52 protein-coding genes (1 of these 52 running past the window's edge) are annotated in these 55,446 nt (G+C 70.7%); 32 read left to right on the forward strand and 20 right to left on the reverse strand.

The genetic code is table 11. The features are described from left to right. Positions 1-12: 12 nt before the first annotated feature. From ACE3TA_RS12240 to ACE3TA_RS12250, 3 genes are all read right to left on the reverse strand, one after another. Positions 13-213, reverse strand: a complete 201-nt coding sequence (locus ACE3TA_RS12240; protein ID WP_374574014.1) for a hypothetical protein — start codon at positions 211-213, stop codon at positions 13-15. Positions 214-479: 266 nt separating this feature from the next. Further along, complete coding sequence (locus ACE3TA_RS12245; protein ID WP_374574016.1) at positions 480-929, reverse strand: OmpA family protein; 450 nt, start codon at positions 927-929, stop codon at positions 480-482. A gap of 76 nt (positions 930-1,005) precedes the next feature. Next, positions 1,006-1,350, reverse strand: coding sequence for a YMGG-like glycine zipper-containing protein (locus tag ACE3TA_RS12250; RefSeq protein WP_374574018.1), 345 nt, complete (start codon positions 1,348-1,350; stop codon positions 1,006-1,008). Between the two features lie 190 nt (positions 1,351-1,540). Between ACE3TA_RS12250 and ACE3TA_RS12255 the strand changes: the two genes are divergently transcribed. After that, positions 1,541-2,485: a diacylglycerol kinase family protein gene (locus tag ACE3TA_RS12255; protein ID WP_374574020.1), complete on the forward strand. Its 945-nt coding sequence runs from the start codon at positions 1,541-1,543 to the stop codon at positions 2,483-2,485. Here the strand turns inward: ACE3TA_RS12255 and ACE3TA_RS12260 are convergent. The 3 genes from ACE3TA_RS12260 to ACE3TA_RS12270 all read right to left on the reverse strand — a co-directional run bounded on the left by ACE3TA_RS12260 (position 2,461) and on the right by ACE3TA_RS12270 (position 3,890). Continuing rightward, on the reverse strand, positions 2,461-3,096 hold the full coding sequence (locus ACE3TA_RS12260) for a superoxide dismutase (protein ID WP_374574022.1): 636 nt from the start codon (positions 3,094-3,096) through the stop codon (positions 2,461-2,463). The two genes, ACE3TA_RS12255 and ACE3TA_RS12260, sit on opposite strands and share 25 nt — an antisense overlap. Before the next feature lie 93 nt (positions 3,097-3,189). Further along, positions 3,190-3,573 (reverse strand): hypothetical protein, encoded by a 384-nt coding sequence (locus ACE3TA_RS12265; RefSeq protein ID WP_374574024.1) that lies wholly within the window; start codon positions 3,571-3,573, stop codon positions 3,190-3,192. Next, entirely contained in the window at positions 3,570-3,890 is a 321-nt protein-coding gene (locus ACE3TA_RS12270; protein ID WP_374574026.1) for a hypothetical protein, read from the reverse strand. Before ACE3TA_RS12270 ends, ACE3TA_RS12265 begins: the two co-directional genes overlap by 4 nt. A gap of 177 nt (positions 3,891-4,067) precedes the next feature. Here ACE3TA_RS12270 and ACE3TA_RS12275 point away from each other — a divergent pair, with 177 nt between their 5' ends. Beyond that, positions 4,068-5,495 carry an HWE histidine kinase domain-containing protein gene (locus tag ACE3TA_RS12275; RefSeq protein WP_374574028.1) on the forward strand — a complete coding sequence of 476 codons (1,428 nt, stop codon included), beginning with the start codon at positions 4,068-4,070 and terminating at the stop codon, positions 5,493-5,495. Here ACE3TA_RS12275 and ACE3TA_RS12280 read toward each other — a convergent pair. Then, the gene (locus ACE3TA_RS12280; RefSeq protein ID WP_374574030.1) at positions 5,492-6,706 is read right to left on the reverse strand and encodes a CaiB/BaiF CoA transferase family protein; all 1,215 of its coding nucleotides are present in this window, start codon (positions 6,704-6,706) and stop codon (positions 5,492-5,494) included. The two genes, ACE3TA_RS12275 and ACE3TA_RS12280, sit on opposite strands and share 4 nt — an antisense overlap. A 117-nt stretch (positions 6,707-6,823) precedes the next feature. Between ACE3TA_RS12280 and ACE3TA_RS12285 the strand changes: the two genes are divergently transcribed. From ACE3TA_RS12285 to ACE3TA_RS12295, 3 genes are read left to right on the forward strand one after another with little or no spacing between them, the layout of a single operon-like run. Then, positions 6,824-7,519 carry a fumarylacetoacetate hydrolase family protein gene (locus tag ACE3TA_RS12285; protein ID WP_374574032.1) on the forward strand — a complete coding sequence of 232 codons (696 nt, stop codon included), beginning with the start codon at positions 6,824-6,826 and terminating at the stop codon, positions 7,517-7,519. Beyond that, a complete protein-coding gene (gene maiA / locus ACE3TA_RS12290; protein ID WP_374574033.1) occupies positions 7,516-8,163 on the forward strand; it encodes a maleylacetoacetate isomerase in 648 nt (215 codons plus the stop codon). The genes ACE3TA_RS12285 and maiA overlap by 4 nt, the downstream gene beginning before the upstream one ends. A gap of 37 nt (positions 8,164-8,200) precedes the next feature. After that, positions 8,201-8,818 (forward strand): carbonic anhydrase, encoded by a 618-nt coding sequence (locus ACE3TA_RS12295; RefSeq protein ID WP_374574035.1) that lies wholly within the window; start codon positions 8,201-8,203, stop codon positions 8,816-8,818. Here ACE3TA_RS12295 and pbpC read toward each other — a convergent pair. Together pbpC and ACE3TA_RS12305 are read right to left on the reverse strand one after the other, a co-directional pair. Next, positions 8,815-10,866: a penicillin-binding protein 1C gene (gene pbpC, locus ACE3TA_RS12300; protein ID WP_374574037.1), complete on the reverse strand. Its 2,052-nt coding sequence runs from the start codon at positions 10,864-10,866 to the stop codon at positions 8,815-8,817. The genes ACE3TA_RS12295 and pbpC overlap by 4 nt on opposite strands. Next, complete coding sequence (locus tag ACE3TA_RS12305) at positions 10,863-15,920, reverse strand: alpha-2-macroglobulin (protein WP_374574039.1); 5,058 nt, start codon at positions 15,918-15,920, stop codon at positions 10,863-10,865. Before ACE3TA_RS12305 ends, pbpC begins: the two co-directional genes overlap by 4 nt. A 213-nt stretch (positions 15,921-16,133) precedes the next feature. Here ACE3TA_RS12305 and ACE3TA_RS12310 point away from each other — a divergent pair, with 213 nt between their 5' ends. Together ACE3TA_RS12310 and ACE3TA_RS12315 are read left to right on the forward strand one after the other, a co-directional pair. Then, complete coding sequence (locus ACE3TA_RS12310; protein ID WP_374574043.1) at positions 16,134-16,349, forward strand: hypothetical protein; 216 nt, start codon at positions 16,134-16,136, stop codon at positions 16,347-16,349. A gap of 199 nt (positions 16,350-16,548) precedes the next feature. Then, a complete protein-coding gene (locus ACE3TA_RS12315; protein ID WP_374574044.1) occupies positions 16,549-18,111 on the forward strand; it encodes a ubiquitin-activating E1 FCCH domain-containing protein in 1,563 nt (520 codons plus the stop codon). Between the two features lie 100 nt (positions 18,112-18,211). On the opposite strand, the gene ACE3TA_RS12320 is transcribed toward ACE3TA_RS12315, so the two are convergent. From ACE3TA_RS12320 to ACE3TA_RS12330, 3 genes are all read right to left on the reverse strand, one after another. Continuing rightward, complete coding sequence (locus ACE3TA_RS12320; protein WP_374574046.1) at positions 18,212-20,683, reverse strand: ATP-binding protein; 2,472 nt, start codon at positions 20,681-20,683, stop codon at positions 18,212-18,214. A gap of 82 nt (positions 20,684-20,765) precedes the next feature. Beyond that, entirely contained in the window at positions 20,766-21,701 is a 936-nt protein-coding gene (locus ACE3TA_RS12325; RefSeq protein ID WP_374574048.1) for an isopenicillin N synthase family dioxygenase, read from the reverse strand. 9 nt (positions 21,702-21,710) lie between these two features. Further along, positions 21,711-23,609, reverse strand: coding sequence for a monovalent cation:proton antiporter-2 (CPA2) family protein (locus ACE3TA_RS12330; RefSeq protein ID WP_374574050.1), 1,899 nt, complete (start codon positions 23,607-23,609; stop codon positions 21,711-21,713). A 135-nt stretch (positions 23,610-23,744) separates the two neighbouring features. Here ACE3TA_RS12330 and ACE3TA_RS12335 point away from each other — a divergent pair, with 135 nt between their 5' ends. From ACE3TA_RS12335 to msrA, 4 genes are all read left to right on the forward strand, one after another. Continuing rightward, the gene (locus ACE3TA_RS12335) at positions 23,745-24,479 is read left to right on the forward strand and encodes a CoA transferase subunit A (protein ID WP_374574052.1); all 735 of its coding nucleotides are present in this window, start codon (positions 23,745-23,747) and stop codon (positions 24,477-24,479) included. A gap of 1 nt (position 24,480) precedes the next feature. After that, complete coding sequence (locus ACE3TA_RS12340) at positions 24,481-25,125, forward strand: 3-oxoacid CoA-transferase subunit B (protein WP_374574054.1); 645 nt, start codon at positions 24,481-24,483, stop codon at positions 25,123-25,125. A gap of 76 nt (positions 25,126-25,201) precedes the next feature. Next, complete coding sequence (locus ACE3TA_RS12345) at positions 25,202-25,975, forward strand: tyrosine-protein phosphatase (RefSeq protein ID WP_374574056.1); 774 nt, start codon at positions 25,202-25,204, stop codon at positions 25,973-25,975. An 83-nt stretch (positions 25,976-26,058) separates the two neighbouring features. Beyond that, positions 26,059-26,634 (forward strand): peptide-methionine (S)-S-oxide reductase MsrA, encoded by a 576-nt coding sequence (msrA, locus tag ACE3TA_RS12350; RefSeq protein ID WP_374574058.1) that lies wholly within the window; start codon positions 26,059-26,061, stop codon positions 26,632-26,634. Here the strand turns inward: msrA and ACE3TA_RS12355 are convergent. Next, the gene (locus ACE3TA_RS12355; RefSeq protein WP_374574060.1) at positions 26,609-28,153 is read right to left on the reverse strand and encodes an ArnT family glycosyltransferase; all 1,545 of its coding nucleotides are present in this window, start codon (positions 28,151-28,153) and stop codon (positions 26,609-26,611) included. The two genes, msrA and ACE3TA_RS12355, sit on opposite strands and share 26 nt — an antisense overlap. A gap of 256 nt (positions 28,154-28,409) precedes the next feature. On the opposite strand from ACE3TA_RS12355, the gene ACE3TA_RS12360 reads away from it, so the two are divergent. From ACE3TA_RS12360 to ACE3TA_RS12375, 4 genes are all read left to right on the forward strand, one after another. Next, on the forward strand, positions 28,410-31,664 hold the full coding sequence (locus tag ACE3TA_RS12360) for a carboxypeptidase regulatory-like domain-containing protein (RefSeq protein ID WP_374574062.1): 3,255 nt from the start codon (positions 28,410-28,412) through the stop codon (positions 31,662-31,664). Positions 31,665-31,801: 137 nt separating this feature from the next. Beyond that, the gene (locus ACE3TA_RS12365; RefSeq protein WP_374574064.1) at positions 31,802-32,809 is read left to right on the forward strand and encodes an agmatine deiminase family protein; all 1,008 of its coding nucleotides are present in this window, start codon (positions 31,802-31,804) and stop codon (positions 32,807-32,809) included. Continuing rightward, entirely contained in the window at positions 32,809-33,687 is an 879-nt protein-coding gene (gene aguB, locus ACE3TA_RS12370) for an N-carbamoylputrescine amidase (protein ID WP_374574066.1), read from the forward strand. Before ACE3TA_RS12365 ends, aguB begins: the two co-directional genes overlap by 1 nt. Next, on the forward strand, positions 33,687-34,220 hold the full coding sequence (locus tag ACE3TA_RS12375) for a GNAT family N-acetyltransferase (protein ID WP_374574068.1): 534 nt from the start codon (positions 33,687-33,689) through the stop codon (positions 34,218-34,220). The genes aguB and ACE3TA_RS12375 overlap by 1 nt, the downstream gene beginning before the upstream one ends. A 109-nt stretch (positions 34,221-34,329) precedes the next feature. On the opposite strand, the gene ACE3TA_RS12380 is transcribed toward ACE3TA_RS12375, so the two are convergent. Further along, a complete protein-coding gene (locus ACE3TA_RS12380; RefSeq protein WP_374574070.1) occupies positions 34,330-35,313 on the reverse strand; it encodes a TraB/GumN family protein in 984 nt (327 codons plus the stop codon). Between the two features lie 74 nt (positions 35,314-35,387). Between ACE3TA_RS12380 and mutL the strand changes: the two genes are divergently transcribed. Beyond that, on the forward strand, positions 35,388-37,262 hold the full coding sequence (gene mutL / locus ACE3TA_RS12385; RefSeq protein WP_374574072.1) for a DNA mismatch repair endonuclease MutL: 1,875 nt from the start codon (positions 35,388-35,390) through the stop codon (positions 37,260-37,262). Between the two features lie 56 nt (positions 37,263-37,318). Further along, positions 37,319-38,095: a phosphatase PAP2 family protein gene (locus ACE3TA_RS12390; protein ID WP_374574074.1), complete on the forward strand. Its 777-nt coding sequence runs from the start codon at positions 37,319-37,321 to the stop codon at positions 38,093-38,095. Here the strand turns inward: ACE3TA_RS12390 and ACE3TA_RS12395 are convergent. Continuing rightward, positions 38,092-38,649 carry a chloramphenicol phosphotransferase CPT family protein gene (locus tag ACE3TA_RS12395; RefSeq protein ID WP_374574076.1) on the reverse strand — a complete coding sequence of 186 codons (558 nt, stop codon included), beginning with the start codon at positions 38,647-38,649 and terminating at the stop codon, positions 38,092-38,094. The genes ACE3TA_RS12390 and ACE3TA_RS12395 overlap by 4 nt on opposite strands. Before the next feature lie 231 nt (positions 38,650-38,880). Between ACE3TA_RS12395 and ACE3TA_RS12400 the strand changes: the two genes are divergently transcribed. From ACE3TA_RS12400 to ACE3TA_RS12420, 5 genes are all read left to right on the forward strand, one after another. Beyond that, entirely contained in the window at positions 38,881-39,369 is a 489-nt protein-coding gene (locus ACE3TA_RS12400; RefSeq protein ID WP_374574077.1) for a TlpA disulfide reductase family protein, read from the forward strand. A 2-nt stretch (positions 39,370-39,371) separates the two neighbouring features. Then, on the forward strand, positions 39,372-39,605 hold the full coding sequence (locus ACE3TA_RS12405) for a DUF4266 domain-containing protein (protein ID WP_374574079.1): 234 nt from the start codon (positions 39,372-39,374) through the stop codon (positions 39,603-39,605). Positions 39,606-39,613: 8 nt separating this feature from the next. Next, the gene (locus tag ACE3TA_RS12410) at positions 39,614-40,987 is read left to right on the forward strand and encodes a DUF3570 domain-containing protein (RefSeq protein WP_374574081.1); all 1,374 of its coding nucleotides are present in this window, start codon (positions 39,614-39,616) and stop codon (positions 40,985-40,987) included. A gap of 16 nt (positions 40,988-41,003) precedes the next feature. After that, positions 41,004-41,906 (forward strand): FAD:protein FMN transferase, encoded by a 903-nt coding sequence (locus tag ACE3TA_RS12415; RefSeq protein WP_374574083.1) that lies wholly within the window; start codon positions 41,004-41,006, stop codon positions 41,904-41,906. 73 nt (positions 41,907-41,979) lie between these two features. Then, the gene (locus tag ACE3TA_RS12420) at positions 41,980-42,876 is read left to right on the forward strand and encodes a DUF817 domain-containing protein (protein ID WP_374574085.1); all 897 of its coding nucleotides are present in this window, start codon (positions 41,980-41,982) and stop codon (positions 42,874-42,876) included. Positions 42,877-42,890: 14 nt separating this feature from the next. On the opposite strand, the gene ACE3TA_RS12425 is transcribed toward ACE3TA_RS12420, so the two are convergent. After that, positions 42,891-43,589 carry a hypothetical protein gene (locus ACE3TA_RS12425; RefSeq protein ID WP_374574087.1) on the reverse strand — a complete coding sequence of 233 codons (699 nt, stop codon included), beginning with the start codon at positions 43,587-43,589 and terminating at the stop codon, positions 42,891-42,893. A gap of 185 nt (positions 43,590-43,774) precedes the next feature. Between ACE3TA_RS12425 and ACE3TA_RS12430 the strand changes: the two genes are divergently transcribed. Then, positions 43,775-44,311 (forward strand): RNA polymerase sigma factor, encoded by a 537-nt coding sequence (locus ACE3TA_RS12430; protein WP_374574089.1) that lies wholly within the window; start codon positions 43,775-43,777, stop codon positions 44,309-44,311. Beyond that, positions 44,292-44,858, forward strand: coding sequence for a hypothetical protein (locus tag ACE3TA_RS12435; RefSeq protein WP_374574091.1), 567 nt, complete (start codon positions 44,292-44,294; stop codon positions 44,856-44,858). Before ACE3TA_RS12430 ends, ACE3TA_RS12435 begins: the two co-directional genes overlap by 20 nt. Positions 44,859-44,886: 28 nt before the next feature. Here the strand turns inward: ACE3TA_RS12435 and folE are convergent, their stop codons facing one another. Next, positions 44,887-45,513: a GTP cyclohydrolase I FolE gene (folE, locus tag ACE3TA_RS12440; protein ID WP_374574093.1), complete on the reverse strand. Its 627-nt coding sequence runs from the start codon at positions 45,511-45,513 to the stop codon at positions 44,887-44,889. A 177-nt stretch (positions 45,514-45,690) separates the two neighbouring features. On the opposite strand from folE, the gene cysS reads away from it, so the two are divergent. The 7 genes from cysS (at position 45,691) to ACE3TA_RS12475 (ending at position 51,823) form a co-directional block, all read left to right on the forward strand. Next, complete coding sequence (cysS, locus tag ACE3TA_RS12445; RefSeq protein ID WP_374574095.1) at positions 45,691-47,121, forward strand: cysteine--tRNA ligase; 1,431 nt, start codon at positions 45,691-45,693, stop codon at positions 47,119-47,121. Positions 47,122-47,278: 157 nt separating this feature from the next. Next, entirely contained in the window at positions 47,279-47,566 is a 288-nt protein-coding gene (locus ACE3TA_RS12450; RefSeq protein WP_374574097.1) for a GIY-YIG nuclease family protein, read from the forward strand. A 16-nt stretch (positions 47,567-47,582) separates the two neighbouring features. Next, the gene (locus ACE3TA_RS12455; protein WP_374574099.1) at positions 47,583-48,131 is read left to right on the forward strand and encodes an SRPBCC family protein; all 549 of its coding nucleotides are present in this window, start codon (positions 47,583-47,585) and stop codon (positions 48,129-48,131) included. Beyond that, positions 48,128-48,577, forward strand: a complete 450-nt coding sequence (locus ACE3TA_RS12460; RefSeq protein WP_374574101.1) for an iron-sulfur cluster assembly scaffold protein — start codon at positions 48,128-48,130, stop codon at positions 48,575-48,577. The genes ACE3TA_RS12455 and ACE3TA_RS12460 overlap by 4 nt, the downstream gene beginning before the upstream one ends. A gap of 56 nt (positions 48,578-48,633) precedes the next feature. After that, positions 48,634-48,906, forward strand: a complete 273-nt coding sequence (gene yidD / locus ACE3TA_RS12465; protein WP_374574103.1) for a membrane protein insertion efficiency factor YidD — start codon at positions 48,634-48,636, stop codon at positions 48,904-48,906. Further along, the gene (gene thrS, locus ACE3TA_RS12470; protein ID WP_374574105.1) at positions 48,903-50,882 is read left to right on the forward strand and encodes a threonine--tRNA ligase; all 1,980 of its coding nucleotides are present in this window, start codon (positions 48,903-48,905) and stop codon (positions 50,880-50,882) included. Before yidD ends, thrS begins: the two co-directional genes overlap by 4 nt. Beyond that, on the forward strand, positions 50,882-51,823 hold the full coding sequence (locus ACE3TA_RS12475) for a glycosyltransferase family 2 protein (protein WP_374574107.1): 942 nt from the start codon (positions 50,882-50,884) through the stop codon (positions 51,821-51,823). The genes thrS and ACE3TA_RS12475 overlap by 1 nt, the downstream gene beginning before the upstream one ends. A 24-nt stretch (positions 51,824-51,847) precedes the next feature. Here the strand turns inward: ACE3TA_RS12475 and ACE3TA_RS12480 are convergent, their stop codons facing one another. Then, the gene (locus ACE3TA_RS12480; protein ID WP_374574109.1) at positions 51,848-52,780 is read right to left on the reverse strand and encodes a hydroxymethylglutaryl-CoA lyase; all 933 of its coding nucleotides are present in this window, start codon (positions 52,778-52,780) and stop codon (positions 51,848-51,850) included. Further along, positions 52,777-54,468 (reverse strand): ArnT family glycosyltransferase, encoded by a 1,692-nt coding sequence (locus tag ACE3TA_RS12485; protein WP_374574111.1) that lies wholly within the window; start codon positions 54,466-54,468, stop codon positions 52,777-52,779. Before ACE3TA_RS12485 ends, ACE3TA_RS12480 begins: the two co-directional genes overlap by 4 nt. An 83-nt stretch (positions 54,469-54,551) precedes the next feature. On the opposite strand from ACE3TA_RS12485, the gene ACE3TA_RS12490 reads away from it, so the two are divergent. Continuing rightward, the gene (locus ACE3TA_RS12490; RefSeq protein ID WP_374574113.1) at positions 54,552-55,277 is read left to right on the forward strand and encodes a glycosyltransferase family 2 protein; all 726 of its coding nucleotides are present in this window, start codon (positions 54,552-54,554) and stop codon (positions 55,275-55,277) included. On the opposite strand, the gene ACE3TA_RS12495 is transcribed toward ACE3TA_RS12490, so the two are convergent. Beyond that, positions 55,274-55,446, reverse strand: partial view of an acyl-CoA dehydrogenase family protein gene (locus tag ACE3TA_RS12495; RefSeq protein WP_374574115.1) — the 3' portion only. It continues 1,039 nt past the right edge of the window; only the last 173 of its 1,212 coding nucleotides appear in the window; its start codon lies beyond the right edge, outside the window; the stop codon is at positions 55,274-55,276. The two genes, ACE3TA_RS12490 and ACE3TA_RS12495, sit on opposite strands and share 4 nt — an antisense overlap.

Raw genomic sequence — 55,446 nt, forward strand, 5'->3', positions numbered from 1 at the left:
CTCCTTCCATGCCTAGAAGGGGAAGTAGCTGAACGGCCCCAGCGCCGCCGGCCCGGCGGGCGCGGCCGTGACCGCGCCGACGATCCAGCCGCCGGCCGCCAGCAGGATCGCCCCGGCGATCGCCACGAGGCGTCGGCGGGCGGCGCGCTGGCGATGGGGCAGGGTTTGGAACAGGACCAGTCCCGTGGTCGCTGGAGCTCTGTGGTCGATCATCCGCTCGCCCTCCGGGCCTTGTCGGGGTCGATTTCCCAACGGATGTAACCTTTGGCGCACGCAAGGCGTTCCCATCGCGGCGAACGCGTAAAATTTTCGCTGGACAGGGGAACGGATCGCGCGGCCGATTCGTTTAAAGGTTGCGGAGGCGGCGACGCCCCCCCCGACTTGAGGCCGGCGATCATGCCGGCCTGCCGTCTCCGCACCCCTTTTCTCGATGATGCTGACTTCCAGGCGGGCCCCGGGCCCGCCTTTTCTTCAGCGATTCAATGTTGTGGCGACAGGCGCAGGACCACGTCGACGCGCCGGCGGACCGGCTGGGCCGCGCCGCTCGGGGTCACCGAGCCGGTCTGGCCGGCGGCGGCGATGGCGAACTCCCCGGCGGGCAGATTGGCGTCGGCCAGGGCCGCGGTGACCGACTGGGCCCTGCGCTTGGAAAGCTCCAGGTTGTGTTCCGGCGCGCCCGTGGCGTCGGCCAGGCCGAGGACGTCGACCCGGTCGATCCGGCAGGCCTTGGGGATCGCCGAGGCCTGGGCGAGCACGGCGCGGGCCTCCTTGGTGACGGTCACCGAGTCGGTCTCGAAATAGATGTGGACGACCCGGTCCTGGCAGGGCGGGCGGCCCAGGGCGGTGACGTGCTGGCACCCGCCGAGCGTCGCGGCGGCGAGCGCCGCGCCCACCGCCGTCGACCGCCATCGCCCTGCGAGATGTCTCATAGCGCCCCCTGAACAGAAATGACGAAAGGGCGGCCGGCATGGCGTCCGGCCGCCCCGCTCGTGTCGGCGGCCGCGCTCAGGTGCGCGGGCTGCCGTCCTCCCAATAGTAACGGCCCGTGCGGGAGTCGTAGTAGTAATAGCGACCCACGCGCTCGTCGTAGTACTGCCTGTGGTTGGGCTGGGCCGCGCCGCAGCCGCCGTCCTGGCGGCAGCCCCTGACCGCGCCGGCCGTGCCGCCCACGGCCGCGCCGATCACCGCGCCCGTGCCGGCGTCGCCGGAGCCGACGTTGTTGCCGATCACCGCGCCGGCCAGCGCCCCGAGGGCCGCGCCGCCGGCGGCGTTCCGCTCGACATTGCCGGTGCTGGTGCAGGCCGCCGCCAGCAGGCCCGCCGTCGCGACGGCGGCAATAGGTTTCCACATCGCTCGCTCTCCTCAAGCGCCCCCGCGCGAGAGCCCAAGGCTCGAACGCTGAGCCGCTCCGGCGGTTCCCGCAAGCCCCCGCCGGCCGCCGAGGTTTGCCCAGGGCCGGCCAAAGGGGTATCCCAGGGCATGGAGGGTCGCCCATGAGTTCGCGGCGCGTTCGGCGCCTTGGCCCGACCCGGGTCACGTCGTGCTGAAGAGGGCCCCCGCCGACGCGCCGTTCGTGGCGCGCCGCGTGGAGATGGTGATCGGCGCTTCGCCGTTCGGAGCCTCGCCGGGCGCGGCGGAAGAGGCCGCGCGGCTTCTCGCCGACCTGGGGATGGAGGGGCGCGTCCACGCGCCCGAGCCCGCCGAGATCGCCAACAGCCTGCGCCGCGCGGCTGAAGCCGGCCCTGACGTGCTGGCGGTGCTGGGCGGCGACGCCGACGTGCGCGCGGCGGTTCAGCTTTGCGGCGCGGACGGCCCGGCCGTGGCGCCGCTGCCCGGCGGCCCGTCGAATGTGCTGGCCCGCGCGCTCTACGGGTCCTGCGATTGGCCGGACGCCCTGAGGCTGGCCCTCGGCCGCGGGCGCGCGCGCCTGGTGGACGGCGGCGAGATCGACGGGCGTGTCTTCCTGGCGGCGGCGGTGCTGGGCGCGCCGGCCCTGGGCCCGGCCGCCAGCCGCCCGCGCCGGCCGAGGTCGGCGCACTGGCGCGCCGTGCGGCGGGCGCTGACCGGCCGCTTGAGGTTCTGCCTGGACAGCTGCGAGCGGGGCAAGGCCGAGGCCCTGGCGCTGGTCGGCCCGCTGGTCTCGCAGGGGCGCGGCGACGGCGCGGACGGTTTCGAGGCGGTGTCGCTGAACGCCGCGGGCGCGGCGCGGGCCTTCGACCTGGGCCTGCCGGCGGCGCTGGAGGCCGTGCGGTCGAACGCCGCCGAGCGTTTCGATCGCCCGCGCGGCGTCAAGGTATGGGCGGCCGGACACATTCCGGCGCTTCTGGACGGTGAGCCCGTGCGGCTGGAGCACGTGGCCCACGCCTGCATTCGCCGTCAGGCGGCGCGTCTGCTCATGCCGCCGGGGCGTGGCGACGGCGAAAGGGCGACGGCTCGGGGCGAGCCGCCGCCCTTTTCCAATCAGGCCGGAACGGCGGCGGGGTAGGCGTAGGCCGCGCCCTGGCCGCGCGCGGCGGCGTATTGCTGGCCGGCGAACGACCAGTCCACCAGCTTGTCGAACCAGGCTTCCAGGAAGCCCTTACGGTCCTGCTGGTGGTCCAGGTAATAGGCGTGCTCCCACAGGTCGCAGACCAGGATCGGGGTCACGCCGGCCTCGGTCACCAGGCAGCCGGCGTCGTGGGTGGAGACGACCTTCAGCGTGTCGCCTTCGGCCGCAAGCCAGACCCAGCCGGAGCCGAAGTGGCCGATGCCTTCGTTCACGAAGGCGGTCTTCAGCGCCTCGACCCCGCCGAACGTCCGCTCGATGGCCGCCGCCAGGTCGCCGCCGAGGGGCTTGGACTCGCCGGACATGCACAGCCAGAAGAAGGCATGGTTCCAGGCCTGGGCGGCGTTGTTGAACACCTTGGCGTTCTTGCCGGCCGCGTCGCGGATCGCCGCTTCCATGGTGGCGGGGGCGGCGCCGGAGTCCTTCAGGAGCTGGTTCAGCACCTCGATGTACTTGGCGTGGTGCTTGTCATGGTGGTGATGCATCGTCTTGGACGAGATCACCGGCTCAAGCGCGTCGTAGGCGTAGGTGAGGTCAGGGAGTACGAACATCGGCCTTCCAGGGTTCTGCGGGGGGAAGAGGGTTACGTCTTAACGGACGGCGCCGTCGTAACCCATGCGAAGTGGTTTGGTTCGATCAAAATTTCAGGATTTGCGATCGCCGCGCCCGGCCATGAAGGCGGTCACGGCGGTGGCGACGATCTTGGGGTTGCGGGCCAGCACCACCCCCGCCGCGATCATCGCGCCGACCGCCACGATCGGCTTGTCGCGGGCCAGTTGGATGAGCTTGGCCGGCAGGTCCTGCTCGGCCTTCGCACGCGCACGCGGGCCGGTTCCGGCGGCGATCATCAGGCCGATCAGGCCGATGATGAGGAAGACGGCGGCGGCGACCAGGCCCGAAGCGCCGGCCGGCCCGAGCCAGGGCGCAAGCGCGGCGAACAGGGCGTAGCACGCCGCAATGATCCCCGCGGCCGCGGCCGTGGAGATGGCGATGACGCCGATGAAGGCGAGGTAGGCCTTGCCGATCAACGCCGGCGGCCGCCGGCGAGGACCAGGCCGACGAGCACGCCCACGCCGAGCGCGGCGACCGTCGCGGTCAGCGGCCGCTCCTTCACGCGCTCGCTCACGTAGCGCTGAGCTTCTTCAAGCTGCTGGCCGGCCGTGTCGGCATAGGCGCGCGACTGCGCGCGGATCTGCTCGACGCCTTCGTGGACGGCTTTTTCGAAGCGCTTGGCCGCTTCCTGGAAGCTGCGCTGGGCTTCGGCGCTCAGGGCGGTGGCTCCGTTGGCCGCGGCCGTGGCGGCGGCCTTGGCGTCTTCGACGACCTGTTCGGCGCTGGCAGGCATTTTCAAATCTCCCACAGTCCACCCGCCGCCCTTCGCGCGGCGGAAATGGCCAAGGCCTTTATGTTAGGCGGTTCCCAGCCCCGTGCAACGGCGGGTCCCGCCGAAACCTGTGCTTGCATGGCGGAATTGTGGCTCGTTTCTGTCGCCTCCAACCGCTGCCCATCCTATGTTCGCTGCATGACCGACGATTCAGCGCCCCGAAGCCTGGGCCGAGCCGATCTGGAGCTCGCATTGCAGGCTGCAGGGCTGGGCGAGTTCGAGTGGCGGCGCGCCGGGGACGTCTTCGTCATCAACCAGCGCACGCGCGAAATCCTGGGCCTGTCGGGCGAGGTGATCGACGCCAGCGACACCGGACCGTTCTACACGGCCGTCCATCCCGACGACCGCGGCCCGCTGCGCGAGGCGGTGGTCGCCGCGCTGAAGAACGACGACCGGTTCGACGTGGAGTTCCGCCTCGTCCGCCCCGACGACGGCCGCAACGTGTGGATCCGATGCGCTGGGGTTCCGGTGCGCGACGTTGAGGACCGGCCGCAGGCGGCGATCGGCGTGGTCGAGGACATCACCGAGCGCAAGCTGGAGGAAAGCCAGCGCCTGACCCTGATGGCCGAGCTGGACCACCGGGTGAAGAACGTGCTGGCCGCCGTGCAGGCCCTGGCCTTCCAGACGGCCAAGCGCACCACCTCGCTGGACAGCTTCCTGCAGACCTTCGCCGGGCGGCTGAAGTCGATGGGCTCGGCCAACGAGCTGCTCACGGCCGCGCGCTGGCGCGGGGCGGCGGTGGACCATCTGGCCGCCGCCGAGCTGGGCGGCCTGGCCCCCAGCCAGACCCGGTGGGAGGGGCCGGAGCTCTTCCTGACGCCGCGGGCGGCCAACGCCCTGTCGCTGGCCCTGCACGAACTGGTGACCAACGCGCTCAAGTACGGCGCGCTCTCCACCGACCAGGGCCGGGTGGACGTGCGCTGGGGCCGGCGCGAAGGCGGCGGGTTCGAGCTCCTGTGGCTGGAATCCGGCGGCCCGTCGGTGCAGCCGCCGTCGCACCACGGCTTCGGCACCACCCTGCTCAGCCAGGTCACCGGCCGCGAGCTGAACGGCGAGACCTCGATCGAATACAATCCCGGCGGCCTTCGCGCCCGCCTCAAGGCCGGCCCCTCGGCGCTGGTGGAGCGGCCCGAGACGGTGCCCCAGGCGCCCAAGCCGCGGGCGGCCGAGGCCGCGCCCGTCGCCGCCGGCGAGGCCGACCTGAAGGGCGCGCGCATCCTGATCGTCGAGGACGCGGTGCTGCTGGCCCTGGAGCTGGAGACCGGCCTGAAGGAGGCTGGCGCGGAGGTGATCGGCCCGGCCTACGAGCTGGACGAGGCCATGGGCCTGCTCGACCAGAAGATCGACGCGGCGGTGCTGGACGCCAACCTGAACGGCCAGTCGGTGACGCCGGTGGCCGAGGTGCTGGCCCAGCGCGGGGTGCCGTTCGTCTTCGCCACCGGCTACGGCGGGGCGGCCGGCGCTCCCGCCGGGTTCGACGCGCCGATCATCAGGAAGCCCTATGACGTGACCCAGGTGGCCGCGGCCGTGGGCGAGCTGCTCCAGCGCCGATCGCAGCCGGCCTAGACGATCTTCGCCGCGCGCAGGCCGGCGATCTTTTCCGCGTCGTAGCCGGCCACCTGCGCCAACACCTCGTCGGTGTGCTCGCCGAGCGCGGGCCCCGGCCAGCGCACGCGGCCGGGCGTCTCCGACAGCTTGGGGAAGGCGTTCTGCATCTTGATGGGGCCGAACACCGGGTGGTCGGTCTCAATGATGGAATCGCGGGCCTTGAACTGCGGATCGTCCAGCATGTCCGGGGCGCGGTAGATGCGGCCGCTGGGCACGCCGTGGGATTCCAGGAGCTCCAGCAGCGGGCCCAGTTCGAAGCCGCGGGTCCAGTCGGCGATCAGCGCGTCCAGCTCCTTCTGGTTGGTCCCCCGCGAGGCGTGATCGACGAAGCGCGGATCCTTGGCCAGCTCGGCCCGGCCCATGGCCTCGCACAGGCGGGCGAACACCGTGTCGCCGTTGCCGCCGATCAGGATGAACTCGCCGCCAACCACCGGATAGGCGTTGGACGGGGCGATGCCCGGCAGGATCGAGCCGGAGCGTTCCCGCACATAGCCGGTCAGGTCGTACTCGGTGACCAGGTTCTCCATCACCGCCAGCATGCTCTCGTAGAGCGCCGCGTCGATCACCTGGCCGCGGCCGGTGCGCTGGCGCGCGTGCAGGGCCATGGTGATCCCCATGACCGCGTGCATGGCGGTCAGGCTGTCGCCGATGGAGATGCCGGCGCGGGCCGGCGGGCGGTCGGGATCGCCGGTGACGTAGCGCAGCCCGCCCATGGCCTCGCCGATCAGGCCGTAGCCGGGCCGCTTGGCGTAGGGCCCGGTCTGGCCGAAGCCGGAGACGCGGGCCATGACCAGGCCCGGATGGCTCGCCGAGAGCGAGGCGTAGTCCAGCCCCCACTTCTCCATGGCGCCGGGGCGGAAGTTCTCCACCAGCACGTCGGCCTTGCCGATCAGGTCGCGGGCGATCTGCTGGCCCTCCGGCTTGCGCAGGTCGACGGTGACCGACTTCTTGTTGCGGCCGATCACCGGCCACCAGGGCGAGAGCCCCTTGGGCAGGCTGCGGCCCCACTGGCGCATGGGATCGCCGGTCCCCGGGTCCTCCAGCTTGATCACCTCGGCGCCGAAGTCGCCCAGGATCTGGCCGCAGAACGGGCCGGCGATCAGGCTGCCCATCTCGATCACGCGCAGACCGGCGAGCGGCCCTTCGGCTTCGGGCGTCTTCGAGTTCACCTTGGGGGACCTCCCTTATGGTCTTGTCGGCGGCGTGGTTGGAGCCGGCGCGCGGCCGTCTTGTCAATGTTCCATAGCACTCTGGCGCGCCGCGACAGGCGGGAGTAGGGGAGCGCCATGGCCGATTACGTCTTCGCTCCCCCGCCCGTCGCCGCCCTGCCCGTCGAGGGCCAGGAGGGCCTGTTCCCGATCCGCCGCGTCCTGTGCGTGGGGCGCAACTACGCCGCCCACCGCCGCGAGATGGGCGGCGACGACCGCGATCCGCCGTTCTTCTTCGCCAAGCCGGCGGACGCGGTGATCGGGCCGGGAGTCGATCCGGCCTATCCGTCGCGCACCAAGAACCTGCACCACGAGATCGAGCTGGTGGTGGCGCTGAAGGCCGGCGGCGCGAACGTGCCGGTCGACAAGGCCCTGGACCTGGTGTTCGGCTACGCCGTGGGCGTCGACCTGACCCGCCGCGACCTGCAGAACGCGGCCAAGGACAAGGGCCAGCCCTGGGACGCCGGCAAGGGCTTCGACGAGGCCGCGCCGATGTCGGCCGTCAAGCCGTGGAGCGGGCCGGCGCCGCAAGGGCGCATCCGCCTGTCGGTCAACGGCCAGACGCGCCAGGAGGCGACCGTCGACGACATGATCTGGAACGTGGCCGAGGTGATCTCCGAGGCCTCCAAGCTGTGGCGCCTGGCGCCGGGCGACCTGATCTTCACCGGCACGCCGGAAGGCGTCGGCCCGCTCGAGCCCGGCGACCGGGTGGAAGGCGAGGTGGAAGGCGTGGGCGCGCTGGCCTTCACGGTCGCGCCCGCAGCGGCGTCATGACCTACACCCTCTACAGCCACTGGCGCGCCACCGCGCCGTACCGCCTGCGCATCGGCCTGGCGCTCAAGGGCGTCGACTACGACTACGTCCCGGTGAACCTGGCGGCCGGCGACCAGCGGCAGGCGGCCTATCGGGCGGTCAATCCCCAGGGGCTGACGCCGGCCCTGGACGTCGGCGGACGCGTGCTGACCCAGAGCGTGGCGATCCTGGAATGGCTGGAGGAGACCCGGCCCGAGCCGCCGCTGCTGCCGAAGGATCCGCTGGACCGGGCCGTGGTGCGCGCCATGGTCGGGATCGTCGCCTGCGATATCCACCCCCTGAACAACACCCGTGTGGGCCGGGCCCTGCACAGGCTGGGCGTGGAGCAGCCGGCGATCCTGGAGTGGATCCAGGGCTGGATCCGCGACGGCTTCGACGCCCTGGAGCCGATGGTGGCCGAGCACGGCCGCGGCTACGCCTTCGGCGACGCGCCGACCCTGGCCGACTGCCTCCTGGCGCCGCAGGTCTATTCGGCCCGCCGCTACGAGCTGGACCTGGCCCCCTGGCCGGCGATCGCCGCGGCGGTGGAGCGGGCCAACCAGCACCCGGCCTTCATCGCCGCCCATCCGGACCGCCAGCCGGACGCCAATCCTTCCCCAGCGTAAGCTTGCGGCGGCGGTCCACCTCGGCTCTAAGGCGGCCATGCTCGATCATCTGAAGGCCAAGAACCGCGCCTGGGCGCAAGGCAAGCTCTCCGTCGATCCGGGCTTCTTCAAGCGCCTGGAGGGCCAGCAGAGCCCCGAGTACCTGTGGATCGGCTGCGCCGACAGCCGGGTGCCGGCCAACGAGATCGTCGACCTCGATCCCGGCGAGCTGTTCGTCCACCGCAACGTGGCCAATCTCGCCCCGCCGCAGGACGCCAACTACCTGTCGGTGCTGCAGTTCGCCGTCGACGTGCTGAAGGTGAAGCACATCATGGTGGTCGGCCACTACGGCTGCGGGGGCGTGGCCGCCGCGGTGGACGGCCAGCGGCGCGGCCTCGTGGACCACTGGCTGCATCCGATCCGCGAGGTGGCGGCCAATCACCGTGCTGAGCTCGACGCCATCCCGCACCAGCACGACCGGCTGAACCGGCTGTGCGAGCTGAACGTGGTGCGGCAGGTCAAGAACGTGGCCTCCGACGTCTTCGTGCAGGACGCCTGGGCGCGCGGCCAGAAGCTCAGCGTGCACGGCTGGGTCTATTCCATCGCCGACGGCCTGGTCACCGACCTCAACGTCACCGTCCGCGACGTGAAGGGCCTGGAGGAGCTCAAGGTCTAGCCCGCCTTGATGCGCACCCTGGCGGCCGCCTCGCGGCCCTGGCCGTCCACCACGCTCAGCCGATAGAAGCCGGGGCTCGCCGGCCGCCAGATCACCCGCCCGCTCACCGGGTCGGGCGCGACCGGCTCGCCGGCGACATACCAGGTCAGGCCCTCGCCCCCGGCCGACAGCACCAGCCCGCGCGAGCCGGGGCCGAAGCCGGCCACCTGCACGGTCGCCCCGTCCGGCGGGAAGATCAGGCGCGGGCCGTCTCCGGTCTGCTGCAGGCGCTCCAGGGCCTCTGGCGCGTTCTTCGGGGCGATCGGCCGGGGCGCGGACGGCGGGGCGTCGATCAGGTCGGCGGCGTCGAATAGGAGCGGCAGGGCCGCGTCGCGCCCGGTCAGGCCGCCGCGGGCGCCGCCGTCGGCCCGCCCGGTCCAGACCACGACGGCGTAATGGCCGATCACCCCGGCGGCCAGCGCGTCTCGAAAGCCGTAGGACGTGCCGGTCTTGAACGCCATCAGCGGCCGGCCCCGGGCCAGGGCCGCCGGGCTGACGCCGGCCGGCGGCGGGGTTTCGCGCAGGATGTCCAGCACCTGCTGCGCCGCCTCGGCGCGGACCAGGCGCACGCCGCGCGCCCGCTTCCCCGCCCGCGCCGCGTCCTCCGTGAAGGCGAGCGGCTTGTAGAGCCCCCCGTCGCCGAGGGCGGCGTAGAGGGCGGCCAGGTCGCGCAGGCTGATCCCCACCCCGCCGAGCGCCAGGGCCAGGCCCGGCTCCCGAAGCTGGGCGCGCGGACGCACCAGCTTGACCCCCGCCCCGGTGAGCCGCGCCTCGAAGGCGGCCGGGCCCACCTTCTCCAGGGTGGCGACGGCCGGCACGTTCAGGGAGTTGGTCAGGGCCTCGCGGGCGGTGACCTTGCCGTGGAAGACGCGGTCGAAGTTCTCCGGCTGGTAGTCGGCGAAGCGGCGGGGCGTGTCGTCGATCTCGGTGTCCGGCGCCATCAGCCCCTGCTCGAAGGCCATGGCGTAGATGAACGGCTTCAGCGACGAGCCGGGCGAGCGCAGGGCCGTGGTCATGTCGATCCAGCCGCCGGGCCGGTCCAGCCCCGCGGAGCCGACGGCGGCGCGCACCGCCCGGCCATCGATGTCCACCACGAGGATCGCGGCGGTGACGCCTGGTCCCTGGGCGCGGGCGGCGGCGCGGGCGAGGGGCTCCAGCCGCCGTTGCAGGCCGGCGTCGATGGTGGAGACGACGGAGGCCTGGTCCTTGGGCGCGGCGCGGGCCAGTTCGCCGGCGACGTGCCAGGCGAGCGAGGGGAACGGCGCGCGGCCGGGCAGGGGCTCGGCGTCGGCCTCGGCCGCCTCGGCGGGACTGAGCTGGCCGGCGTGGACGAGCTTGTCCAGGACCTCGCGGCGGGCGGCGCGGGCGGCCTCGGGCCGGCGGTCGGGCCGGCGCGCCTCGGGCGACTGCGGCAGGGCGATGAGCAGCGCCTGCTCGCCGGGGGTCAGGCTCTCCGGTTCATGGCCGAAGTAGGAAAGGCTGGCCGCGCGCACCCCCTCCAGATTGCCGCCATAGGGGGCGAGGGTGAGGTACAGCGCCAGGATCCGGCGCTTGGACAGGCGCGCTTCGATCTGCAGGGCGCGCAGGGCCTCCACCGCCTTGCCGGCGAAGGTGCGCGGATGCGGCGAGAGCAGCCGCGCGGTCTGCATGGTGAGCGTCGAGGCGCCGGAGGTGATCCGGCCGTGGACCAGGGCCGAGCCGGCCGCGCGGACCACGGCGAAGGGATCGACGCCGGGATGCAGGTAGAAGCGGGCGTCCTCCACCGCGACCAGCCGCTTCAGGAAGCTGGGATCGGTGCGCGACAGGTCCGCGCGGATGCGCCAGCGGCCGTTCTCCACCGGCAGGGCCCGCAGCCAGGCACCGCGCCGGTCGAGCGCCACCGGTGAAGAGCGCTCGGCCCGCGACAGGTCCGGCGGGAAGATTGCGTCCAGCGCCATCAGCGCGGCCTCCGCGCCCATCAGGACGCAGAGCGACAGGGTGACGGCGCGGACCCGCCGCAGGCGGCTCATCCGCCGGGCGCGATCTGGGTCCGGCCGACTTCGGTGCGGGCGTTGATCGTCGGACGGTACATGTCGCGCGCCTCGGCCCCCGGCAGCAGGAAGTCGCCCGGGGTCACCGCCCGGGCCACATAGGCGAAGGCGAACTCCTCGCGGCCCGGCAGGCCCATGGCGGCCACGTAGCGGTCGTCACGCGATTCCTGCACGTCGGCGGACGACAGCTTGCCAAGGAAGCGGAAGGGCCCGCTCTGGGCGTCGTCGGGGCCGAGCACGGTCTCGATCTCGAAGCCGGCGGGCAGGGGATCGTCCACCACCAGGGCGGTGGAGCGGGCCTGCTGCGAGCGGCCGGCGACCAGCACGATCACCTGGTCGCCCTGGCGCAGGCGGGCGAGGTCGACCGGCTGGCCGTTCATGCCGAGGAGCCGCTTGGAGAGCGTCAGGCCGTTCTGCTCGGCGCGCGGCGCCGCGGTGGGCGCGCCCGTGACCGTGACCGTCCGCCAGAGCGCGCCGGTTCCGGCGTTGACGAAGCTGGCGTCGGCCAGCTTGCCCACGGCCCAGCGCGGCGCCCCGGCGGCGGCGTCCAGCGCCTTGGCGCCCTTGGCGTCGACCTTCATGGCGCCGGCGGCCTTGATCATGTCGTTGGCCGCCTGCAGCAGGCGGGCCTGCTCCTGGGTGTTCAGGGCGTCGGGATCGCGCACCGCGTTCTCCAGCCGGCCCTGCAGGCTGCGGGCGATGTCGGTCTCGCCGGCCTCGTAGGCGAGGGCGATGACGCCGGCGATGTCGCGCAGCGGGCTCTGGTACCAGTCGGAGCCGTCCTTGTAGCCGAGCGAGCGCACGGCCTGGCGGAAGGCCGAACGGGCCCGGGCGTGATCGCCCATCAGGGCCAGGCCCGCGCCGATCTGGGCCTTGGCCAGCGGCGAGGGCTCGTTCTTCATCTGCACGTCGTGCCACCAGCGCAGGCGGGCCAGGTCGCCGCGCCCGCCCTTGGCCAGGACGTAGAGCGCATAGGCCGAGGCCCGGCTGCGCATGTCCTTGGTGGCCTTGCGCGAGGCGTCCCGCGAGGCGGCCCACCAGTCGGGATACTCCAGGCGGTAGGAGACCGACGCCCAGCCGTCCGGCCGCGAGATCAGCCGCATGGCGTTCAGCGCCCGGTCGATCGAGGCCTGCGGCACCGGGGCACCGAGCTTCTTGGCCTCGATCAGGAAGTCGGTGGCGTAGGCGCCGAGCCAGGCGTCGGCCTCGCCGTCGCCCACCCGCCACAGGCCGAAGGCGCCGTCCAGGGTCTGGCGGTCCAGCAGCTTGCCCACCGCCTGGGCCAGCGCCGCCGCGTTCTGGGCGGCCTTGGGATCGCTCGTCACGTGCGAGGCGTAGACCAGCGGATAGGCGCTGGAGACGAGCTGTTCGGTGCAGCCGTAGGGATAGCGCGACAGCGCCGCGGCGATCGGGCCAGGGTCGAAGCCGCGGAACGGCGAGTAGCTGACCTGCATGGTCACGTCGCCCGCCGCCAGGCCCGCCAGCAGCGAGGCGGCCGGGGTGAAGGCCTCGCCCGGCTTCTGCAGGGCGGTGGTGGCGCGGGTCACGCGGCCCCAGCCCAGCCGCGTCTGCAGCGGATAGGACTTGGAGGTCGCAAAGCCCGGCCCGCTCACCTTGAAGGCCACCTGGCCGATTCCGGCCGCGCGCGGCGCATCGACGGGGATGCGTTCGACGACGCGCTGGCCGACGATGAGCTGGAAGGCCTTGCGGAACGGCGCCATCAGCCCGCCGCCGGTGGTCATCTCGGCGACGTATTGGCCGGCCTTGCCCTCCAGGTTGTGCAGCTCGAGCGTGGCGAAGGCCTTGTCGCCGGGGGCGAGGAACCGCGGCAGGTCCAGGTCGGCGACCACCGCCTCGCGCACCGTCATCGGCTGGGACGCCGAGCCCACCGCCTCGTCGGTCCAGGCCACCGCCATCAACCTGAGTTCGCCATTGTAGTCGGCGGCGGGCAGCTTGATCACCGCCTTGCCGTCGCGGCCGGTCTCGACCACGCCGGACCACAGGGCGACGGTCTTGATCGGCGTGACCGTCAGGCCCTCGCCGCCGATCTCGTCGCCGCCGAAGTTCACATTGGCCGGCGCGCCCAGGTTGGGATCGAGCAGGCGGCCGTAGTCGTCGCGGTAGTCGAGCGTCAGCGCCCGCTTGCCGAAGTACCATTTCACCGGGTCGGGGCTGTCGAACTTGGTGATCCGCAGGATGCCCTCGTCAACGGCGGCCAGGGTCACGTGGGCGCGCTCGCCCAGCGCCACGCCCTTGACCTGCACCGGGATCTCCAGCGGCGTCTTGGCGCCGGTCTTCTTGGGCGCGCCGAGCTCGACGGCCAGCTTGCGGCCCTTCGGATCGAGCGGAACGTAGACCAGGCCGAGCGCCCGCCGGGGCTTGGGCGAGGAGACCGGGTCGCGCGGCTGGATCACGCTGACCAGCACATAGGCGCCGCCGCCCCAGTCGGCGGTGGTCTTCAGGCGCACGGTCGCGCCCTTCTCGCCCACGGAGATGGTGCGGAAGTCGATCAGCCGGTCGGTGGCCACCGCCACCTGGGCCTCGCCCGCGAAGGGCGCCTTCAGGGTGATCTCGACCGTGTCGCCCTGGGCGTAGGCCTTGTCGCCGGCGGTGACGCGCACGAAGTCGGGCGCTTCGCGGTCCTCGGCCGGCGCGCCCCAGCCGGAGGCGAAGCGGATCACCGACTTGGCGCCGTCGGGGCCGGTCAGCTCCAGGCGATAGTCGCCCCAGCCGAGCCGGCGGGAGATGCGGGCGGGCTTGTCCGCCCCGACGGGCAGCTCGCCCTTCTGGACGACAGCGTCACGGCTGGTGCGCCGCCACTGCCAGCGGCCGTCCTGCTGGAACCAGTCGTAGTCCCAGTTCTCGGAGATGAGCTGGTAGCTGGCGCCCGGCGCGGCGATGCGGCGGCCGTTCGCGTCGACGGCGATCACGTCCATCGTCACCACCGGGTCGCTGCGGCCCGAGCTCTCGCCGGCGTCGACCTTGGCGCCCAGGTAGACGGACCTGGTGCGCACCTTCAGGGTGGCGGCCTCGCGCACGGGCCGGCCGCCCGGCTCGAACACCGAGGCGGTGAAGGCGGCCAGCAGGGGCTGGGCGGTGTCGCCGGCGTCGTCGGCCTTCAGGGCGATCACCGCGTGGCCGGCGCCGTCGGTCACCGTCTGGCCAAGGTCGAGGTAGCGCTCCTGGTAGGGCGTGCGCACGTCGCCCCACTCGTAGTCCTTGAACTGCGGGAAGGGGTTCGGATCGGCGCGCAGGCGGGCCTCGCCCTCGGCCTGCAGGCCCGCGCCCGGCGCGCCGTAGAGGAAGCGCGAGGCGATGTCGACGCGGCGGGTCTCGCCGCCGAGCAGCGGCGCGTCGGGCTTGGCGTCGAGGTCGACCGCCAGGCGCTGCGGCGCGAAGTCCTCCACCGAGAAGCTCATCTCGCCGACCGGATCGTCCAGGCCGTCGATCATCAGGCTCGCGCGCCAGCGGCCGCGCGGGGCGCTCTTGGGCAGGACCACGTCCGCGCCGGTCGACCCGTCGGGCGCCTTGTCGAAGGCGTAGCGCTTGAACTCCACGCCGGAGGGGCGGCGCACGACGATCTCGCCCTTGCGGTCCTTCACCGCCTGGGCCTGGCGGTCGCGCAGGAGGGCGCTCAGGTGCGCCGTCTCGCCGGGGCGATAGACCCCGCGGTCGGAATAGAGGTAGCCGTCGACGACGGTCTTGGTCTCGCGCCCGGCGGTGGAGACGGTTTCGGCCCGCCCGCCGACGCCCAGCTTGGAGAGGTCCGCCGGCGGCCGGTCCAGGTCCAGCACCGCCAGGTCGCCCTGGGCGCCGTAGGCCATCACCATCTTGGCGTTCATCGCGCCCCGGCCGGCCAGCAGCGGATGGTCGAAGCGCACCAGCCCGGCCGCGTCGGACTTGGTCTCGGCCAGGGTCTCGCCGTTGCGGGCCATCAGGGCGACGCGCACGGCCGGCAGGGTCTTGGCCGTCTGCAGCGAGCGGACCACCACGTCCAGGCCGTCGGAGCCCTCGTAGGCCGACAGGGCCATGTCGGTGAAGATGATCCAGCGGCGGGCCTGGGCCGGCGGATCGGGATCGTAGTCGTCATCGTTCGTCTTGGCGAGGTCGCGCCCGCCGGAGGCGTCGCGGGCCTTGATCACGTAGCCGCCGGGCTTCATGTCCTTCAGCACCGCGCCCAGCGGGAAGACGGTGGTCACGCGGGTCGAGCCCTGCGACTTCACCGCCACCTCGCCCTTCCAGACGATCTGGCCCTCGTCGTTGGGGCTGTCGTCGCCGTAGTCGGACGGCCACTCGCCCTCGCCGGTGGGGGCCGGCGCGCTGATCGCGGTGCGCACCAGGTTGCGGTCGACCACGCGCCAGACCTCGATGGACAGGCGGCTGACGTTGACGGTCTCGATGCCGACACCGTCGGACTCGGTGCGCGGCAGGATCACCCCGTCGCCGGCGAAGCCCACGAAGGGCGGCTTGTCGCCGAAGGTGATGTCCACGTCGGCGTTGGCGCCCAGGGTCTCGCCGCCGCGGGCCGGCAGGCCCTTGAGCAGGGTGACGCGGCGGTCGGCGAAGCCCAGGCCCGCCAGGCACAGCTCGTCGTTCTTCACCGAGACGGCCGGCGGCGTGTCGGCCTCGGGCGAGACCAGCACGAAGTCGTCGTAGGATTTCGCCGCATCCAGCGGCCGGCTCATCTGAATGCAGGCCACCGGCGCGGCGCCCGAGGTGTCGATGCGCGTGCGCCAGACCGCGAAACCCTCGGGCCTGGGCTCGCCGCGCCGCGGCGCGGCCGCGCCGCGCGGCTTGCCGAACAGGCTCCAGGTCCCGCCGGTCGAGGCGTCCTCGGCGGCCGGACGCGCCATGCGGGCCTGGTCGACGGCCTTGGCCGCCAGGAAGCCGCCGCCGAAGCCGGCCAGCAGCAGCGCCGCGCCGAGGGCGGCGGACAGCCGACGGCCCATGCCCGGCCCGTTTTGGGACCGGCGTGCCGAATCGGAAGCGGACGACGACGATTCGCCTGCGCCCGGCGTTTCCTCGCTCGGCATGACGGTCTCCCGATGGACTGGATTTTTGGGGGACGATGGGAGCGCGAAAGGCCCGCCGGGTCAATCGCCGCAAGGCCCTGACTGACCTGGGCCGGCGGCGAATCTCGCGGCCGCGAGAAAGGTTGCGACATTGTTACGAAGTGGCGCGGAAGTTGCAGAGGCGGGGGTGGGGACCCTTGACAGTCGAGGTCGTTCGGGTCCTGATGATCTTCCTTGCTGCAGCGCAGCAAGCGCTATGGAGGCGTAGTCGTGCCGGAAACCCCGTTCGCTTACTCGCTGTCCCACGTCGAATCCGGTTGGACTTGGCGGGTTTACGATGAAGATGGCGAGACCGTCGCTTCCGGTTCGAACGTCAGCCAGTCGGGCGCGCAGGCGGCCGTGGAAGCCACCATCCGGCGCGTGGCCGAGCAGACCCGCCTGAGCGCCTAGGGCCTCGACGCGGGCTCCGGCCCGCCGCAGCTCCATTCCAGGAACGCGCGCCGCGCCCGGCCACGGCAGGGTGAACGCGGCCTGCCGACGGCAAGGCCACGTTTACCGTGCTCTGCGGCTCATTTGTTTACGCTGACCAGCCAAGCTGTCGCCGCAGATTGAACTCTGGGTGGGCGACGTGGCTAGGATTCCAGGAGTTTTGAAGCGTTGGGCCGGCGGCGTGCGTGCGCGCCTGGGCGGCGGGGCGCGCGACGAGCGCGGCGCCGTGGCGGTGATCTTCGCCGTCTCCATCGTGCTGCTCGCGCCCTTGGCGCTGGGCATCGTGGACGTCTACATGTCCATCAGCCAACGCTCGCGCCTGCAGGACGCCCTCGACGCCGCAGCGCTCTACACCGCGCGGTCGACCGCCACCGATCCCGACGAGATCGCCGCGATCGGCCTGCGCGCCCTGAAGGCCAACCTCTCGGCGGCCGACCAGGCGCGCCTGGTGAACAGCAGCTTCGTGCTGACCGATTCCACCATCCAGGCCTCCGCCGAGATCTCCAGCGACAGCATCGCCTCGGAGCTCTGGAACCACGGGGACATGAGCGTCAGCACCAATGTGGTGCGCAGCTCGGTCAACCTGGAAGTCAGCCTGGTGCTCGACATCACCGGCTCGATGAGCGGGGACATGGACAGCCTGAAATCGGCGGCCGACGACCTGATCGACCTGGTCGTCCAGGACACCCAGACGCCGTACTATTCCAAGCTGGCGATCGTGCCCTATTCCAACGCCGTGAACGTGGGCTCCTACGTCGACGCCGCGCGCGGTCCGCTGAACATCCCGACGATCACGGGCGCCACCCGGACCAAGTCGAGCGGCACCTACTACATCACCTTCACCACGGCGGCGCCCCACGGCCTGTCCAGCGGCGACACCGTGCGCCTGAGCGACGTCGGCGGCTACTCCAGCATCAACACCACGTGGCAAGTGCAGTCGACGACGCTGGACACCTTCAAGATCAAGTACGGCAGCTCGAATCCCGGCAACTACACCTCCGGCGGGCTGGTTCACTGCTACAACTACGGCTGCGAGAACTACACGTTCACCAACGCATCGTGGGGTACGACCACCTACCCCATCACCTCGTGCGTCACCGAACGCACGGGCACGTACAAGTACAGCGACACCGCGCCTTCGACCGCGTACGTGGGCCTGAACTATTCCAATAGCTGCCCGAGCGCGACCATGATGCCGCTCAGCACGGACAAGACGGCGCTGAAGGCCAAGGTCACCACCCTGTCGTCCGGGGGATCGACGGCGGGCCACATCGGCATCAGCTGGGGCTGGTACACCATCTCGCCGAACTTCGGCTACCTGTGGTCGGACGCCAACAGCCGTCCGGCGGCCTACGGCACCGACGAGCTGCTGAAGGTGGCGATCCTCATGACCGACGGCGAATTCAACACCGCCTACTGCGACGGCGTGGTCGCCAAGGACTCCGGCAGCGGCAGCGGCAACAGCAACACGCACATCAACTGCAACGCCACCAATGGCTCGTCCATCACCCAGGCCGAGGCCGTGTGCGACGCCATGAAGGATGAGGACATCATCATCTACACGGTGGGCTTCCGCATCAGCTCCGGCTCGACGGCGGCGAACCTTCTGGCCCACTGCGCCACGGACTCCGACCACCAGTACCTGCCCGCCTCGGGCGTGGACCTGCAGGACGCCTTCCAGGCCATCGGCCAGGACATCAACTCACTCAGACTGTCGCACTGACGCCCAAGGCGTCCCGCGCCTTCGCAAGGAGGCGCGGGTTCTCTTTGCCCCGTGCGAACGGCGGCGACGGCGGCCGTGCGGGCGGCTCAGGCGGTGGAAATCAGGCGGTGCGGGCGCAGGCGGCTTCGGCCGCCATGGCGCGGTCGACCCAGACCTCGGTCACAAGTTGCAGCAGCGCGGCCGCCGCGATCGGCTTGGTGACATGGCCGTCCGCGCCGGCTTCGGCGGACGCGCGGGCGTGCTCGGGCATGGCGTTGGCCGTCAGCATGTAGATCGGCGCGTGCGCCAGGCCCTCGACGTGCTCGCGCCGGCGGATCTCGCTGACCGCGGTGAGCCCGTCCATGACCGGCATCTGCATGTCCATCAGGATCAGGTCGAAGTCGCGGGCGTTGACGGCGTCCACGGCCTCGGCGCCGTTCTCCACGCTGGTCAGGTCGACGCCGGCCGAGCCGAGGATCAGCTCCACGACGCGCCGGTTGGTCGGATGGTCCTCGGCCAGCAGCACGCGCATGCCCTCGATGGACGGCGCTTCGGCGCCGGCTTCCTCGCCGCCCCAGTATTCGAACTCGCCGCGGCACCGGGGCAGCTCGACCTCGAGGGTGAAGGTCGCCCCTTCGCCCGGCCGGCCCTCGGCGCTGAGCGACCCGCTCATGGCCTCGGCGAGGGAGCGCGAAATGGCCAGGCCCAGGCCGGTGCCGCCATAGCGGCGGGTGATGGAGCCGTCCGCCTGCTCGAAGCGGCTGAACAGGCGGGCCTTGGTCGCCTCGTCGAAGCCGATGCCGGTGTCGCTCACGTCGAAGCGCAGGTGCGAGGTCGCCTCGTTGCGTTCGGCGCTCACGGACAGGCGCACGCGGCCCTCGGCGGTGAACTTCACCGCATTGCCCAGGAGGTTGCAGAGGATCTGCCGCAGCCGCGAGGGATCGCCCACGTAGAAGCCGTCCGCCCGGGGCGAGACCTCGACCTCCAGGTCCAGCCCCTTGGCCCGGGCGCTCGCCTCGAACAGCGCCGCGCAGGCGCTGACGGAGGTTCCCAGGTCGAACGGCTCGGACTTCAGCTCCAGCCGGCCGGCCTCGACCCGCGCCAGGTCCAGGATGTCGGTGAGCAGCGCCTCCAGCGTCTGCGCCGAGGTCTCGATGAGCCCGACCATCTCGGCCTGACCGCCCGTCAGCGAGGTGCCGGCCAGGGCGCCGGCCACGCCCAGCACCCCGTTCAACGGCGTGCGGATCTCGTGGCTCATGTTGGCCAGGAATTCGCTCTTGGCGCGGCTGGCTGCCTCGGCGGCCTCCTTGGCCTGCACCAGCTCCTGCTGGGCGCGGATCTCGCCCTCGACGTCCCGCAGGATGCCGACCAGCCGTACGATCTGGTTCTGCTCGTCCCGGATCGCCTCGACCGCGGACTCCATCCAGACATAGGAGCCGTCCCGCTGCAGATGGGGCGCGGTCTGGCGATAGGGCTCGCCCGAGGACATGTAGCGCTCCCACGACTCCTGGGCCGCGGCGCGATAGTCGGGATGCAGGGTGCGCCAGATGTCCTTCGACAGCTCCTCGAAGGAGAACCGTTCGCTGTCGATCAGCACGACCCCGGCCGAGTTGAGCTCCCGGCGCTGGAAGTCGAGCTCCCACATCCGCAGCTTGCCGATGTCGAGCGCCAGCGTGAGGCGCGCCTCCGAGCGCTTGGTGGCCTCCAGCGCCGCGACGGTGTGGGTGATGTCGACGGCCATCAGCAGCAGCCCGCCGATGACCCCCTCGGCGTCGCGCCAGGGGTTCATCTCCATGCGCAACCAGCACGGCTCGCCGTCCGGACCGGTCACCTGGATCGATTCCAGGCGGATGGCTTCGCCCTCGATGCAGCGCTCGTGCAGGTGGGCGAGCTGCTGGGTCTCGGGATAGGCGACGTAGAGATGGCGGCTGCCGATGTCGGAGCGCTTGCGCTCGGCGCGCCAGCGGGCGTTGGTCTGGATCACGCGCATGACCCTGTCGGTCATGGCGATGGCCACCGGCGCGGATTCGACGAAGGCGGTCAGCCGCTCGTTGGCCGCGCGCACCTTGGACTTGGCTTCCTCCAGCGCGCGCTGCGCCCGCTGACGGCCGCAGTCGTCCGCGGCGATGGCGGCCAGATCGCAGAGCGCGTGCATGAGCACCGGGTCTTGCGCGCGCGGCTCGGGGCCGGCCACGCAGACCGCGCCGATGACCTCGCCCTCGATCAGGCGGATGGGCGCGGCCGCGAAGAAGCGTATGGCGAACGGGAAATCGTTGTGGGCGTGGTCGCGGACGAGCGGGTGGTCGCGAAAGCGCGGATCCTCCAGCGCGTCGGCCACCCACATGGGCTCGCCGCTATTGATGGCCAGCGCCGTGAAGGAGCCTTCCTTGGCGACGCGGTAGTTGTGTTCCACGCCGTTGGCGCGCCAGGTCCTGTCGCCCACCAGGACCACGTCGGCCATCGGCGCGCCAGACTGGGCGCGCGCCAAGCGCGCGACGCGTTCGAACGTCGGCTGGAGTTCCTCCAGGTCGAGCGAATCCAGCGCGGCCAGGCGCGCGATTTCGTCGATGCTCGGGCGTGGGCTCGCCGTCATGGATGCTTTCGCCGTGGTCGCACGGCGGAAGGATGCGCCCGGGCCCGTTAAATTTCCGTCGCGTTCGCCGTCACCGGCGCAACTACAACAGATTAATCTCCCTTAGCCTCACCTGCAGGTAGCCGTCGGCGGTGATCGGCTCGGGGTAGCGGTCCGGACGGCCGGGCCCGACGCACGAGGGCAGGGTGCGGATCAGGTAGTCCGGATTGAAGTGCAGGAAGAACGGCGTGGAATAGCGCGACATGCCGCGCCGCTCGGGCGCCGGGTTGACGACGCGGTGGGTCGTCGAGGGCAGGACGTGGTTGGTCAGCCGCTGCAGCATGTCGCCGATGTTGATCACCAATGATCCGGCCGGCGGGTTGATCGGCAGCCAGCGGCCGTCGCGGTCCAGCACCTCCAGCCCCGCTTCCTCGGCGCCGAGCAGCAAGGTGATGACGTTGATGTCCTCGTGCGCGCCGGCGCGGATGTTGGGGCCGTCGAACGGCGCGGGCGGATAGTGCAGCAGCCGCAGGATCGAATTGCCGGCGTCCACGGTGGGCGCGAAGAACCCGCGGTCGAGGCCCAGGTAGACGGCGATGGCCTCGAGGAGCCGCCCGCCCATCCGGTCCAGCGCGCCGAACAGCCAGGCGACGTTCTCGTGGAAGTCCGCGACCTCCTCCGGCCAGACGTTGGGCGGCATGAGGTCGGCGTAGCGGTGCCCGGGGGGCAGGTCGCGCCCCATGTGCCAGAATTCCTTCAGGTCGTAGTGGGCCTCGCCCTTGGCGGTCTCCACGCCGAAGGCGGTGTAGCCGCGCTGGCCGCCCTTGCCGACGATGTAGCGCCGCTTGACCTCCTCGGGCAGGGCGAAGAAGGCCCGTGCGCTGGCCAGGGCCGCCTCGATTTTCTCCTGGGGCAGGTCGTGGTCGCAGACCGCGCCGAAGCCGTAGCGGGCGAACGACGAGCCCAGCGCCTGCGAGAAGCCGGCGAAGTCCTCTTCGACGAGCCGGAAGGAGACGGGTTGGATGGCCGATTGCGTCATGGGCGCTAGCTACACCGACTGGCTGTGGGCCTCCAACTCCGCAGAATCCCGAAGGTCGGGCCCGTCCTGCTCGTCCTCGTCGTCGGCCAGCCGTGCCATCTCCGCGCGCAGGATCCGCTCCATGGTCTCGCGGGAATCGCGGGTGGCCATCAGGTAGCGCTCCTGCTCGCCGACCAGCGGGGCGAGCTTGCGGAACAGCTTTTCGTCGTGCTGGCGGAACACGCCCGCCGCGCGGCTCGCCCGGCGCGGGCTGTGGCCCAGACGCTCCAGGGCCTTGCGGCCCATGGCCAGTCCGCCCTCGAAGGTCTCGCGCTCCACCTCGTCGGCGCCGCTGCGCAGCAGCTCGTAGGCGTGGCGCCGGTCCCAGGCGCGGGCGAGGATGGTCAGGTTGGGAAACGCCTCGCGGGCGGCCTGCACCAGCTCGACGGCCTTGTCGCGGTCGTCGATGGCCACCAGCAGCACCTTGGCCTTGTCCGCGCCCGCGGCCTGCAACAGGTCCAGGCGGCTGGCGTCGCCGTAGTGCACCTCGCGGCCGAAGCGGCGCAGCAGGTCGATCTGCTCGATGCTGGAATCCAGGGTCACCGCCCGGAATCCATTGGCCATCAGCAGGCGCGCGGAGACCTGGCCGAAGCGGCCGAAGCCGGCGACGATCACGTCGGGCGGCGCCCCGTCGTCCACCTCCAGGTGGTCGAATTCGCGCTGCGTCGCCGCCGGCGGGGCCAGGACAAGGCGTTCGACCGCCTCCATGGCCAGGGGCGCGAGCGCCATGGAGACCGCGACGACGGCGGTGAGCAGCTTGGCGAGGTCCGCCGGCAGCACGCCCGAGGCGATGGCGAAGCTGATCAGCACGAACGCGAACTCTCCGCCCTGGGCCAGCGCCACGGCGCTGACCGCCGATTCCCGCGGCGTGTAGCGGAACAGGCGCGCGGCGGCGAACATGGCCACGGCCTTCAGCACGATCAGCGCCAGGACCGCGCCGATCAGCGTCACCGGCCGGGCGGCGACCACGGCGAAGTCCAGGCCAGCGCCGACGGTGATGAAGAAGAGGCCGAGCAGCAGGCCGCGGAACGGCTCGATGTCGGTCTCCAGCTCGCGGCGGAACTCGCTCTCGGCCAGCACGACGCCGGCCAGGAAGGCGCCGAGCGCCGGCGACAGGCCGACCATCTGCATGAGGGCGGCCACGCCGATCACCAGGAGCAGGGCCGAGGCGGTGAAGATCTCGCGCAGGCGCGCGGCGGCGATGAAGCGGAACAGCGGGCGGGTGAGATAGCGTCCGCCGACGACCACCGCGGCCATGGCCCCCATGGCCGCCAGCATCCGCTGCCAGGCCGGCAGGCCCTCGATCAGGCTGCCGCCATGGGCCACGGCCTCGGCGCCCGCGGTCGGTGCGGCCGTGGCCAGCATCGGCAGGACGGCGAACAGCGGGATCACCGCCAGGTCCTGGAACAGGAGCACGCCGAAGGCGGCCTCGCCCACCGGCCCGCGGCGCAGGCCCTTCTCCTCCAGGCTCTGCAGGACGATGGCGGTGGACGACATGGCCAGGATCAGCCCGACGGCCGTCGCGGTGCGCCAGTCCAGGCCGAGCGCGGCGGCGACGCCCGCCAGCAGCGCCGCGGCCAGGGTCATCTGCGCCCCGCCCAGTCCGAAGATCGAGCCGCGCAGGCGCCACAGGAGCGCCGGGCGCACCTCCAGCCCGATCAGGAACAGCAGGATCACCACGCCGAATTCGGCGAAGCGCATCACGTCCGACGCCTCGCCGACGAGGTTGAGGGCGAAGGGGCCCACGGCCATGCCGGCGATCAGGTAGCCCAGCACCGATCCGAGGCCGAGCCGCTTGGCGATCGGCACCGAGATCACGCCGGCCGCCAAGTAGACCAGGGCCTGGACGAGAAGCGATTGGCCGTCCATCAGCGCGCGGCGTCCGCGCGCAAAGTCATCGGAAGTTGAGTCATCTGCGAACTATGAGCGCTGCGCGCGCGATCGGACATGAGAATCTTCTCGCGCCACGCTTGCAAATGCTGCATTGCGGCGTAACACGGCTTCATGGCCGACAAGCTCCGCACAGACGCCGTCCAAGCCCTCGAGGGGCTTCTGTTCGACGGCATGACGATCATGGCCGGGGGCTTCGGCCTCTGCGGCATTCCCGAAAACCTCATCGCGGCGATCCGCGCCTCCGGGGTCAAGGACCTGACGGTGGTGTCGAACAACTGCGGGGTCGACGACTTCGGCCTGGGCCTGCTGCTCGCCGGCGGGCAGATCAGGAAGATGATCAGCTCCTACGTCGGCGAGAACAAGCTGTTCGCCGAGCTCTACCTGTCGGGCAAGCTGGAGCTGGAGTTCAATCCGCAGGGCACGCTGGCCGAGCGCATCCGCGCCGGCGGGGCGGGCATTCCGGCCTTCTTCACCAAGACCGGCGTCGGCACCCTGGTGGCCGAGGGCAAGGAAGTGCGCGAGTTCGACGGCGAGCTCTACGTGATGGAGCGGGGCCTGACGGCGGACCTTTCCATCGTCAAGGCGCATACGGGCGACGCCGAGGGCAACCTCGTCTATCGGAAGACCGCGCGGAACTTCAATCCGATGATGGCGACGGCCGGCAAGGTCTGCGTGGCCGAGGTGGAGGAGCTGGTCGAGGTCGGCGCCATCGACAAGGACCACATCCACACGCCGGGCATCTACGTGGACCGCGTCATCGAGGGCGCGGTCTATGAGAAGCGCATCGAACAGCTCACCACCCGCCCGCGCATGGCCGAGGGCGCCGGCGCCGGAGAGGAAGTGTAACATGGCCTGGTCGCGCAACGAGATGGCCGCCCGCGCCGCGCGCGAGCTGCAGGACGGCTTCTACGTCAACCTCGGCATCGGCATTCCGACCCTGGTGGCCAACTACATCCCCGACGGGGTGTCGGTGACCTTGCAGAGCGAGAACGGCATGCTGGGCATGGGCCCGTTCCCCTTCGAGGGCGAGGCCGACGCCGACCTGATCAACGCCGGCAAGCAGACCATCACCGAGCTGCCCTCGTCGTCCTATTTCAGCTCGGCCGACAGCTTCGCCATGATCCGCGGCGGGCACATCGACCTGTCCATCCTGGGGGCGATGCAGGTGGCCAAGAACGGCGACCTGGCCAACTGGATGGTGCCCGGCAAGATGGTCAAGGGCATGGGCGGCGCCATGGACCTGGTGGCCGGGGTCAAGCGGGTCGTGGTGGTGATGGAGCACACCGAGAAGTCGGGCGCGCCCAAGCTGCTCGACGCCTGCACCCTGCCGCTCACCGGCCAGGGCGTGGTCGACCTGGTGGTCACCGACCTTGGGGTCTTCGACGTCAGCCGGGGCAAGGCGCCCCTGAGGCTGGTCGAGCTGGCGCCCGGCGTCACGGCGGACGAGGTCGCGGCGAAGACCGGGGCGGCGTTCGACACGGCGCTGGCCTGAACGCCGGCTGTCGGCGTTCTGTCATGGTCCTGGGACAGTCTTGCAGACGACACGCCCGCCATTGCTAGATTCCGCCATGACCGACCGCATCCTGCCGCTTGAGGCTATCGACAACTTCCGCGACTACGGCGACTACGCCGGCGCCAGCGGCCGCCTGCCGCGCCGCAAGCTGTTCCGCTCGGCGCACCACGCGCGAGCGACGGAGGCCGACCTCCAGACCCTGGCCGACCTCGGCGTGGCCGTGATCGTCGACCTGCGCCGGCCGATGGAGCGCGACCGCGATCCCTCGCCGCGGCCGCAGGGCTTTTCCGGCCAGGTGATCGAATGCGACCTGGGCGACCAGGCCGAGGCGCCGCACGTGGCCTTCCTGCGCGAGACCGACCTGACGCCGGAGAGCGCGCGCCAGTTCTTCCTGGACTATTACGCCAACGCGCCCTTCGAGGAGCGCCACGGGATCCTGTTCCGCCGCTACTTCGAGGCGCTGGCGGCGACGGACGGGGCGGTCGTCATCCACTGCACGGCGGGCAAGGACCGCACGGGGCTGCTGGCGGCGCTCACCCACCACGTGATGGGCGTGCATCCCGACGACGTGCGCGCCGACTACCTGCTGACCAACAAGGCCGCGCGGGTGGACGAGCGCATCCCGATGGTCACCGAGTCGCTGCAGGCCACCCTGGGCCGCACCCCCTCGGAAGCGGCCGTGCGGGCCTTCCTGGGCGTCGAGGCCGAGTACCTGGACACCGCCTTCGCCGCCATCGCCGAGCGCTGCGGCGGCCCCGACGGCTATCTGGACTTCATCGGCGTGGACGAGGCGCGCCGCCGGCAGGTGCGCGAGAAGCTCGCCGCCTGAACCGCGGCCGGGTGTAACCGCAAGGCGGTCTTGTCCGTACTATCCAGCGAGGGGCCCAACCGCTTCGCGCCGGAGACCGCCGCATGAAACCATCCCTGTTCGCCGCCGCCGCCATCCTGAGCTTCAGCCTGGCCGGGGCCGCGCCGGCGGCCGCCTACCGCACGGCGGTGTTCGCCGGCGGCTGCTTCTGGTCGGTGGAGCACGACCTGGAGCATCTGCCGGGCGTGAAGGACGTGGTGGTCGGCTATGCGGGGGGCTCGCGTCCCAACCCCACCTATCCCAACCACGAGGGCTACCTGGAGGCGGTCAGGATCACCTACGACCCGGCCAAGACCAGCTACCAGGCGCTGACGGACGGCTTCTTCCGCCACATCGACCCCACCGACGGGGGCGGGCAGATCTGCGACCGGGGGCCCTCCTACCGCACCGCCGTGTTCGTCGCCTCGCCGGATGAGCGCAAGGCCGCCGAGGCGGTGAAGGCCAAGGTGGCGGGCGAGCTCAAGCGCCCCGTGGCCACCATGATCCTGCCGGCCTCCAAGTTCTGGATGGCGGAGGCCTATCACCAGGACTACGCGCGCAAGAACCCGATCAACTACAACGCCTATCGCATCGGCTGCGGCCGCGACGCGCGGCTCAAGGCGGTGTGGGCAGGCCGGTGACCGGATCGCGCGGGCGCGGCGCGAAAGGCTCGCCCACGAACAGCTCCAGGCGCCGCACGTGCTTGCGGTCCAGCCGGATGGTGTCGATCTCCTGACCGCGGACGCGGCCGAAGTCGGCGTGCATCTCGTCGGCGTGCGACCTGCCCATGATCACGCCCAGCACGCGCGCGCCCCGGGCCTTGGTCAGGGGATCGGTGAGTTCGGCCTGGGTCTGCGGGTGGGCCGCCCGCACCCACATGGTCAGCGGCGGCAAGGCGCCCGAGGCGATCTCGTCGCGGGCGTAGTAGGCCATGGCGTTGAACAGGAAGCGGTCGTTGACGGCCACGGCGGTGAGGCCCGGCTCGCGCCGGGCGCGCTCGATGGTGAGCTGCGTCGCCTCGGCCCAGCCCTTGGCCCGCTTGAAGCTGTTGGCCATGCCCATGGCCTCGGCCGTGGCCGGATAGGTCGCCCACACCAGGAACAGGATCGCCACGGCCGCCTGGGTGGCCACGGCGGCGATCAGCCAGCCCCTGGCGCGCCAGCGCGTCAGCCAGGCCGCGGCCAGGATCGAGCCGGGCACGAAGCTGGCGGCGGCCCAGTTGGCGTTGGCCCGGCTGATGAAGGCCTGGACCGCGACGATGACCAGGGCCGGCAGGGCGAAGCAGAGCAGCAGCCGGTCCTCGGCCGTGAGCCGCCGCCGCCAGGCCAGCACCGCCGCGCCGCCCAGGAGCGCGGCGAACGGGATCGGGCCGAACACGCCGAACTGCGAGATCACGAACTCCACGAACTCGCCCGGGTTGAACAGCCTCTTGGCGCCCCAGTCGGCGTTGGAGGCGGTGTGCTGCAGGGTGGCGAAGCCGTGGGCGGCGTTCCAGATCAGGTTGGGCGCCAGGATGACGGCGAGGGCGGCGACGGCCGAGGCGATCCGCGCCGGATTCCAGGCGGCTCGCGCCTCGCGCGAAGTCGCCAGGTGCAGGGCGAGGCCGATCAGCCCGTAGACGGCGGCGTATTTCGACAGGAACGCCAGCCCCATGGCCGCGCCGAAGCCGGCGGCCGCGGCCAGGCCCCTGCGTCCCTCCGCCTGCTGAAGGTCGACATAGGCCAGGAGCGCCAGCGACAGGAACAGGAGCAGCGGCGCGTCGGTGGCGATGACCCCGCTGGAGAGTTGCACCGCCGGCATCAGCATGTAGAGCGCGCAGGCGGCGAAGGCCGTCGCCGCGCCGTAGAGCCGCCGCCCCGCCGCGAAGATGGCCAGGGCCGCGCCGGCGTGGAACAGGGGGGCGCCCAGCCGCACCCAGGGCTCGGCGTTTCCGCCCAAAGCCGTTGTCGCCCAAATGGTCCAGGCGATCATCGGCGGCTTCGAGTAGTAGCCCCAGTCCAGGGTGCGCGACCACAGCCAGTACTGGGCCTCGTCCGGATAGAGCTGCAGGGGCGTCGCGAACAGCACGGTCAGGCGGGCGAGCGTCAGGCCCGCGACGACCAGGGCCGCCCCGCGCCAGGCTGCGTCAAATCTGTGAACGGAAGGGCTGGCGCCAGGCAAATCACTCTCCTTGCAGACGGCGCTGAGGGCCGGCGCTTCTATGTAATGCGTCAAGCGCGCCTTTCAGGTCACAGTGGGGACCGCACTGCACAACCGTTATAATTCCGTCACCTACGGTGGTGAAATCCGAGGTATACGGCCGTTACGTTCGGGAAACGCCTCTGAGGCGATCTCGATGGGCTGAGAGGGGAATTTTACAATGATGTTGATGAAGAGGCTCGCCGGCGGCGTGGCTCTGACGGCGCTCGCTTGCGCCATGTCCACCGCCGTATACGCCCAGGAAACGACCGGCGCGATCCGCGGTCTGGTCACGGATGATGCGGGCGCGCCGGTCGCGAACGCGACGGTGACGATCACCCACGTTCCGACGGGCTCCACGGCCACGTCGGTCACGGGTCCGGACGGCAGCTTCTCGGCGCGCGGCCTGCGCGTCGGCGGTCCGTATCGTGTTACGGCCTCGGCGGCCGACTACGAAAAGGGCCAGGTGACGATCCAGGCGGTCGGCGTGGGCGACGCGGCCAACGTCAGCGTCGCGCTGGCGCACTCGGGCGGCGAGGTTTCCGAACTGGTGGTGACCGCGGCCAAGGCCGCGCCCAGCCAGGGCGGCCCCAGCTCCAACTTCTCGGAAAGCACGATCCAGTCGCTGCCGTCGATCAGCCGCGACCTGAAGGACGTGGCGCGCCTTGATCCGTTCGCCACGATCGACCCGACGAACCAGGACGCCCTGTCGTTCGCCGGCACCAACACCCGCTTCAACCAGCTCACCGTCGACGGCATCCGCCAGAACGACGACTTCGGCCTGAACAACAACGGCTACCCGACCCAGCGCTCGCCGATCTCGGTCGACGCGATCGAAGCGGTCAACGTGTCGGTCGCGCCCTACAGCGTCATCAACAACGGCTTCCTGGGCGGCCAGATCAACGCGGTCACCAAGTCGGGGACCAACGAGTTCCACGGCACCCTCTTCTACGAGAAGGACAGCGACAACCTGAAGGGTCACACGCTGGACGGGGTGAAGTACACCAACGACTTCAGCGAGAAGACCTGGGGCGCCACGCTCGGCGGCCCGATCATCAAGGACAAGCTGTTCTTCTTCGCCTCGTACGAGAAGTACGAGGGCACGCTCGGCTTCGACACCGGCCCGGTCGGCTCGGGCGCCGGCACGGTGATCCCGCGGATCACCACCGGGGCGGTCGACACCTTCGTGCAGTCGGTCAAGGACGTCTACGGCTACGATCCGGGCACCTACCTGAACGGCGCCTTCCCGGTCGAAGACAAGAAGTGGTTCGGCAAGATTGACTGGAACATCACCGACAACCACCGCCTGACGCTGACCTACCAGAACACGCTCGGCAACTCGCTGAACGGCTCGGTCTCGTCGACCTACGCCAACGGCAACTCGACCACCCAGCCCCGCGTCGGCCTGGAATCGAACCAGTACAACAAGGTCGAAGAGCTCACGACCTACTCGGCGGACCTGAACTCCAACTGGACCGACGCCTTCTCCACCGAGCTGCGCTACTCCTACAAGGAGCAGGACACCCAGCAGAACCCGCTCAAGGGTCTGTCCGTCGGCCAGGTGGTGGTGAACGTCGCCGACCTGCCGGGCGTCGAGGCCGGCTCCGGCACGCCGCAGATCCAGTTCGGCGCCGACACCTACCGGCACGACAACTACCTGAACACCAAGGTGGACACCTGGGAGGCCATCGGCCGCTACCACTGGGGCCAGCATGACTTCCTGTTCGGCGCGCGCACCGAGAAGGATCAGGTCTACAACGTGTTCGTCGCCAACTCGCTGGGCGGCTGGACCTTCAACAGCTACGCCGACTTCCTGGCCGGCACCGCCGCCAGCTTCTCCCTCACCGGGGGCGTCGATCCTTCGGCCGGCACCGTGGCGGCCACCCTGGGCACGGCGCGCCAAGGCGCGGCGGCGTTCAGCTACCGCCTCAACACCGTCTACGGCGAAGACCGCATCCAGATCCTGTCGAACCTCGACGTGTCGGTGGGCGCGCGCTTCGACTGGTACTCGATGGACGACACGCCCATCTACAACACCAGCTTCGTCGAGCGGAACGGCTTCTCCAACCAGCAGAACCTCGACGGCAAGCACGTGCTTCTGCCGCGCGTGGGCTTCAACTGGCAGCCTCAGGACCGCCTGCGCGTGTCCGGCGGCATCGGCGAGTTCTCCTCGGCCGGCCTGAACGTGTGGATTTCCGACCCGTTCGCCAACACCGGCGTGTCGCAGACCAACGCGGTCTGCCCGGCCGGTCCGTACACGAACGTCGACATCACCAAGGCGCCGGCGGGCTGCACCTTCACCCCGGGCAACGGCGACACCAACGTGCTCGACCCCAGCCTGAAGATCCCGACCGTCTGGAAGGGCAACATCTCGGTCCAGTACAACCTGGATCTGGGCCGCTTCGGCGACGACTGGCGGGTGCAGTTCGACTACCTGCAGACCCAGAACAAGAACGCCCTGTACTGGTACAACCTGCGTTCCTACCAGATCGGCACGGCCCCCGACGGCCGCCCGGTCTACGCGCAGACCCCGGTCAGCTCGACGGGCAACAACTACGACTTCATGCTGTCCAACATCGACGCCGGCGAATCCCGTTCGCACTCGGTCTCGCTGGCCAAGCAATGGCGTGAGGGCGTCTGGGACGGCCTGGGCATGACCCTGGTCTACACCAACACCCACGCCACGGACGGCAACCCGATGACCAGCTCGATCGCCCAGTCGAGCTACACGCGCTTCGGCACGTCGGACCCGCAGCACCCGACCGCGTCCACCTCGGACTACGAGATCCGCAACAAGTTCTCGGCCGACATCTCCTACGCGCGGAAGTTCTTCGGCGACAACGAGACCCTGGTCCACGTGTTCCTGCAGAACCGTTCGGGCCACCCGTTCAGCTACACCTTCGCCAACAGCCGCTCGGGCAGCTTCGACAACGACTTCGGCTACAACGTCTCGAGCTACTCGGGTCGCCAGGCCTCGTCGAACGCGCTGCTCTACGTGCCGCAGATGGACAACGGCGTGCTCACCGCCACCAGCGACCCGAACGTGGTCTACAAGGGCGGCGACGCGTTCATCGCCCAACTGAACGAGTACCTGCAGACCAGCGGCCTGGCCAAGTACGCGGGCGGCATCGCTCCGCGTAACGCCTTCCGCACGCCGGACGTGTTCACCATCGACCTGCACGTGAGCCAGGAGCTGCCGGCGTTCTTCCCGAACGGCGCCAAGCTGATCGCCTACATGGACGTCGAAAACCTCGGCAACCTCTTGAACGACAAGTGGGGCGTGCTGGAGCAGTACGACTTCTCGTACATGGTGCCAGTGGTGAACGTGAGCTGCGTCACCTCGGGCGGCGCCTCGACGAGCTGCGCCACGCCGGGCGCCGTCTACCAGTACTCCGGCACCGGCTCGAACGGTTCGCTGAACGTCCAGAAGCCCTACCAGCGGACGGAAAGCTCGTTCTGGCAGGTCAAGTTCGGCATCAAGTACAAGTTCTAAGCCGCAAGGCCCGGAACGGACGAAAGAGGGGCGGCCCGGCCACGGGCCGCCCCTTCTGCTATGTGCTTGACGTCGGCGGCCGGGCCGCCCATCTGCCCGCGTTCACGTCCGCCGGGGCGTGGGATAAGGATCGAACCATGAGCCTCATCGTTCCCGCCGAATGGGCGCCGCACCGGGCCATGTGGCTGGGCTTTCCCAGCCACGCGGACCTGTGGGAGGACAATCTCCCGGCCGCCCAGGCCGAGGTGGCCGCCCTGGCCCGAGAGCTGGCCGGCCCTGGCCGCGAGCAGGTGCGCCTGATGACCGGCACGGCGGAAGGCCACGCCGAGGCGCTCTCGCTGCTCGGCGACACCGCCGGCGTCAACATCGTGCGCGGCTCGTTCGGCGACATCTGGCTGCGCGACACCGGCCCGATCTTCACCCAGACCGAAGGTGGCGCGGTGGTGGCCCAGGGCTTCCGCTTCAACGGCTGGGGCGGAAAGTACGTCCTGCCGCACGACGAGGAGGTCGCGATCCAGATCGCCGGCGTCTCGGGCGCGCCGCTCTACGGCGCCGACTTCGTGCTGGAAGGCGGGGCGCTGGACCATGACGGCGCCGGCACGGTGCTGACGACCAGCCAGTGCCTGCTCAACCCCAACCGCAATCCCGGCTGGACCGAGGCCGCCGCCGAGGCGGCCCTGGCCAAGGCCCTGGGCGTGAGGAAGGTGCTGTGGCTCGGCGACGGGCTGAAGAACGACCACACCGACGGCCATGTGGACAACCTCGCCCGCTTCGTGGCGCCCGGCGTGGTGGTCTGCCCGGTGGCCTATGGGCGCGGCGATCCCAACGCCGAGGTCTATGACGACTGCGCCCGGCGCCTGGCCGAGATGACCGACGCGGAGGGCCGCAAGCTGCAGGTGCTGCGCATTCCCTCGCCGGGCTTCATCGAGGGCGAGGACGGCGCCTATGTCCCCGCCAGCCACATGAACTTCCTGATCACCAACGGGGTGGTGGTCGTGCCGATCTACGAGGAGAGCGCCAGCCGCCTGGCGCTGGAGGGGCTGCGCGCGGCCTTCCCCAGCCGCGAGGTGATCGGCCTGCCGTCGAACGCCATCCTGACCGGGGGCGGTTCGTTCCATTGCATCACCCAGCAGGAGCCCGCCTGATGGCCCGCACGATCAAGGTCGCCGCGATCCAGACCAGCTACGGCATGGATCAGGCCGCCAACATCGCCAAGACCGCCGAGTTCATCCGCGAGGCGGCGGCCAAGGGCGCGCAGGTGGTGCTGCCCTCCGAGCTGTTCCAGGGCCCCTATTTCTGCGTGGCCCAGGAGGAGCGCTGGTTCGCCACGGCCCATCCCTGGCGCGAGCATCCGTGCGTGACCGCGCTGGCGCCGCTGGCCGGCGAGCTGGGGATCGTGCTGCCGATCTCGATCTTCGAGAAGGAAGGCCCGCACTACTTCAACAGCCTGGTGATGGTCGACGCCGACGGCTCGCTGATGGGGCTCTACCGCAAGAGCCACATCCCCGACGGTCCGGGCTACATGGAGAAGTACTACTTCCGGCCCGGCGACACCGGCTTCAAGGTCTGGGACACCCGCTTCGGCCGCCTGGGCGTCGGCGTCTGCTGGGACCAGTGGTACCCCGAGTGCGCCCGCGCCATGGCGCTGATGGGGGCCGAGATCCTGTTCTATCCCACGGCGATCGGCTCGGAGCCGCACGATCCCAGCCTGGACACCGCCGCGCCCTGGCGGCGCGCCATGCAGGGCCACGCCGTCTCCAACGTGATCCCGGTGGTGGGCGCCAACCGCACCGGCTTCGAGCCCTGGGACGGCTATCCGGGCGGCGGCCAGACCTTCTACGGCTCCAGCTTCATCTCCGACTACCGGGGCGATCTGGTCGCCGAGCTTGGCCGGGACGACGAGGGCGTGATCGCGACTGAATTCGACCTGGATTTCCTGGCCACGCACCGCGCGGCCTGGGGCTTCTTCCGCGACCGGCGCACCGACCTCTACGGCGCCCTGGCGAGCCCGCGGCCGGTCTGATGATCGAGACCGAACGCCTGATCCTGCGGCCCTGGCGCGAGGCCGATCGCGAGGGCCTGTTCAGGCTCAACAACGATCCGCGCGTGGGCGCCTGGCTGGCCGGTCCCCTCGACCGCGCCGGCAACGACGCCCTGATGGCCCGTCTGGCGGCCCACCAGGCCGACCACGGCTTCAGCTTCTGGACGGCGGAGCGCCGCTCGGACGGGGCGGTGGTCGGCATGATCGGCCTGGCCGTGGTCAAGGCCGGCGATCTGCCGGTCGGCCCGGCGGTGGAGATCGGCTGGCGGCTGGTTCCGGCCGTGTGGGGAGACGGCTACGCCACCGAGGGCGCCCAGGCGGCGCTGGACTGGGGCTTCGCCAACCTGGACGTGGACGAGATCATCGCCTTCACCGCGAGGACCAACCTGGCGTCCCAGGCCGTGATGCGCCGGATCGGCATGACGCCGGACCCCGCGCGCGACTTCGACCATCCCAGGCTCGCCGTGAACCACCCGCTTCGGGCCCACGTGGTGTTCGCGGCCGAACGGCCCTAGAGCGCGATCCGCAAAAGTGGACGCCGGTTTTGCGATTGGATCGCGCTCAAGCCTTTGAATTAGGGCCCTATTCTTCCGTTCAAATGGTCCCATTTGAACGGATGGGGCCCTAGGCGGCGTCCGGCGTCTCGATGGTGAAGCCCTTGGCGCGCAGGCGGTCGAGCACGCCGCCCTGGGAGAGCAACGGGCGAAGCTGCACCACGGCGATGGCGTGGCCGGGCGTCTTCAGGGCCTGGATGATGGCGGCCGCCTGGTCGGCCTTGATCTTGTCGTCGAACGCGCGCGCGCCGGGCACCTGGGCCAGGCACCGCTCATAGCTGCGCTCGGACGAGAGCGCGCCGCGCACGTCGCCCGCCGCCCAGGCCCTGGCGGCGGCCAGGGTTCCCGATGGGCCCGCCTCGGTCTGGGCCAGCACCTCGTCCAGGCAGGCGTCGGCGGCGGCCCTGGGCGTCTTCAGCACCTGGCCCATCAGCGGGCCCAGGTCATAGCTCCGCTGCTTGATCGGCACCTTGGAGCGCTGGGCGAGCAGCTTGATCAGCTTGGTCGGGTCGCTGGTGGTGAGGTTCTCGTGCTCGCGGTAGTCCGAGGCCAGGAGCAGGCCGGCGGCCAGCGCATTCTTGGTCTTGTAGCGGTTGGCCGGCTCGCCCAGACGCTCTCGCGCGGCGGCGAAGCGCGCGCGGGTGGCCGGGTCCAGGGTCTTTTCGAAGTCCGTGCCAGAGCGCAGGCGCAGGATGTTCACCGTCGCCCCCAGCGCGCCCTTCAGGGTCACGCGCACGTCCTGGAACGGCAGGATCACCTCGCTGGCGCCGGCGAGGCGCCGGTCGAACACCGAGCGGTCCCACTGCATGTGCTTGGGCGCCAGCGAGGGCGTGCCCAGGACGTAGACCGTGGAGGCGCCGTCGGTGACCTTCCACCAGGCCGGTCCGGGCAGGCGGGCCGTGACCACCAGCTCCTCCACCAGGGTCGCGTCGGGATCGTCGGGCATGGCCGCGTGCGCCGCCGCCGGCGGCGAGGTCGCTTCGGGCGCCTGGGCCGCGGCCGGCAAGGCCAGGGCCGCCGCGAGAACCGCTCCTGTCCAGGATATGCGCCTCATGTTCCAACTCCGTTGAGCCGCCGCCGGATTCGCATCCGGAATCGTCCTATATGTGGCGTGAGGATTTCACTTACATGCCGATCCGCCGCCTTCCGCCCGAGACCGTGAACCGCATCGCCGCCGGCGAGGTGGTCGAACGGCCGGCGAGCGCGATCAAGGAGCTGGTGGAGAACGCGCTGGACGCCGGCGCGTCGCATGTGGAGGTGCAGGCCGACGGCGGCGGGTTGACGCGCATCCTGGTGGCCGACGACGGCTGTGGCCTGTCGGCCGAGGAGCTGCCGCTGGCGGTGGAGCGCCACGCCACCTCCAAGCTCGCCCCGGACGACGCGGGCGACTACGACCTTCTGAACATCGCCACCCTGGGCTTTCGCGGAGAGGCCCTGCCTTCGATCGGCTCGGTGGCGCGGCTCTCCATCGCCAGCCGGCCGAAGAGCGGGGGCGAGGCCCATTCGATCCTGGTGGAGGGCGGCGCGGTGGGCCAGGTGGCGCCGGCGGCCTTCCCCGGTCCGCACGGGGCGCGGGTGGAGGTGCGCGACCTCTTCTACGCCACGCCGGCCCGGCTGAAGTTCATGAAATCCCAGCGGGCCGAGGCCATGGCCATCGCCGAGGAGATCAAGCGCCAGGCCATGGCGCACGAGGCGGTGAGCTTCTTCCTGGACATCGATGGGCGCCGCGTCGTGCGCCTGCCGGCCGAGCGGGCGGGGGCGGAAGGGCGGCTGCAGCGGCTGGCCGCCGTGATGGGCCGCGACTTCTCCGACAACGCCCTTCTGATCGACCACGCCCGCGACGGGGTGCGGCTGACCGGCTATGCGGGGCTGCCCACCTACAACCGCGGCAACGCCGCTCACCAGTATCTGTTCGTCAACGGCCGGCCGGTGCGCGACCGGCTGCTGCAGGGCGCCCTCCGGGCCGCCTACGCCGATTTCCTGGCCCGGGACCGGCATCCGCTGGCGGCGCTGTTCATCGAGCTCGATCCCACATTCGTGGACGTCAACGTGCATCCGGCCAAGGCCGAGGTGCGCTTTCGCGACCCGGCCCTGGTGCGCGGCCTGATCGTCGGCGGCCTGCGCCATGCGCTGGCCGGGGCCGGCCACCGGGCGGCGACCACCACGGCGGCCGAGGCGCTGGGCGGCCTGCGTCCCGGCTATGCGCCGCAGTATTCGCCGGCCCCCTCGGCCCAGGGCTTTTCGGCCTGGCGCGGCGGCGGCTGGACGCCTCAGGCCGTGGCCCAGGCGATCCCCGGCCTCACCGAGGTCTCCGCCCGCGCCGAGCCGGACTATCCGCCGCCCGCCGGCCAGACGCCCTACGGCGGGCTGGAGGAGGCCGCTGCGCCGCAGCCTCATGCGACGGTCGTGGTCGATCCGGTGGACTTCCCCCTGGGCGCGGCGCGGGCCCAGGTGCACGAGACCTACATCGTCGCGCAGACCCGCGACGGGGTGGTGATCGTCGACCAGCACGCCGCGCACGAGCGGCTGGTCTATGAGCGCATGAAGGCCGAGATGGCCGAGGGCGGGGTCGCGCGCCAGGCGCTGCTGCTGCCAGAGGTGGTGGAGCTGGACCCGGCCGAGGCCGAGCGGGTGGCCGCCCGGGCCGAGGAGCTTGCGGCGCTCGGCCTGGTGCTGGAGCCGTTCGGGCCGGGCGCGGTGCTGGTGCGCGAGGCGCCGGCCATGCTGGGCGAGGCCGACGTCGCCGGCCTGGTGCGCGACATCGCCGACGACCTGGCCGAAAACGACCAGGCCCTGGCGCTGAGGGAACGCCTGGAGGAGGTCTGCTCCACCATGGCCTGCCACGGCTCGGTGCGGGCCGGGCGACGGCTCTCGGCGCCGGAGATGAACGCTCTCCTGCGCCAGATGGAGGCCACGCCCCACTCCGGCCAGTGCAACCACGGCCGGCCCACCTACGTGGAGCTGAAGCTCGCCGACATCGAAAGGCTGTTCGGCCGGCGCTAGGGGCGTGGGCCCGGGCGGCCTTGGGCCATAGGCGGCTCATCAAGGAGAGGCGCGACATGACGAAGATCACCGCGGCGGCGGCCGCATGCATTCTGGCGCTCGCCGGCGGGGCCGCGCTCGGCCAGGCGCGCTCGGGCTACCTCGACGGGGCAGACGCTCCGGACATGATCCGCGTCCTGCCGCCGGCGCCCACGGCGGGGACCACCCGCTACGAGGCCGACCGCACGGTGTATCTGGCCACCCGCGCCCTGAAGGACAGCCCGCGCTGGGCCCTGGCGCAGAACGACATCGACCAGCGCGCCATCCTGAAGGACATGGCCTGTTCGGTGGGCGTGGAGCTGACGCCGCAGAACGCGCCGAAGCTGACCAGCCTTCTGATGAAGATCGCCCCGGACGTGGGCCGCGCGGTGAACCGGCCCAAGGACCACTACGGACGCAAGCGCCCCTATCTGATCGACGAGGGGCCGATCTGCGCCGACAAGACGCCGGGCCTGGCCGCCAGCCCGGACTATCCGTCGGGCCACACCACCTGGGGCTGGACCGTTGGGCTGATCCTGGCCGAGCTCGCGCCGGACCGCGCCACCGACATCCTGGCGCGGGCGCGATCCTTCGGCGAAAGCCGGCTTGTGTGCGGCGTGCACAACCTGTCGGCGGTGGAGGAGGGGCGCACCACGGCCTCGGCCCTGGTGGCCGCTCTGCACGGCTCGGCCGACTTCCGCGCCGACCTGGACGCCGCCCGCGCCGAGGTGGCCAGGGCCCGCGCCGCAGGCCCGGCGCCGGACGCGGCGAGCTGCGCCGCCGAGGCCGAGCTGGTGGCCAAGCCGCTGTTCTAGAGCCCGAAGGCGTCGCGGATGCGCCGGGCGAGCTCGTCGGGCGCGGCGAGGCTGGTGTCGAGCTCCAGGTCGTAGTCCAGGCCGTGGTGGACCCGAAGGTGCTGCCAGCGGGCCTGACCCAGGTGGCGGTCGCCGCGCTGGCGTTCGCGCGCCTCGAGCACCTCCAGCGGCGCGTGGAGCCCGACCAGCCGCAGGTCGACGTCGCCGAGCAGCGCGCGGTAGTCGTCCGCCTCGTGGCCGGAGAGCATCACGTCGTCGACGATCACATGGTTGCCCGCGCCGGCGAGGGCGGCCACGGCGCGGCGCATGCCGCTCAAGGCGCGCTCGACCACCTCGCCGGTGAACACGGCCGTTTCCGGCGGATCGCCGTCGCCCACGGCCTGGAAGGTGATGCCGTCCGGATGGTTCAGGGTGCGCTCGGGCAGCATGTCCAGGAAGTGGTCCATGGCCACGTGCAGGAACGGCTTGGCGGCGAGCCGCTGCAGGGCCTTGGCGACCGAGCTCTTGCCGGCGCTGCTCGAGCCGTTGAGCACCACCACCTGAACGTTCGCCAAGGCGCCGGACCGTCGCCGAGACGCCTTCTGCGAGCTTCTCTGAACCAATTCCACCATGGATGGAATCATAGCCGGTCGCCGCGACGCATGCGACCGCCCTTGAAGATTTTCACCCTTCGCCTTGAGGCGCCCGCCGGCCGGCGGCGTCCTAGCAAGCGGGCGTAATCGGAGCTGGGACCCGATCGACGCGCGTAACCAAGCGGATCAGGAACCCAGGAGCATAAGTCTGGCATGTGGAGATTGGATGGAGCCGGCGCGGCGACGCGGCGCGGCGTGCTGTTGACTGCGGCCGCGTTGTGGCTGCCCGCACAGACGGCGTTGGCGGCGGCGGGCGCGCCGGCGGCGCTGGACCTGGCCGACTACCGTGGCCGCGTGGTGTTTCTCGACTTCTGGGCGTCGTGGTGCGCGCCCTGCAAGATCTCGTTTCCCTACATTGAGCGCCTCGGCGCCCGCTTCGGGCCCAAGGGCCTATCGGTGGTCTCGGTGAACGTCGACCACGACCAGGCCAAGGCGCGCGCCTTCCTGCAGTCGATGAACGCCGACCTGGACGTGGTCTTCGACCCCAAGGGCGTGCTGGCCAAGCGCTACGCGGTCGAGGGGATGCCGACCTCGCTGATCTTCGACCGGCAGGGCCGCCGGCGGTTCACCGTGCAGGGCTTCGACGAGACGAAGTTCGAGCGCGAGCGGGACCAGATCGAGATCCTGTTGTCGGAGGCGTAGGCGTGAAACCCGTACATCAAACCCTTGTCCGCGCGCTCGGCGTGGCGGTCCTGCTGGCGCTGTCCGGATGCGCCCACATCGGCGCGGCCGCCTGGGACCGCGACCTCCTGGCCAAGAAGTCCATGCAGCTCAACACCCTGCCGCGGGTGACCGAGTTCCGCGAGCACATCTACTTCAGCAAGGAGGCCTCCAGCGGCGGGCGCACCTATGACGGCGGGGGCTGCGGATGCAACTGACCCGAGCGATGCAACCGACCCGAGCCAGGGGCGGCGCCGTGAAGCTGGCGCTGCGGGCCCTGACCGCGAACCTCCTGCTGGCCGCCGGCGCCCACGCCGGCGTCGCCGCCGATCCCAGCAGCGACCTGGCCGACGACACGGGCCTGACCCGGATCGACGCGGCGGTGCTGTTCTACAAGGAAGCCGGCGGCCGCATCCGCGCCACCGAGCCGGTGGTCGCCGCCACCCTGAACGGCACCGGCGGCGGCGTCCTGTCGGTGAAGCTGACCGAGACCAGCCTGACCGGGGCCACGCCCAACGGGGCGACGGCGGCCACGCGCGTCCAGACCTTCGTCGCCCCCGCCTCGGCGCCCGGCTCCACCACCACGGTGACCAGCCCCTCGGGGCGCAGCCGGCTGGTGGTGATTCCCGGCACCGGCGTGGTGACGCGCCAGTACGACGCGGCCGCCGGGGTCCTGCCGATGGACTACGGCTTCCACGACCGGCGCACGGCCTTCAACGTCGGCTACAGCGCGCCTTTCGGCGAAGCCAGCCGATGGAGCGCCGGCGCCGCCTACTCCCACGAACTGGATTACCGCAGCTACGACTTCAACTTCGGGGTCTCGCGCGACTTCAACCATCGCAACACCACGGTCTCGGCGATGGCGAACCTGGAGTTCGACCAGTCCAAGCCGCAGTTCGGCGATCCTGAGCCGCTCACGCCGATGAGCGGGACCGCCAAGGGCGGGGGCGACAGCAAGACCGTCTCCAGCCTGCTGATCGGCGTGACCCAGGTGATGAGCCGGCGCTGGATCACCCAGCTCAGCTACAACATCGGCAAGTCCGAGGGCTATCAGACCGATCCCTACCGGGTGGTCTCGGTGCTGGATTCGACGACGGGCGATCCGCTGACCTACCTCTACGAGGGCCGGCCGCGTTCGCGCCTGCGCCAGAGTCTTTACTGGGGCAACAAGGTCTCCGTCGGCCCGACGGTGACGGACGTCTCCGTGCGCGGCTACCACGACGATTGGGGGATCACCTCGTTCACCGGGGAGATCGCCGAGCGCGTGGACATCACCCGCTGGTTCTACGTGGAGCCGAGCTTCCGCTACTACCAGCAGAGCGCCGCCGACTTCTTCGTCAACTATCTGAAGTCGGGCGATCCGACCCCGGCCTTCGCCAGCTCCGACAGCCGGCTGGGCAAGTTCGACGCCACCACCGTCGGCGTGAAGCTGGGCTTCAAGGTGCTCGGAAACGGCGAGCTCTACTGCGTCTACGAGGACTACAAGCAGAACGGAAAGGGCCCCAGCGCCAACACCGATCCGGCCTTCGCGCTGCAGAACCAATTCACCGGGGTCGACGCCAAGAGCGCCATGGTGGGCTACACCTTCGCTTTCTATTAGCGCGAGGACCTCCCCCATGGCCGCCGCCGCGCCCGAGCCCGGGCGGCTTTCCCGCGCGCCGGAGGGTTGGCTCTACGCCTTCGGCGCCATGGCCTCGCCCTGCGAGGTGCGGCTCGACTGCGACGACGGCGCCCTGGCCGAGCGGCTGGGGCGCCTGGCCGAGGACGAGGCGCGCCGGATCGAGGCCAAGTACAGCCGCTATCGGCCCGAGAGCCTGCTCTCGCAGATCAACGCCTCGGCCGGCGCGCCGGTGACGGTGGACGGCGAGACCGCGGCCCTCATCGACTACGCCGCCCAGTGCCACGCGCTGAGCGGGGGCCTGTTCGACATCACCTCCGGCGTCCTGCGGCGGGTGTGGCGCTTCGACGGCCGCACCGGGCCGCCCGGCGCGGCCGAGGTGGCGGCGGTGCTGCCGCATGTGGGCTGGGACAAGGTGTCCTGGACCTCGCCGGTGATCGCCCTGCCGGCGGGCATGGAGATCGACTTCGGCGGGCTCGGCAAGGAGTACGCCGTGGACATGGCCGTGCTGCGCATCCAGGCGGCCGCCGAGGTCCCCGCCCTGGTGAACTTCGGCGGCGACCTGCGTGTCACCGGCCCCAGGCGCGGCGGCGGGCCCTGGCGCGTGGCCATCGAGTCCGTCGAGCAGGAGGGAGAGGCCGACGGTCTGATCGAGATCCTCCATGGCGCGCTCACCACCAGCGGCGACACCCATCGCGCCATCGTCGAGGGCGCCCGCCGCTACGGCCACATCCTGGACCCGCGCAGCGGCTGGCCGGTGGAGGACCCGCCCCGCTCGGTCACGGTCGCCGCCCCCACCTGCCTGGAAGCCGGGCTGCTCTCGACCCTGGCCATGCTGCACGGCGCTGGGGCCGAACAGTTCCTCAAGGACGAGGGCCTGCAGGCCTGGTGGGCCCGCTAGCGGCGGACCCGGGCCGCTGGCCAGGGCGGCAAATCGCCTTTAGCTAACCTGTGCGGGCGCCGCGGGAGCCGTGATGGGGCTGAAGGACTGGATCAAGGGGCGCGTGGCGGCGCTGGACGCCGCGGCCCGGCCCTGGGCGGCGAGGAGCCGGCTCAACGCCTTCGCCTTCGAATTCCTGATGTTCGGCCTCAAGCAGGCCTGGGCCTGCCTGTTCGGCGGGGCGATGCTGACCCTGCTGGTCGCCACCCACTTCCTCTATCCGGCCGGCGCGCCGCTGGCGCGCTACGACTTCCTGGTGATCGCGGCGGTGACGATCCAGGCGCTGCTGCTCGCCCTGAAGCTGGAGCACCTGGACGAGGCGGTGGTGATCCTCGCCTTCCACGTGGTCGGCACGGTGATGGAGGTGTTCAAGACCGCCCACGGCTCGTGGATCTATCCGGAGCCCAACATCCTGCGCATCGGCGGCGTGCCGCTGTTCTCGGGCTTCATGTACGCCAGCGTCGGCTCCTACATCGTGCGGGCCTGGCGGATCTTCGAGTTCCGCTTCGTGCGCTATCCGCCGGCATGGACCACCTGGCTGATGGCGGTGCTGGCCTACGCCAACTTCTTCACCCACCACTATCTGCCGGACATCCGCTGGGGGCTCTTCGCCTTCTGCGCGCTGATCTTCGGCCGGGCCTGGATCGTCTACACGCCGGACCTGAAGCCGCGCCGCATGCCCCTGCTGCTGGCCGGCGTTCTGGCGGCCTTCTTCATCTGGATCGCCGAGAACCTCGGCACCTTCGCCAGCGCCTGGATCTACCCCAGCCAGCGCCACGGCTGGGCCATGGTCTCCTTCGCCAAGATCGGTTCCTGGTACCTGTTGATCAACCTGAGCTTCGTGCTCGTCACCCTGGTGCGCCGGCCGCAGCCGGAGGTGGCGGGCGAGGCGCGGATCGTTGCTGGAGCGGCGGTCGAACCGGCGTCGTGATCTTGCCGAGAGCGCTAGCCTCGGAGCCGCGTCTTCCGGGTGATCCTGGCGGCGGGATAGCCGACAACGTCGGCGACCTCGCTCCGCAGCCATCGCCAGACCACTTCGGGGCGCTTGCCACTCCACGCTTCGCTGAGCTTGCGGGAGTTCAGGTTAACGATGTCGCGGATGAGGTCGTCCAGGGTGATGTCACCGAAGGCGCCGCGATCGAGACCAAGCATCGCAAGTCCCACCGGCGCCGCCAGGAACACCACGACGAAGGGCGTGTTCTGAAGCAACATGCCGCCCAAGAGCCCGGCGCCGAGCAGATTGCCGCCCCACCGGCCCATCCGTGATGGTCCAGGCGCGCCTATAGGGGTCCCCGTGGCGCGGCGCACCCGACGAATGAACCTGCGTGGGTTGGACAAGCCAAGGTCGGCGAGTTTTGCAAATCGCGGGACGGACGATGGAACGTCCGGCATCGCCGCAATCGCCCGGCGCACGCGTCTGGAGCAGATACGGTCAATACGGTCCCACGGCTCGGCTTGGCTGGAGAGGGCGCGAAGCACAGCCGTCTCAAGATCGCCGGCCGTGGAACCATCTCGCCACTGAAACTCGGCCAGGGAGACGCCGAACGCGCGTTCCACGGCGGACTTGAGACGGGGGACCTCATCGTCGGGCCGCCGCAGTGAACGCAATGGCAGGGGTGAGGCGATCAGGCTCGGCGTTCCCATGGCGACGGGCGTCCCGCCTCGCGCGGCGACGCTGTGAAGCGTCGTCAATGTAAGAGTGAAGCCTTCTTGGTCTACCTTCGGTTGACCGCGTCCAGCAAGCGCCCCCGTCTTCTCGTCGCCGGGTTTGTAAGATTTCGCCGCCGCGCGTGACTACCTCATCAAGCGAGGGGACTTGGTGGAGCCAGATGGACACCGGCGGGGTCAGCCAGGACGAGCGATACGCGCGGGCCGCCGCCGAATTTGGGCCGGCGGTGGAGCGTCTCGCGCGCGGTTATGAGGCCGATCCCGATCTCAGGCGCGACCTCGTGCAGGACATCCACGTCGGCCTCTGGCGCAGCTTCGGCGCCTTTGACGGCCGCTGCTCGGTGCGCACCTGGGTCTACCGTGTCGCCCACAACATCGCCGCGTCTCATGTCGCGCGGGGCCGGCGGCGCGGCGCCTACATAAGCCTGGAGGCGCTGGAGCAGGTCGCGGCGCCGGATGATCCCGAGGCCAGCGCAGGCGGTCGCCACATTCTCGAACGCCTCCTGATCGCGATCCAAACCCTCGCCGCGCCCGATCGTCAGATCGCTCTGCTCTACCTCGAAGACCTGGACGCCGGCGCCATCGGCGAGATCACGGGGCTCACGCCGGGCGCAGTGGCGACCAGAATTCACCGCCTCAAGGCCGTGCTGGCCAAACGTTTTCAAGATGGAGGCCGCCATGCCGACGAGACCTCCTGAAGACGATCTCAAGGGCGTCTGGCTCGATCAGGAAACGGAGACGACGAGCATGAGCGTGGAAACGGTGCGGGCGCTTTCGAGCGCCTATCTCAATCGGACGCGCCTGCGCTACGTCGCAGGCTTCGTCCTGGCCGCCGTGGTGGCGGCTCAGTTCGCCTGGTTCGCCTGGACCGCCACGGACCCGATTATTCGACTGGGGAATATTCTGGTCGTCGCGAGTACGGGCTGGATGGTCTGGCGCATCGCCCGGCGCTTCCCGCGCGGCGCGCCGGACAGCACTGCGGCGTCGAGTCTGGTGGACCACTACCGTGACGAGTTGCTGCGCCAAAAGGTCAGGTACGTGGACCTTCTGGTGTCGGCGGGTCCCACGCTGGCGGGCTGCGTGGTGATCATGGTCGGCCGCCAACTGCAGCCCGTGCACGCCAACCCGCTGCCCGTGGCGGCGTTCACGGCGCTCTGGCTCGCCGGCGCTTGGCTCGTCGTCCGGCGCCATTCACGCCGGGTCGACCAGAAGCTCGCTGAGCTGGATCGAATGCAGGGGGAGTGACCGGCTCGCGCTCCCCCCGCAGCGGCGCCTAGCGCTTGTTGACGAAGTCCAGGAAGCGCTGGCGCAGGGTCGCGTCGGTCTTGAAGACGCCGGTGAACTGGGTGGTGATGGTCGAGACGTGCCGGTGGTGCACGCCGCGGGTGGTCATGCACTGGTGCGTCGCGTCGACCAGCACGGCCACGCCCGCCGGGCGCAGGCTGTCGGTGATGGCGTCGGCGATCTGCTGGGTCATGGTCTCCTGCGTCTGCAGGCGGCGGGCGAAGATCTCGACCACGCGGGCGATCTTGGAGATGCCGACCACGCGGTTGGTGGGCATGTAGGCCACGAACGCCTTGCCCAGGAACGGCGCCATGTGGTGCTCGCAGTGGCTCTCCACCTCGATCTCGCGCAGCATGACGATGTCGTCGTAGCCCTGCACGTCCTCGAAGGTGCGGGAAAGCTCCTTGCCCGGATCGGCGTCATAGCCCTCGAACCATTCGGCGTAGGCGTCCACCACCCGCTTGGGCGTGTCGATCACGCCTTCGCGGCGCGGGTCGTCGCCGGCCCAGGCGATCAGGGTGCGCACGGCCTCCATGGCCTCCTCGCGGGTCGGGCGCTTGACGGGCTCGAGGTCGGAGACGCCGGGCAGCCGGCGCTTGGAGGTCATGGCGTCCATGTTTTTCGGGATCTTTCCTGGCTGAGTTGCGCCGGAGCGAAGGCTCCGGAAATGACGCGCGCCGCTGGTTCTACGGTCCGGACGCCCGCGTGGATGCGGCGTGGCCTCTGACCGTGGCCATCTGTATATGGTTCGATGCCTTTGCCCGGCAACCGTAACGCAGCGTTAAGTGGACCGATGCCCCTGACCCTCTACGACACCATGGCCCGCGAAAAGCGGGTCTTCGTTCCCGCCGATCCCAAGCGGGTGACGATGTATGTGTGCGGGCCGACGGTCTACAACTACGCCCACATCGGCAACGCCCGGCCGGTGGTGGTGTTCGACGTGCTGTTCCGGCTGCTGCGCCATCTCTACGGCGAGGACGCGGTGATCTACGCGGCCAACGTCACCGACGTGGACGACAAGATCAACGCCAAGGCCCAGGCCGAGGGCGTGCCGATCTCCACGATCACCGACCGCTATCTGAACATCTACAACGCCGACATGGCGAGCCTGGGGGCGCTCAAGCCGACGCTGCAGCCCCGGGTGACCGAGACCATGGACGCGATCATCGAGATGATCGGCCGGCTGGTGCGCAACAACGCCGCCTACGCCGCCGAGGGGCACGTGCTGTTCGACACCCAGGCCTTCAGCGACTACGGCAAGCTGTCGGGCCGCTCGATGGACGACATGATCGCCGGCGCCCGCGTCGACGTGGCCCCCTACAAGCGCCATCCGGCCGACTTCGTGCTGTGGAAGCCCTCCAAGCCGGGCGAGCCGGAATGGGAGAGCCCCTGGGGCCCCGGCCGGCCCGGCTGGCACATCGAATGCTCGGCGATGATCGACCAGGCCCTGGGCCTGCCCATCGACATCCACGGCGGCGGCCACGACCTGATCTTCCCGCACCATGAGAACGAGATCGCCCAGGGCGTCTGCGCGTCCTGCGACCACGGCGAGTACGCCCGCTACTGGGTGCACAACGGCTTCCTGAACTTCGGCGACGAGAAGATGTCCAAGTCGCTGGGCAACGTCGTGCTGGTGCACGAGCTGATCGAGAAGACGCCGGGCGAGGCCGTGCGCTGGGCGCTCCTGGTGGGCCACTACCGCGCGCCGCTGGAGTGGAGCGGCGAGCTGCTTGCGCAGGCCAAGAGTTCGCTCGATCGGCTGTATCGCGCCTTGCAGGACGCCGACGCGTTCCTCGGCGGCGCGGGCGCCGAGCCGGACCCGCTGACGGTCGACGCGTTGTTGGAGACCGTGAAGTTCTGGGATGCGCTCTGCGACGACCTCAATACGCCGCTGGCGTTCAGCGCCCTATTCACGCTGTCCAACGGCCTGCGCGGCGCGATCATGGCCGGCCAGCGGGAGGCGGCGGCGCAGCACAGGGCCGCGCTCCTGAAGGCCGGCCGGTTCCTGGGCTTCCTCGGGGCGGACCCGGAAGCCTGGTTCCAGGGCGGCGCCGACGCCGGCTTCAAGGCCCGGATCGACGGACTGATCGCCGAGCGCGTCGCGGCCCGCGGCGCCAAGGACTGGGCGAGCGCCGACCGCATCCGCGACGAGCTGACCGCCCTCGGCGTCGAGGTGATGGACGGCCCGTCCGGCGCGACCTGGCGTCTGAAGGAAACCACCTAATCCGCTCATCCCAGCGAAGGCTGGGATCCAAGCCGAGGTGGGCTGGTCAGCCGCGCGCGGGCGAGCTGGCGCCAAAGTCGTTCCCTATGTGTTCTGATTTGGGTAAGCTGAGGCCCAGCTTGGATCCCAGCCTTCGCTGGGATGAGCGGGGGCGGGGATGGCGTTCTACACTTATCTGATGGCCAGCGGTCCCTACGGGACGCTCTATTGCGGGCACACCGACGACCTCGCCGACCGTGTCTGGCGCCACAGGGAAAAGCACTTCCACGGCTTCACCGCCAAGTATGACGTGAACCGCCTGGTCTGGTACGAAGTCCATGACAGCCGCGAAGCCGCCTTCCAGCGCGAGCGGCGCATCAAGGCCTGGGAGCGGGCCTGGAAAATTCGCATGATCGAGGAGATGAACCCCACGTGGGCCGATCTGAACGAGACCTTGAACTGCTGAGCCGCCGGCGACCTACATGTCCCTGAACAACAACCCCAAGACCTTCAACCTCGGCGCCGGCTTCAAGTTCAAGGGCGGCGCGCCGGCCGGGCCCAGCGGGGTGCGCATCGAGCACCGGGTGGGGATTCAGGCCCCGCCCGAGACCATCTGGGAGGTGCTCTACGACCTGCCCGGCTGGTCCAAGTGGAACCCGCTCTACGTGGAGGCCGAGGGGCAGATCCGCATCGGCTCGACGCTGCGGCTGAAGATGGTCCTGCCCGGCGAGGCGGCGCAGGACATCAGGCCGGTGGTGCTGGAGTGGGTGCCGCACGAGCAGCTCCACTGGCGGCTCAGCCTGATGTGGGGGATGGTCAGCAACACCCGCTACATCGAGATCGAGAAGCTCGGCGAGACGAGCTGCATCGTCTCCAACGGCGAGCTGTTCGGCGGCCTGTTCGGGCCGAGCGTCGCCAAGCGCCTGGGCCGCAAGGTCTGGAAGGGCTTCGAGGCCATGGACCTGGCGCTGAAGGAGGAGGCCGAGGCGCGCTGGCGCCAGGCCCAGGGCGCGCCTACATCGCAGTCATGATCGACGACCTCTATTCGGCCAAGCTGCTCAAGCTGGCGGCCAACCTGCCGAGGGTCGGCCGGCTGGCCCGCCCCGACGGCACGGCCGAGAAGGTGGCCAAGCTGTGCGGCAGCAAGGTGGTGGTCGACGTGGCGGTCGACGGCGACCAGGTGACCGATTTCGCCCAGGACGTGAAGGCCTGCGCGCTGGGCCAGGCGGCCGCGGCGGTGCTGGGCGCAAACGTGGTGGGCGCGCGGCTTTCGGAGATCGAACTGGCCCGCGACGCCTTGCGTGCTATGTTGAAAGAGGGCGCGCCCGCGCCCGAAGGACGTTTCTCGGACTTGGCCATGCTCGCGCCCGTGAAGGACTATCCCGCCCGTCACGCTTCGACGCTTTTGGCGTTCGAGGCGACGGTGGCCGCCGTCCGCCAGGCCATGGAACGAACTAGCCGCGCCGGCGCGGCTTGATTCGAGCTCCTTCGCGACGTAAGCGCTGCGGCTGACTCGCACGTCCGCAAACCGGCATGACTTTCTATGAAACTTGCGTCAGGGGCGCGCTACGCGCCTACAAGCTGACGCTTTCGCCATTGATCGGGCGCCAGTGCCGGTATCTTCCGACCTGTTCGGAATACGCCGCCGAGGTCCTGATCACCCACGGTCCCGTCCGGGGCGGCTGGCTCGCCGCCCGGCGGGTCTGCCGCTGCAACCCCTGGGGCGGGTCGGGCTACGATCCGCCGCCGCCGGGCAAGAAGGCCAAAGGGACGCAGCGCCGCAACTGGACGTGTGAAAAGACATGATCGACCTGGTTTTTCCTGACGGCTCCAAGCGCCAGTACGAAGAAGGCGCCTCGGGCCGCGACATCGCCGCCTCCATCTCCAAGTCGCTGGAGAAGAAGGCGATCCTGGTGAAGCTCGACGGCGCGCTCGTCGACCTGGAGCGGCCCCTGCCGCACGGCGGCGCCTTCGAGATCCTGACGCGCGAGAGCCCCGAGGCGCTCGAGGTGATCCGCCACGACGTCTCCCACATCCTGGCCGAGGCGGTGCAGGAGCTGTTCCCCGGCACGCAGGTGACCATCGGTCCGGCGATCGAGGACGGCTTCTATTACGACTTCGCCCGCGACGAGCCCTTCGTGCTCGACGACCTGGCCAAGATCGAGCAGCGCATGCGCGAGATCGTCGACCGCGACGAGCCGATCCGCCGCGAGGTCTGGGACCGCGAGGTCGCCATCGAGCACTTCAAGTCGATCGGCGAGGACTACAAGGCCGAGATCATCTCCGACCTGCCCAAGGACGAAACGATCACGGTCTACCGCCAGGGCCAGTGGAAGGACCTGTGCCTGGGGCCGCACCTGCCCTCGACGAAGCACGCCGGCAAGGCCTTCAGGCTGACGAAGCTGGCCGGCGCCTACTGGCGCGGCGACCATCGCAACGCTCAGCTCCAGCGCATCTACGGCACGGCCTGGGCCAGCGAGGCGGACCTGGAGGCCTACCTCAAGCGCGTGGAAGAAGCCGAGAAGCGCGACCACCGCAAGATCGGCCGGCAGATGGACCTCTTCCACATCCAGGAGGAGGCCGTCGGCCAGGTGTTCTGGCATCCCAAGGGCGCGACGCTCTACCGGACGTTGGAAGCCTATGTTCGCCGCAAGATCGAGCGGGCCGGCTACGTGGAGGTCAAATCCCCGGCGCTGATGGACAAGAAGCTCTGGGAGACGTCCGGCCACTGGGCGAAGTACCGGGAAAACATGTTTGTGTGCGAGGTCGAGACGGATGATCGCACGCTGGTCGTTAAACCCATGAACTGTCCCGGCCACGTGCAGATCTTCAACGTCGGCCAGAAGTCCTACCGGGAGTTGCCCCTGCGCATGGCCGAGTTCGGGTCCTGCCACCGATACGAACCCTCCGGCAGCCTGCACGGCATCATGCGCGTGCGCGGCTTCGTGCAGGACGACGCCCACATCTTCTGCACGCCCGAACAGTTGCCGATCGAGGCGGCCACGGCCGGCGAGCTGATCTTCCAGACCTATGCGGAGCTGGGCTTCGACAAGGTGGACGTGAAGCTGTCCACGCGCCCCGAGGAGCGCATCGGCTCCGACGAGGTGTGGGACGCGGCCGAGGCCGAACTCGCCAAGGCCTGCGAGATGATGGGCGTGAGCTACCAGATCAATCCGGGCGAGGGGGCGTTCTACGGCCCGAAGCTGGAATTCACGCTCTACGACGCCATCGGCCGGGCCTGGCAGTGCGGCACGGTGCAGGTCGATTTTAACCTGCCGGAACGATTTGGCGCCGAGTATGTGGCCGAGGACGGCTCCAAGCAGCGTCCGGCCATGTTGCACCGAGCCGTCCTGGGATCGATGGAACGTTTCATTGGTATCCTGATTGAAAACTACGCCGGCGCTTTCCCGCTCTGGTTGGCGCCGACGCAGGTCGTGGTCGCCACAATTACGTCCGACGCGGACGACTATGCTCGGGCGGCCGCCGAGGCGCTCCGCAAGGCGGGCCTGCGCGTGGAGACGGACCTGCGTAACGAGAAGATCAACTACAAGGTCCGTGAGCACAGTCTCGCCAAGACCCCGGTGATCGCCGTCGTCGGCCGCCGGGAAGCCGAGCTGGGCCAGGTGGCGCTGCGCCGCCTGGGCTCCGACGGCCAGCAGATCCTGGCGCTGGAGGAAGCCGCAAACAGACTTGCCTTGGAGGCGACTCCGCCCGATCTTGCGCAACACGCGTCGGGCGAGCCGGACTCGCCCAAGGAGGCGGTCGGGGCCATGGAGGCTTGATGAACGGCATCGCCGCACCGATCGTCGCCGTGGAGCCGGCGGCCCCGCTGGACGACTTCCTCAGATCGCGTCGCCGGGTGTCGGTGGTGATGGTCGTCTACATGACGGGCGAGGCTCTCGGCGAGAGCATCGCCCGCGTGCTGGCCGATCCCCTGGTGGACCAGCTTGTCATCGTCGACAACGGCAGCCCCTGCGCCGAGGCCGCGCGCCTGCGGGGGCTGGCCGAGCGCGACCAGCGGGTCAAGCTGCTGACCGGCCAGGGCAACGTCGGCTTCGCCCGGGGCGCCAACCTGGGCGCGCGCGCGGCGAGCGGCGAGATCCTGATCTTCCTAAATCCCGACGCCTTCCTGCAGCCGGGCTGCGTGGCCGGCCTGGTGCGCGCCATCGAGAACCGGCCGACGCCGACGCTCGTGGGCGGGCGCATCCTCAACGCCGACCGCACCGAACAGCGCGGCGCCCGGCGCGGCGACATCACGCCGATGACCGCGCTGATGTCGCTGAGCCGCCTGGCCCAGATCGCGCCAGGCCTGAAGCGCTATGAGGTGCACTGGGAGAACGACGTCGCGCCGGATCACGTCGCGCCGGTGCCCACCGTCTCCGGGGCGTGCCTGTGCATGCGCCGCCAGGACTTCGACGCCGTGAACGGCTTCGACGAAGGCTATTTCCTGCACGTGGAGGACGTGGACCTGTGCTGGCGCGTGCGGCGCGCCGGCGGCCAGGTGCTGTTCCATCCCAAGGCCGAGGTGGTCCACCTGGGCCACACCAGCCAGACCAGCCCGCTGCGCGTGGAGTTCCACAAGGGCGTGGGCCTGGCCCGCTACTTCCGCCGCCGGGCCGAGAGCTTCTCCCAGCGCGTGCTGGCCTGGGCGCTGTCGCCGATCATCGTGTGCACCGCCATCGTACGGCCGGTGGTCTGGCGCTTCCGCGGCCGCACGGCCTGAGCGGAGCCTCCAGCCGCCGTCACGTCATGCGCTCGCCTGTTCAGGCGTGCGGGCGGCGCTGGCCGGGAACCCGCCGGCGCGGCTGACCGAGGCCGCCGGCGGCTTGCCGAGCAGGCCGGACATCCAGGTCGCCGTCTCGATCAGCTTGTCCAGGTCGTAGGTCGTCTCGAAGCCGCCGCGCTCCAGCATGTAGACCAGATCCTCGGTGCCGATGTTGCCGGTGGCGGCGGGGGCGAAGGGACAGCCGCCCAGGCCGCCGCAACTGGCGTCCAGCACGTCGATCCCCGCCTCCACGGCGGCGAAGGCGTTGGCCAGGCCGGTGTTGCGCGTGTCGTGGAAGTGCATCCGCAGCTTGGCGCCCGGCGCGGCCTTGCGGGCCGCCTCGATGCGGCTGCGCACGGTCCAGGGATCGGCCACGCCGATGGTGTCGGCCAGGGCGATCTCGGCCACGCCGATGGCGTCAATCTCGGCCACCAGGGCGGCCACCCGCGCCTCGCTGACCTCGCCGTCGAACGGGCAGCCGAAGGCCACCGACAAGGTGGCGCTGATCGGCGGGCCGCCCTCCAGCTCCCGGCGCCGGGCGATCGCGGCCAGCGCGGCCACCTGTTCGGCGGTGGAGGCGCCCTGGTTGCGGATGCCGAAGCCGTCGGTGGCGCAGACCACCACGTTGGCCTCCTCGCAGCCGGCGGCCAGGCAGCGGTCCCAGCCGCGCTCGTTGAGCACCAGGCCGATGCGCGACTCGCCCGGCAGCGCGGGCAGGGCGGCCATGATCTCCTCGGCCCCGGCCATCTGCGGCACGCGGCGCGGATTGACGAAGGAGACCGTCTCGATGCGCCTGGCGCCGCAGGCGCGCAGCCGCTCGATGAACTCGATCTTCTGGCCGGTCTCCAACAGGGTCTTCTCGTTTTGCAGGCCGTCGCGCGGCCCGACTTCCACGATCTCGATGCGCCGGCTCATGGGCGTGTCTCCTGGCTCGGGGCGGCGGCGTCCTGATCCGCAGCGTAGACGTTCAGGCTCATCTCGTCGCCGTTCGAATAGTCCAGCCCGTGGACCACGCCCACGAGCCGGGGACTCAGTTTGCGCGCCGCCACGGCGGCGTCGAACGCGGCTTGCTGGCGGGCCTCGACCACCGCGGGCCGATGCTCGGCCACCGCCTCGGCCGCCTGCTGGGCGTCGTCGAGCTCGGTGGTGGTGCCCAGGGCGAACACCAGGCTCGGCTCGGCGTAGCCGGCCACCGCCACCGGACCGGGCGCGATGCCCTGGCGGGGCAGGAGCCTGGCCTTGGCCAGCGCCGCCTCGACGTGCTCGGACAGCCACAGGGGGCCGAGCCCGGGGGCGAAGACGCTCACCAGCGAAGCGTGGCCAAGCACGCCCAGGGCGCAGGCCGCGACCGCCGCGCCCCGCGCGGAGCGGCGCAACAGCATATAGGCGCCCGCCACGCCCGCGCCCAGCATGAGCGCCCCGGTCATGGCCGCGGCGGTCACGTCGCCGCCGCCGCCGTACTGGCTGAGCAGATAGAAGGTTCCCGCCGCCAGGGCGAAGCCGGCGAAGGCCGAGATCGCGGCGCCGCTCCAGCGGGCGATCGGGCCGGGCTCCTGGCGCGCGGCCGCGGCGGCCAGCCAGGCCAGGGCCGCGTAGGTGGGCAGCGGATAGTGGGCGAGCTTGGTGGGCGTCAGCTCGAACACCAGCCAGGCCGGGACCAGCCAAGCGACGGCGAAGCGCACGCCGGTCTCCCGGCGGCCGCGCCAGGCGCCGATCAGGGCGGCGGGCAGCAGGAGGCTGGCCGGGAAGAACAGCAGCGGGGCGAGCAGGGCGTGGTAGCCGGGCGGCGCGCCGTGGGTCTCCTGGCCGCCCACCAGCTTGGGCGCCAGGTCGCCGGCGATGGCGGCGGTCCAGAAGCCGCCGTCCGTGGCCACCGTCACCGCCCAGGCCCAGGGCCCGACGATGGCGGCGAACAGGATCGGGCCCCAGCCCCAGCCCAGCTTCTTCAGCCAGCCGCCGCGCCGGTCCCAGGCCCAGAGGGTGAGCGCCGCCAGCACCACGACCATCGGCCCCACGGGCCCCTTCACCAGGGTCGCGCCGGACAGGCCCAGCCAGAACAACAGCCGCGTCAGCCGCCCGGCGGGCGGGCCGTCGCGGGCGGCGGCGTAGATGTGGGCCATGGCGGCCATGGCGAGCGTGGTGGTTCCCGCCAGCACCGCGTCGGTCTTGGCGATGAACGCCTCGGTGGACAGCAGGAAGGTGGAGGCCAAGAGGCCGCCGGCGATCAGGCCCGTGGCCGGCCCGAAGACCGCCCGCGCGCCCCAGGCGCAGGCCGCCGCCGCCAGCATCGCGCCCAGCAGCGAGGGAATGCGATAGGCCCAGATCGCCCGCGCCTCGGGCTCGGACAGCAGGCTCACGCTGGCCGCCTGCAGCCAGTGGATGCCCACCGGCTTCTTGAAGCGGGGCTGGTCCTGATAGCGGATCACGACGAAATCGCCGCTCTCCAGCATCTGGGCGGTGGCCTGGGCGAAACGCGCCTCGTCGCGGTCCAGCGTGGGCACGGTGAACACGCCGGGCAGGCCCGCCAACAGCGCCACGAACGCCGCCAGGAGCGGCCCGCGCCAGCCGCGGCTGACCCGATCCAGGTGGTCTTCGAGACTCATGGATGCTTGATAGCACGAACTTTCGCCGCCCGAGGCGAAGCGTCGCCGTTTCCAGGCGGCCGCCGGGGCTCTATGGAAGGCGCATGAGCGACACGCCCGACATCTCCGTGGTGGTTCCCGTGTTCGACGAGGAAGGCGCCGCGCCCGCCCTGGCCCGCGAGATCGCGGCCGCGTTCGCGGGCCGGAACTTCGAGATCGTCTTCGTCGACGACAAAAGCCGCGACGGCACTCGCGCGGCCCTGACCGCCCTGAAGGGCGAGATCCCGCAGCTTCGCGTGCTCTCGCACCGGGCCAACGCCGGCCAGAGCCGGGCGATCCGCACCGGCGTGCTGGCCGCCCGCGCGCCGGTGGTGGTGACCCTGGACGGCGACGGCCAGAACGATCCCGCCGACGGGCCGGCCCTGGTGGACGCGCTGAACGCCGGCGGGCCTGGCCTGGCGCTGGTGGGCGGCGAGCGGGTGAAGCGGCAGGACAGCCAGGCCAAGAAGCTCGCCTCGCGCTTCGGCAACGGCGTGCGCAAGCGCCTCCTGCACGACACGGCCAATGACACCGGCTGCGGGCTGAAGGCGTTCCGCCGCGAGGCGTTCCTGCGTCTGCCCTACTTCGATCACATCCACCGCTACCTGCCGGCGCTGATGCTGCGCGAGGGCTATGAGGTGTCGTTCCGGCCGGTGAACCACCGCCACCGCCAGACCGGCCAGTCGAAGTACACCAACCTCGGCCGGCTGTGGGCCTCGCTCTCAGACCTGATGGGCGTGATGTGGCTGCAGAGCCGCGCGCGCAATCCGGGCGGGGCCGAAGAGCTCTAGCTCCCCGCGGGCTTGGCTTCGGGCAGGCCCAGGATGCGCTTGGCGATGACGTTGAGCTGAACTTCCCAGGTTCCGCCGGCGATGGTGGCCGCCTTGCCGCGCAGCCACACCCGCGGAATCTCCAGCTCGTCGGCGGTGAAGCCATCGCCCTCCCAGCCCAGGCCCTGGT

The organism is Phenylobacterium sp., assembly GCF_041916435.1.
Classification (GTDB): domain Bacteria; phylum Pseudomonadota; class Alphaproteobacteria; order Caulobacterales; family Caulobacteraceae; genus Phenylobacterium.

Excerpts from the sequence above, each read along its gene's own strand:
- ACE3TA_RS12240 (WP_374574014.1), bottom strand. The coding sequence starts at position 213 with ATGATCGACCACAGAGCTCCAGCGACCACGGGACTGGTCCTGTTCCAA.
- ACE3TA_RS12245 (WP_374574016.1), bottom strand. The coding sequence starts at position 929 with ATGAGACATCTCGCAGGGCGATGGCGGTCGACGGCGGTGGGCGCGGCG.
- ACE3TA_RS12250 (WP_374574018.1), bottom strand. The coding sequence starts at position 1,350 with ATGTGGAAACCTATTGCCGCCGTCGCGACGGCGGGCCTGCTGGCGGCG.
- ACE3TA_RS12260 (WP_374574022.1), bottom strand. The coding sequence starts at position 3,096 with ATGTTCGTACTCCCTGACCTCACCTACGCCTACGACGCGCTTGAGCCG.
- ACE3TA_RS12270 (WP_374574026.1), bottom strand. The coding sequence starts at position 3,890 with ATGCCTGCCAGCGCCGAACAGGTCGTCGAAGACGCCAAGGCCGCCGCC.
- ACE3TA_RS12275 (WP_374574028.1), top strand. The coding sequence starts at position 4,068 with ATGACCGACGATTCAGCGCCCCGAAGCCTGGGCCGAGCCGATCTGGAG.
- ACE3TA_RS12285 (WP_374574032.1), top strand. The coding sequence starts at position 6,824 with ATGGCCGATTACGTCTTCGCTCCCCCGCCCGTCGCCGCCCTGCCCGTC.
- maiA (WP_374574033.1), top strand. The coding sequence starts at position 7,516 with ATGACCTACACCCTCTACAGCCACTGGCGCGCCACCGCGCCGTACCGC.
- ACE3TA_RS12295 (WP_374574035.1), top strand. The coding sequence starts at position 8,201 with ATGCTCGATCATCTGAAGGCCAAGAACCGCGCCTGGGCGCAAGGCAAG.
- pbpC (WP_374574037.1), bottom strand. The coding sequence starts at position 10,866 with ATGAGCCGCCTGCGGCGGGTCCGCGCCGTCACCCTGTCGCTCTGCGTC.
- ACE3TA_RS12305 (WP_374574039.1), bottom strand. The coding sequence starts at position 15,920 with ATGCCGAGCGAGGAAACGCCGGGCGCAGGCGAATCGTCGTCGTCCGCT.
- ACE3TA_RS12320 (WP_374574046.1), bottom strand. The coding sequence starts at position 20,683 with ATGACGGCGAGCCCACGCCCGAGCATCGACGAAATCGCGCGCCTGGCC.
- ACE3TA_RS12325 (WP_374574048.1), bottom strand. The coding sequence starts at position 21,701 with ATGACGCAATCGGCCATCCAACCCGTCTCCTTCCGGCTCGTCGAAGAG.
- ACE3TA_RS12330 (WP_374574050.1), bottom strand. The coding sequence starts at position 23,609 with ATGGACGGCCAATCGCTTCTCGTCCAGGCCCTGGTCTACTTGGCGGCC.
- ACE3TA_RS12335 (WP_374574052.1), top strand. The coding sequence starts at position 23,745 with ATGGCCGACAAGCTCCGCACAGACGCCGTCCAAGCCCTCGAGGGGCTT.
- ACE3TA_RS12340 (WP_374574054.1), top strand. The coding sequence starts at position 24,481 with ATGGCCTGGTCGCGCAACGAGATGGCCGCCCGCGCCGCGCGCGAGCTG.
- ACE3TA_RS12345 (WP_374574056.1), top strand. The coding sequence starts at position 25,202 with ATGACCGACCGCATCCTGCCGCTTGAGGCTATCGACAACTTCCGCGAC.
- msrA (WP_374574058.1), top strand. The coding sequence starts at position 26,059 with ATGAAACCATCCCTGTTCGCCGCCGCCGCCATCCTGAGCTTCAGCCTG.
- ACE3TA_RS12360 (WP_374574062.1), top strand. The coding sequence starts at position 28,410 with ATGTCCACCGCCGTATACGCCCAGGAAACGACCGGCGCGATCCGCGGT.
- ACE3TA_RS12365 (WP_374574064.1), top strand. The coding sequence starts at position 31,802 with ATGAGCCTCATCGTTCCCGCCGAATGGGCGCCGCACCGGGCCATGTGG.
- aguB (WP_374574066.1), top strand. The coding sequence starts at position 32,809 with ATGGCCCGCACGATCAAGGTCGCCGCGATCCAGACCAGCTACGGCATG.
- ACE3TA_RS12375 (WP_374574068.1), top strand. The coding sequence starts at position 33,687 with ATGATCGAGACCGAACGCCTGATCCTGCGGCCCTGGCGCGAGGCCGAT.
- ACE3TA_RS12380 (WP_374574070.1), bottom strand. The coding sequence starts at position 35,313 with ATGAGGCGCATATCCTGGACAGGAGCGGTTCTCGCGGCGGCCCTGGCC.
- mutL (WP_374574072.1), top strand. The coding sequence starts at position 35,388 with ATGCCGATCCGCCGCCTTCCGCCCGAGACCGTGAACCGCATCGCCGCC.
- ACE3TA_RS12390 (WP_374574074.1), top strand. The coding sequence starts at position 37,319 with ATGACGAAGATCACCGCGGCGGCGGCCGCATGCATTCTGGCGCTCGCC.
- ACE3TA_RS12400 (WP_374574077.1), top strand. The coding sequence starts at position 38,881 with ATGTGGAGATTGGATGGAGCCGGCGCGGCGACGCGGCGCGGCGTGCTG.
- ACE3TA_RS12410 (WP_374574081.1), top strand. The coding sequence starts at position 39,614 with ATGCAACCGACCCGAGCCAGGGGCGGCGCCGTGAAGCTGGCGCTGCGG.
- ACE3TA_RS12415 (WP_374574083.1), top strand. The coding sequence starts at position 41,004 with ATGGCCGCCGCCGCGCCCGAGCCCGGGCGGCTTTCCCGCGCGCCGGAG.
- ACE3TA_RS12420 (WP_374574085.1), top strand. The coding sequence starts at position 41,980 with ATGGGGCTGAAGGACTGGATCAAGGGGCGCGTGGCGGCGCTGGACGCC.
- ACE3TA_RS12425 (WP_374574087.1), bottom strand. The coding sequence starts at position 43,589 with ATGGGAACGCCGAGCCTGATCGCCTCACCCCTGCCATTGCGTTCACTG.
- ACE3TA_RS12430 (WP_374574089.1), top strand. The coding sequence starts at position 43,775 with ATGGACACCGGCGGGGTCAGCCAGGACGAGCGATACGCGCGGGCCGCC.
- ACE3TA_RS12435 (WP_374574091.1), top strand. The coding sequence starts at position 44,292 with ATGCCGACGAGACCTCCTGAAGACGATCTCAAGGGCGTCTGGCTCGAT.
- folE (WP_374574093.1), bottom strand. The coding sequence starts at position 45,513 with ATGGACGCCATGACCTCCAAGCGCCGGCTGCCCGGCGTCTCCGACCTC.
- cysS (WP_374574095.1), top strand. The coding sequence starts at position 45,691 with ATGCCCCTGACCCTCTACGACACCATGGCCCGCGAAAAGCGGGTCTTC.
- ACE3TA_RS12450 (WP_374574097.1), top strand. The coding sequence starts at position 47,279 with ATGGCGTTCTACACTTATCTGATGGCCAGCGGTCCCTACGGGACGCTC.
- ACE3TA_RS12455 (WP_374574099.1), top strand. The coding sequence starts at position 47,583 with ATGTCCCTGAACAACAACCCCAAGACCTTCAACCTCGGCGCCGGCTTC.
- ACE3TA_RS12460 (WP_374574101.1), top strand. The coding sequence starts at position 48,128 with ATGATCGACGACCTCTATTCGGCCAAGCTGCTCAAGCTGGCGGCCAAC.
- yidD (WP_374574103.1), top strand. The coding sequence starts at position 48,634 with ATGACTTTCTATGAAACTTGCGTCAGGGGCGCGCTACGCGCCTACAAG.
- thrS (WP_374574105.1), top strand. The coding sequence starts at position 48,903 with ATGATCGACCTGGTTTTTCCTGACGGCTCCAAGCGCCAGTACGAAGAA.
- ACE3TA_RS12475 (WP_374574107.1), top strand. The coding sequence starts at position 50,882 with ATGAACGGCATCGCCGCACCGATCGTCGCCGTGGAGCCGGCGGCCCCG.
- ACE3TA_RS12480 (WP_374574109.1), bottom strand. The coding sequence starts at position 52,780 with ATGAGCCGGCGCATCGAGATCGTGGAAGTCGGGCCGCGCGACGGCCTG.
- ACE3TA_RS12485 (WP_374574111.1), bottom strand. The coding sequence starts at position 54,468 with ATGAGTCTCGAAGACCACCTGGATCGGGTCAGCCGCGGCTGGCGCGGG.
- ACE3TA_RS12490 (WP_374574113.1), top strand. The coding sequence starts at position 54,552 with ATGAGCGACACGCCCGACATCTCCGTGGTGGTTCCCGTGTTCGACGAG.